Source organism: Rhodococcus sp. NPDC079359, assembly GCF_040702585.1.
Classification (GTDB): domain Bacteria; phylum Actinomycetota; class Actinomycetes; order Mycobacteriales; family Mycobacteriaceae; genus Rhodococcoides.
In genome coordinates, this window is sequence record NZ_JBFBLH010000010.1 from 57,672 (window position 1) to 113,815 (window position 56,144).

At 64.9% G+C, this 56,144-nt stretch carries 57 protein-coding genes (1 of these 57 only partly in view); 36 read left to right on the forward strand and 21 right to left on the reverse strand.

Features of this window, described 5'->3' with window-relative positions; translation table 11 throughout:
- The 4 genes in view from AB0362_RS21020 to AB0362_RS21035 are tightly spaced (at most 32 nt apart) and all read left to right on the forward strand, a layout consistent with a single transcriptional unit that may run on beyond the window.
- Positions 1 to 17, forward strand: the 3' portion of a protein-coding gene (locus AB0362_RS21020; RefSeq protein ID WP_317810734.1) for an SLC13 family permease. It extends 1,375 nt beyond the left edge of the window; 17 of the gene's 1,392 nt are visible here — the last part of the coding sequence; its start codon lies beyond the left edge, outside the window; its stop codon occupies positions 15 to 17.
- A 32-nt stretch (positions 18 to 49) separates the two neighbouring features.
- Positions 50 to 1,270, forward strand: a complete 1,221-nt coding sequence (locus tag AB0362_RS21025; protein WP_317810735.1) for a CoA transferase — start codon at positions 50 to 52, stop codon at positions 1,268 to 1,270.
- Entirely contained in the window at positions 1,271 to 2,194 is a 924-nt protein-coding gene (locus AB0362_RS21030; protein WP_317810736.1) for a hydroxymethylglutaryl-CoA lyase, read from the forward strand.
- Positions 2,191 to 3,180 (forward strand): D-glycerate dehydrogenase, encoded by a 990-nt coding sequence (locus AB0362_RS21035; protein ID WP_317810737.1) that lies wholly within the window; start codon positions 2,191 to 2,193, stop codon positions 3,178 to 3,180. Before AB0362_RS21030 ends, AB0362_RS21035 begins: the two co-directional genes overlap by 4 nt.
- Here AB0362_RS21035 and AB0362_RS21040 read toward each other — a convergent pair.
- Together AB0362_RS21040 and AB0362_RS21045 are read right to left on the reverse strand one after the other, a co-directional pair.
- The gene (locus AB0362_RS21040) at positions 3,168 to 3,953 is read right to left on the reverse strand and encodes an IclR family transcriptional regulator (protein ID WP_317810779.1); all 786 of its coding nucleotides are present in this window, start codon (positions 3,951 to 3,953) and stop codon (positions 3,168 to 3,170) included. The genes AB0362_RS21035 and AB0362_RS21040 overlap by 13 nt on opposite strands.
- Positions 3,954 to 3,999: 46 nt before the next feature.
- Entirely contained in the window at positions 4,000 to 5,430 is a 1,431-nt protein-coding gene (locus AB0362_RS21045; protein ID WP_317810738.1) for an NAD(P)/FAD-dependent oxidoreductase, read from the reverse strand.
- Positions 5,431 to 5,459: 29 nt separating this feature from the next.
- Here AB0362_RS21045 and AB0362_RS21050 point away from each other — a divergent pair, with 29 nt between their 5' ends.
- A complete protein-coding gene (locus tag AB0362_RS21050; protein WP_317810739.1) occupies positions 5,460 to 6,218 on the forward strand; it encodes an SDR family oxidoreductase in 759 nt (252 codons plus the stop codon).
- A 10-nt stretch (positions 6,219 to 6,228) separates the two neighbouring features.
- Here AB0362_RS21050 and AB0362_RS21055 read toward each other — a convergent pair whose 3' ends face one another.
- From AB0362_RS21055 to AB0362_RS21065, 3 genes are read right to left on the reverse strand one after another with little or no spacing between them, the layout of a single operon-like run.
- Positions 6,229 to 6,474, reverse strand: coding sequence for a DUF2630 family protein (locus tag AB0362_RS21055; protein WP_068050123.1), 246 nt, complete (start codon positions 6,472 to 6,474; stop codon positions 6,229 to 6,231).
- A 16-nt stretch (positions 6,475 to 6,490) separates the two neighbouring features.
- Positions 6,491 to 7,738, reverse strand: a complete 1,248-nt coding sequence (locus AB0362_RS21060) for a hypothetical protein (RefSeq protein WP_317810740.1) — start codon at positions 7,736 to 7,738, stop codon at positions 6,491 to 6,493.
- Positions 7,735 to 8,499: a crotonase/enoyl-CoA hydratase family protein gene (locus AB0362_RS21065; RefSeq protein ID WP_149405111.1), complete on the reverse strand. Its 765-nt coding sequence runs from the start codon at positions 8,497 to 8,499 to the stop codon at positions 7,735 to 7,737. Before AB0362_RS21065 ends, AB0362_RS21060 begins: the two co-directional genes overlap by 4 nt.
- A 61-nt stretch (positions 8,500 to 8,560) precedes the next feature.
- Between AB0362_RS21065 and AB0362_RS21070 the strand changes: the two genes are divergently transcribed.
- The gene (locus tag AB0362_RS21070) at positions 8,561 to 9,163 is read left to right on the forward strand and encodes a TetR/AcrR family transcriptional regulator (RefSeq protein ID WP_317810741.1); all 603 of its coding nucleotides are present in this window, start codon (positions 8,561 to 8,563) and stop codon (positions 9,161 to 9,163) included.
- Positions 9,150 to 10,766, forward strand: coding sequence for an acyl-CoA dehydrogenase family protein (locus tag AB0362_RS21075; RefSeq protein WP_317810742.1), 1,617 nt, complete (start codon positions 9,150 to 9,152; stop codon positions 10,764 to 10,766). Before AB0362_RS21070 ends, AB0362_RS21075 begins: the two co-directional genes overlap by 14 nt.
- Positions 10,767 to 10,833: 67 nt before the next feature.
- Here the strand turns inward: AB0362_RS21075 and AB0362_RS21080 are convergent, their stop codons facing one another.
- Together AB0362_RS21080 and pgi are read right to left on the reverse strand one after the other, a co-directional pair.
- On the reverse strand, positions 10,834 to 11,802 hold the full coding sequence (locus AB0362_RS21080; protein WP_317810743.1) for a type IV toxin-antitoxin system AbiEi family antitoxin domain-containing protein: 969 nt from the start codon (positions 11,800 to 11,802) through the stop codon (positions 10,834 to 10,836).
- 125 nt (positions 11,803 to 11,927) lie between these two features.
- On the reverse strand, positions 11,928 to 13,577 hold the full coding sequence (gene pgi, locus AB0362_RS21085) for a glucose-6-phosphate isomerase (RefSeq protein ID WP_317810744.1): 1,650 nt from the start codon (positions 13,575 to 13,577) through the stop codon (positions 11,928 to 11,930).
- Between the two features lie 82 nt (positions 13,578 to 13,659).
- On the opposite strand from pgi, the gene AB0362_RS21090 reads away from it, so the two are divergent.
- Entirely contained in the window at positions 13,660 to 15,111 is a 1,452-nt protein-coding gene (locus AB0362_RS21090; protein ID WP_094686773.1) for an NAD-dependent succinate-semialdehyde dehydrogenase, read from the forward strand.
- A 47-nt stretch (positions 15,112 to 15,158) separates the two neighbouring features.
- Here the strand turns inward: AB0362_RS21090 and AB0362_RS21095 are convergent, their stop codons facing one another.
- Positions 15,159 to 15,449 carry a chorismate mutase gene (locus AB0362_RS21095; RefSeq protein ID WP_068050144.1) on the reverse strand — a complete coding sequence of 97 codons (291 nt, stop codon included), beginning with the start codon at positions 15,447 to 15,449 and terminating at the stop codon, positions 15,159 to 15,161.
- Positions 15,450 to 15,745: 296 nt separating this feature from the next.
- On the opposite strand from AB0362_RS21095, the gene AB0362_RS21100 reads away from it, so the two are divergent.
- The gene (locus tag AB0362_RS21100; RefSeq protein WP_317810745.1) at positions 15,746 to 18,238 is read left to right on the forward strand and encodes a UvrD-helicase domain-containing protein; all 2,493 of its coding nucleotides are present in this window, start codon (positions 15,746 to 15,748) and stop codon (positions 18,236 to 18,238) included.
- Positions 18,239 to 18,307: 69 nt separating this feature from the next.
- Here the strand turns inward: AB0362_RS21100 and AB0362_RS21105 are convergent, their stop codons facing one another.
- Complete coding sequence (locus tag AB0362_RS21105) at positions 18,308 to 19,327, reverse strand: M23 family metallopeptidase (RefSeq protein ID WP_317810746.1); 1,020 nt, start codon at positions 19,325 to 19,327, stop codon at positions 18,308 to 18,310.
- A gap of 240 nt (positions 19,328 to 19,567) precedes the next feature.
- On the opposite strand from AB0362_RS21105, the gene AB0362_RS21110 reads away from it, so the two are divergent.
- The 13 genes from AB0362_RS21110 to AB0362_RS21170 all read left to right on the forward strand — a co-directional run bounded on the left by AB0362_RS21110 (position 19,568) and on the right by AB0362_RS21170 (position 36,238).
- Positions 19,568 to 21,433: a hypothetical protein gene (locus tag AB0362_RS21110; RefSeq protein ID WP_317810747.1), complete on the forward strand. Its 1,866-nt coding sequence runs from the start codon at positions 19,568 to 19,570 to the stop codon at positions 21,431 to 21,433.
- 146 nt (positions 21,434 to 21,579) lie between these two features.
- A complete protein-coding gene (gene sucC, locus AB0362_RS21115) occupies positions 21,580 to 22,743 on the forward strand; it encodes an ADP-forming succinate--CoA ligase subunit beta (protein ID WP_032377331.1) in 1,164 nt (387 codons plus the stop codon).
- A gap of 8 nt (positions 22,744 to 22,751) precedes the next feature.
- Positions 22,752 to 23,663, forward strand: coding sequence for a succinate--CoA ligase subunit alpha (gene sucD, locus AB0362_RS21120; protein ID WP_068050146.1), 912 nt, complete (start codon positions 22,752 to 22,754; stop codon positions 23,661 to 23,663).
- 133 nt (positions 23,664 to 23,796) lie between these two features.
- Positions 23,797 to 24,144 carry a DUF2200 domain-containing protein gene (locus tag AB0362_RS21125; RefSeq protein WP_317547754.1) on the forward strand — a complete coding sequence of 116 codons (348 nt, stop codon included), beginning with the start codon at positions 23,797 to 23,799 and terminating at the stop codon, positions 24,142 to 24,144.
- A gap of 68 nt (positions 24,145 to 24,212) precedes the next feature.
- Positions 24,213 to 25,436 (forward strand): acyl-CoA dehydrogenase family protein, encoded by a 1,224-nt coding sequence (locus AB0362_RS21130; protein WP_188078541.1) that lies wholly within the window; start codon positions 24,213 to 24,215, stop codon positions 25,434 to 25,436.
- A gap of 105 nt (positions 25,437 to 25,541) precedes the next feature.
- On the forward strand, positions 25,542 to 26,666 hold the full coding sequence (gene sfnG, locus AB0362_RS21135) for a dimethylsulfone monooxygenase SfnG (protein ID WP_149405125.1): 1,125 nt from the start codon (positions 25,542 to 25,544) through the stop codon (positions 26,664 to 26,666).
- 95 nt (positions 26,667 to 26,761) lie between these two features.
- On the forward strand, positions 26,762 to 27,973 hold the full coding sequence (locus tag AB0362_RS21140; RefSeq protein WP_317547751.1) for a DUF5336 domain-containing protein: 1,212 nt from the start codon (positions 26,762 to 26,764) through the stop codon (positions 27,971 to 27,973).
- A 71-nt stretch (positions 27,974 to 28,044) separates the two neighbouring features.
- Positions 28,045 to 29,526 carry a DUF6350 family protein gene (locus AB0362_RS21145; protein WP_317547750.1) on the forward strand — a complete coding sequence of 494 codons (1,482 nt, stop codon included), beginning with the start codon at positions 28,045 to 28,047 and terminating at the stop codon, positions 29,524 to 29,526.
- 71 nt (positions 29,527 to 29,597) lie between these two features.
- Positions 29,598 to 30,221 carry a phosphoribosylglycinamide formyltransferase gene (gene purN, locus AB0362_RS21150; RefSeq protein ID WP_316629424.1) on the forward strand — a complete coding sequence of 208 codons (624 nt, stop codon included), beginning with the start codon at positions 29,598 to 29,600 and terminating at the stop codon, positions 30,219 to 30,221.
- Positions 30,218 to 31,771, forward strand: a complete 1,554-nt coding sequence (gene purH / locus AB0362_RS21155; RefSeq protein ID WP_317547749.1) for a bifunctional phosphoribosylaminoimidazolecarboxamide formyltransferase/IMP cyclohydrolase — start codon at positions 30,218 to 30,220, stop codon at positions 31,769 to 31,771. The genes purN and purH overlap by 4 nt, the downstream gene beginning before the upstream one ends.
- A 149-nt stretch (positions 31,772 to 31,920) precedes the next feature.
- A complete protein-coding gene (locus AB0362_RS21160) occupies positions 31,921 to 32,790 on the forward strand; it encodes a DUF559 domain-containing protein (RefSeq protein WP_366236134.1) in 870 nt (289 codons plus the stop codon).
- 116 nt (positions 32,791 to 32,906) lie between these two features.
- The gene (locus AB0362_RS21165) at positions 32,907 to 34,292 is read left to right on the forward strand and encodes an ATP-binding protein (protein WP_149405130.1); all 1,386 of its coding nucleotides are present in this window, start codon (positions 32,907 to 32,909) and stop codon (positions 34,290 to 34,292) included.
- Entirely contained in the window at positions 34,292 to 36,238 is a 1,947-nt protein-coding gene (locus AB0362_RS21170) for a VWA domain-containing protein (protein WP_094639538.1), read from the forward strand. The genes AB0362_RS21165 and AB0362_RS21170 overlap by 1 nt, the downstream gene beginning before the upstream one ends.
- On the opposite strand, the gene AB0362_RS21175 is transcribed toward AB0362_RS21170, so the two are convergent.
- The 7 genes from AB0362_RS21175 to rpmB all read right to left on the reverse strand — a co-directional run bounded on the left by AB0362_RS21175 (position 36,219) and on the right by rpmB (position 39,340).
- Entirely contained in the window at positions 36,219 to 36,809 is a 591-nt protein-coding gene (locus tag AB0362_RS21175; RefSeq protein WP_317547745.1) for a DUF1707 domain-containing protein, read from the reverse strand. The two genes, AB0362_RS21170 and AB0362_RS21175, sit on opposite strands and share 20 nt — an antisense overlap.
- A 25-nt stretch (positions 36,810 to 36,834) precedes the next feature.
- Positions 36,835 to 37,299: a hypothetical protein gene (locus AB0362_RS21180; protein ID WP_068050174.1), complete on the reverse strand. Its 465-nt coding sequence runs from the start codon at positions 37,297 to 37,299 to the stop codon at positions 36,835 to 36,837.
- Between the two features lie 46 nt (positions 37,300 to 37,345).
- Positions 37,346 to 38,272, reverse strand: a complete 927-nt coding sequence (locus AB0362_RS21185; RefSeq protein WP_094639540.1) for an AEC family transporter — start codon at positions 38,270 to 38,272, stop codon at positions 37,346 to 37,348.
- Between the two features lie 85 nt (positions 38,273 to 38,357).
- A complete protein-coding gene (gene rpsR, locus AB0362_RS21190) occupies positions 38,358 to 38,612 on the reverse strand; it encodes a 30S ribosomal protein S18 (protein ID WP_008719028.1) in 255 nt (84 codons plus the stop codon).
- A gap of 16 nt (positions 38,613 to 38,628) precedes the next feature.
- The gene (gene rpsN, locus AB0362_RS21195; protein ID WP_068050178.1) at positions 38,629 to 38,934 is read right to left on the reverse strand and encodes a 30S ribosomal protein S14; all 306 of its coding nucleotides are present in this window, start codon (positions 38,932 to 38,934) and stop codon (positions 38,629 to 38,631) included.
- Between the two features lie 2 nt (positions 38,935 to 38,936).
- Positions 38,937 to 39,107, reverse strand: coding sequence for a 50S ribosomal protein L33 (gene rpmG / locus AB0362_RS21200; protein WP_170944568.1), 171 nt, complete (start codon positions 39,105 to 39,107; stop codon positions 38,937 to 38,939).
- Complete coding sequence (rpmB, locus tag AB0362_RS21205) at positions 39,104 to 39,340, reverse strand: 50S ribosomal protein L28 (RefSeq protein ID WP_032404320.1); 237 nt, start codon at positions 39,338 to 39,340, stop codon at positions 39,104 to 39,106. The genes rpmG and rpmB overlap by 4 nt, the downstream gene beginning before the upstream one ends.
- Before the next feature lie 137 nt (positions 39,341 to 39,477).
- Here rpmB and AB0362_RS21210 point away from each other — a divergent pair, with 137 nt between their 5' ends.
- The 6 genes from AB0362_RS21210 (at position 39,478) to AB0362_RS21235 (ending at position 45,604) form a co-directional block, all read left to right on the forward strand.
- On the forward strand, positions 39,478 to 40,710 hold the full coding sequence (locus AB0362_RS21210; RefSeq protein WP_317810780.1) for a GTP-binding protein: 1,233 nt from the start codon (positions 39,478 to 39,480) through the stop codon (positions 40,708 to 40,710).
- A complete protein-coding gene (locus tag AB0362_RS21215; RefSeq protein ID WP_121870664.1) occupies positions 40,707 to 40,967 on the forward strand; it encodes a type B 50S ribosomal protein L31 in 261 nt (86 codons plus the stop codon). The genes AB0362_RS21210 and AB0362_RS21215 overlap by 4 nt, the downstream gene beginning before the upstream one ends.
- A 3-nt stretch (positions 40,968 to 40,970) precedes the next feature.
- On the forward strand, positions 40,971 to 41,138 hold the full coding sequence (gene rpmF, locus AB0362_RS21220) for a 50S ribosomal protein L32 (protein ID WP_032388658.1): 168 nt from the start codon (positions 40,971 to 40,973) through the stop codon (positions 41,136 to 41,138).
- Positions 41,139 to 41,164: 26 nt separating this feature from the next.
- Positions 41,165 to 42,223: a VIT1/CCC1 family protein gene (locus AB0362_RS21225; RefSeq protein ID WP_317810748.1), complete on the forward strand. Its 1,059-nt coding sequence runs from the start codon at positions 41,165 to 41,167 to the stop codon at positions 42,221 to 42,223.
- A gap of 317 nt (positions 42,224 to 42,540) precedes the next feature.
- Positions 42,541 to 43,722: an RtcB family protein gene (locus AB0362_RS21230; protein WP_317810749.1), complete on the forward strand. Its 1,182-nt coding sequence runs from the start codon at positions 42,541 to 42,543 to the stop codon at positions 43,720 to 43,722.
- Between the two features lie 163 nt (positions 43,723 to 43,885).
- Complete coding sequence (locus AB0362_RS21235; protein ID WP_317810750.1) at positions 43,886 to 45,604, forward strand: metallophosphoesterase; 1,719 nt, start codon at positions 43,886 to 43,888, stop codon at positions 45,602 to 45,604.
- 69 nt (positions 45,605 to 45,673) lie between these two features.
- Here AB0362_RS21235 and AB0362_RS21240 read toward each other — a convergent pair whose 3' ends face one another.
- On the reverse strand, positions 45,674 to 46,690 hold the full coding sequence (locus tag AB0362_RS21240; RefSeq protein WP_317810751.1) for a magnesium and cobalt transport protein CorA: 1,017 nt from the start codon (positions 46,688 to 46,690) through the stop codon (positions 45,674 to 45,676).
- Between the two features lie 109 nt (positions 46,691 to 46,799).
- Positions 46,800 to 47,081: a PASTA domain-containing protein gene (locus AB0362_RS21245; protein WP_317810752.1), complete on the reverse strand. Its 282-nt coding sequence runs from the start codon at positions 47,079 to 47,081 to the stop codon at positions 46,800 to 46,802.
- 112 nt (positions 47,082 to 47,193) lie between these two features.
- Here AB0362_RS21245 and AB0362_RS21250 point away from each other — a divergent pair, with 112 nt between their 5' ends.
- The 8 genes from AB0362_RS21250 to AB0362_RS21285 all read left to right on the forward strand — a co-directional run bounded on the left by AB0362_RS21250 (position 47,194) and on the right by AB0362_RS21285 (position 54,353).
- Entirely contained in the window at positions 47,194 to 47,808 is a 615-nt protein-coding gene (locus AB0362_RS21250) for a trimeric intracellular cation channel family protein (protein ID WP_068049734.1), read from the forward strand.
- A gap of 55 nt (positions 47,809 to 47,863) precedes the next feature.
- The gene (locus AB0362_RS21255) at positions 47,864 to 48,550 is read left to right on the forward strand and encodes a response regulator transcription factor (RefSeq protein WP_032395747.1); all 687 of its coding nucleotides are present in this window, start codon (positions 47,864 to 47,866) and stop codon (positions 48,548 to 48,550) included.
- Positions 48,550 to 50,001, forward strand: coding sequence for a HAMP domain-containing sensor histidine kinase (locus AB0362_RS21260; protein ID WP_068049736.1), 1,452 nt, complete (start codon positions 48,550 to 48,552; stop codon positions 49,999 to 50,001). Before AB0362_RS21255 ends, AB0362_RS21260 begins: the two co-directional genes overlap by 1 nt.
- Before the next feature lie 101 nt (positions 50,002 to 50,102).
- On the forward strand, positions 50,103 to 51,629 hold the full coding sequence (locus tag AB0362_RS21265) for a trypsin-like peptidase domain-containing protein (protein WP_317810753.1): 1,527 nt from the start codon (positions 50,103 to 50,105) through the stop codon (positions 51,627 to 51,629).
- 89 nt (positions 51,630 to 51,718) lie between these two features.
- Entirely contained in the window at positions 51,719 to 52,216 is a 498-nt protein-coding gene (locus AB0362_RS21270) for a MogA/MoaB family molybdenum cofactor biosynthesis protein (protein WP_037191958.1), read from the forward strand.
- Positions 52,217 to 52,224: 8 nt separating this feature from the next.
- Entirely contained in the window at positions 52,225 to 52,428 is a 204-nt protein-coding gene (locus AB0362_RS21275; RefSeq protein ID WP_269594632.1) for a hypothetical protein, read from the forward strand.
- A 564-nt stretch (positions 52,429 to 52,992) separates the two neighbouring features.
- The gene (locus AB0362_RS21280) at positions 52,993 to 53,766 is read left to right on the forward strand and encodes an MspA family porin (RefSeq protein WP_317810754.1); all 774 of its coding nucleotides are present in this window, start codon (positions 52,993 to 52,995) and stop codon (positions 53,764 to 53,766) included.
- A gap of 143 nt (positions 53,767 to 53,909) precedes the next feature.
- Positions 53,910 to 54,353: a hypothetical protein gene (locus AB0362_RS21285; RefSeq protein ID WP_317810755.1), complete on the forward strand. Its 444-nt coding sequence runs from the start codon at positions 53,910 to 53,912 to the stop codon at positions 54,351 to 54,353.
- 103 nt (positions 54,354 to 54,456) lie between these two features.
- On the opposite strand, the gene mscL is transcribed toward AB0362_RS21285, so the two are convergent.
- The 3 genes from mscL to AB0362_RS21300 all read right to left on the reverse strand — a co-directional run bounded on the left by mscL (position 54,457) and on the right by AB0362_RS21300 (position 56,070).
- Entirely contained in the window at positions 54,457 to 54,930 is a 474-nt protein-coding gene (gene mscL / locus AB0362_RS21290; RefSeq protein WP_037191966.1) for a large conductance mechanosensitive channel protein MscL, read from the reverse strand.
- 43 nt (positions 54,931 to 54,973) lie between these two features.
- A complete protein-coding gene (locus AB0362_RS21295; RefSeq protein ID WP_317810756.1) occupies positions 54,974 to 55,636 on the reverse strand; it encodes an SAF domain-containing protein in 663 nt (220 codons plus the stop codon).
- Between the two features lie 89 nt (positions 55,637 to 55,725).
- Entirely contained in the window at positions 55,726 to 56,070 is a 345-nt protein-coding gene (locus AB0362_RS21300) for an FmdB family zinc ribbon protein (protein ID WP_094639550.1), read from the reverse strand.
- Positions 56,071 to 56,144: the final 74 nt, after the last annotated feature.

The following is a 56,144-nucleotide window of genomic DNA, read 5'->3' on the forward strand; positions in this document are numbered from 1 at the left end:
TGAGCTGGATCCTGTGAGCCCTGATTTTGTGAGTATCGAAAGGAACACGATGGCATTGCCGCTCAGCGGAGTTCGAGTTCTCGAGCTCGGCAACTACATCGCCGCCCCTACCGCGGCGCGCATGCTTGCCGATTTCGGTGCCGAGGTGATCAAGGTCGAACGGCCGGGAACCGGAGACGAACTGCGTAACTGGCGGCTCTACTCCGGCACCACGTCGATGCTGTATCGCACGATCAATCGAAACAAGAAGTCGATCGTGCTGGACCTGCGCACCGAACAGGGACGCAAGGACGTCGTCGACCTCGCTGCCAAGTGCGACATCGTGCTCGAGAACTTCCGGCCCGGCACTCTGGAGAAATGGGGTATCTCGCCGGAGGTGCTGTCTGCCGCCAATCCCGAATTGATCATCACGCGCATATCGGCTTTCGGGCAGACCGGCCCCATGTCGCAGCGACCCGGATTCGCCGCTGTCGCAGAGGCATACGGCGGTTTTCGCAATCTCGTGGGTGATCCGGACCGGCCACCGGTCCGAGTGGGAGTCTCGATCGGCGACTCGATCGCCGGACTGTACGCCGCGTTCGGTTGCGTCATGGCACTGTTCCAGCGGCAGACACAGCGCGCGGCGCAGGCACCCGACGAGCAGTCGCCGCTGACGTTGGCTCAGCGTTCCATCGATGTGGCGCTGAACGAATCGATCCTGTCGATGATGGAATCGCTGATTCCGGATTACCTCGCCTACGGAGTCGAACGTGAGCGCACGGGCGGCCGCATGGAGGGCATCGCCCCGTCGAACGCGTACCCGTGCAACGACGGTCACTCGATCATCATCGCCGGCAACGGTGACGCGATCTTCCAGCGCTACATGGAGACCATCGATCGCCCCGACCTCGGAGCCGATCCGGACCTGGCTTCCAACGCCGGCCGATGGCGTCGACGCGACGAGCTGGACGCAGCCATCTCGGCCTGGACCGGCTTGCATTCGCGCGAGCAGGCTTTGAAGATTCTCGACGACGCCGGAGTGCCGTCGGGACCGATCTACACCGCCGCGGACATCGTCGCCGACGAGCAGTACGCCGCCCGCAACATGATCCAGCACTTCTCGGTCGACACCGGAGGCGAAGGGCCCACTGACGTCGGATTCGTCGGCGTCGTCCCGGTGATCGGCGACGCGTCCCTGCCGATTCGTTCCGTCGGACCGGATCTGGGCGAACACACCAGGGAAGTACTCTCGACTCTGCTCGGCCGCACCGACGAAGAGATGGGCCTGTAAATGTATCGCTTCGCTCCCGCCGCAGAGTTGCGCGACGTCACGATGCGCGACGGTCTGCAGCTGACCGGCAAGATGCTCCCCACCGATCGCAAGCTCGAGATCATCAGGACCCTCATCGAACTCGGCGTACCGTCGCTCGAGATCGGGTCGATGGCGCGGGGCGACAAGGTGCCCCCGATGGCCAACACTCTCGAGGTGATCGGTGAGCTCACCGCCGCCGAACTCGCCCGATGCTGGGTGTGGGTCGCCACTCCACGGCATGTGGAGAAGGCCGCTGCCGCTGGGGCTCGCAACTTTCAGTACTGCTTCTCCGCGTCGGACTCGCACAATCAGGCCAACATCGGTCGGACCACCGAGGTGTCCCTGGCCGCGATGCCCGACGCCGTGGACATCACTCGATCGGTGGACGGTGAGATCGAGCTGTGTATCGCGACCTCCTTCACCTGCCCGTTCGAGGGACAGGTGTCGCCGGATCGCGTCATCGAGATAGCCAGCGACGATCGTGCAACCGGGGCAACCGATATCGTCATCTGCGACACCCTCGGACAGGCCGTCCCGGTTCAGGTGTCTTCGCTGATCTCTCGGGTGCGTGCCGAAACTCCGGATCGCAGAGTGGTGTTCCACGGTCACGACACCTGGGGCCTGGGCGTCGCGAACACACTCGCCGCGATCTCGGCCGGAGCCACGATGGTCGACGGTTCGCTCGGCGGGCTCGGCGGTTGTCCCTTCGCGCCGGGGGCCAGCGGCAACACCTCGTCGGAGGACATCCTGTTCGCGACGCGACCGGACTGGTTCGAGCCGAAAACCCTGGCGGCCATGGCAACTCTGTCGGAGGAGCTGCTCACCGAATTGAACGAGCCCATGCGCTCGAAAACCGTTCAAGGTGCACGTTCCGAGGCCCGTGCTTTCGAGTGGGTCGCATGAGTCGAATCCTCGTCACCACCGAGATCCCCGCGCCGGGCATGGACATCCTGCGCGCCGCAGGAGAAGTGGACCTGCGGGAAGTCGATCACCAGCAGTTGGTCGAGGCCTGCGCCTCGGGTGAGTACTCCGTGGTCGTCTCTCAATTGCGTGATCGGTTCGACGCGGAGTTGCTGGAGTCGGCGTCTCTCGTCGGAATATCCAACTATGCAGTCGGATTCGACAACATCGACATCGCGGCGGCAACCCAGCGGGGCATCACTGTCGCCAACACCCCCGGGGTGTTGACCGATTCGACCGCGGACATCGCGATGTTGTTGATCCTCTCGACGGCCCGCCGCGCCGTCGAGGCCGATGCGTTCGTCCGTTCCGGCGCGTTCACCGGCTGGGAGCCCGAACTGCTTCTCGGCAGCGATGTCTCGGGCCGGGTGCTGGGACTGGCCGGCTTCGGTCGGATCGCCCGCGCCACTGCGCGTCGGGCATTGGGTTTCGGGATGACGGTCAAGTTCTGCCCCCGCCCGCCCAGCGATCGCGAGGTCTCCGAGAACGAGCTCGGCGAGTTCGCCGGTCGCGTCGAGCATGCGTCGTGGGACGAGATCGTCACGACCAGCGACTTTCTGTCTCTCCATGTTCCGCTGTCGGATTCCACGCACCATCTGGTGGACGCCGCCGTATTCGGAGCGATGAAGCCGTCGGCGATCGTGATCAACACCGCGCGCGGACCGGTGATCGACGAGGCAGCTCTGGTGACCGCACTTCGCGAGGGCACCGTTGCCGCAGTGGGATTGGACGTCTACGAGCGTGAGCCGGCCCTCGAACCGGGCCTCGCGGAGCTGCCCAACACGGTGTTGCTTCCGCATGTGGGGAGCGCGACGGTGTCGGTGCGTTCGGAGATGGCGCGGCTGTGCGCAACCAATGCAGCGGCGATGTTCGGCGGTTCGATGCCGCCGCATCCGGTGAATCCCGACGCCTGGTCTCACGCGGGGTAGCGGCCGCCCAGGGTTCTCGTGATCTGTTCGGCATGGGAGATCAGCAGATCCACCCAGTCCTCGCACTGCGACTGCGGCATCCGCAGCGTCGGTCCGCTGATGGTGACGGCACCGACGATGTCCGCGGCCGAATCGAACACCGGCGCAGACAGTCCCGAGGCACCGGTTTCGCGCTCGCCGGTGGTGATCGCGTACCCGTCGGCTCTGGTCTGCGCCAACAGCGTTCGCATCGTCTCTGCCTCGGTCACCGTCTGCTCGGTCATCGATTCGAGTTCGCGAGACAGGACGCGCTCGGCGAGCTCGTCGTCCCAGGCCAGCAGGACGCGGCTGGCCGATCCTGCGCTGAGCGGGATGACCTTGCCGACGTACATGTCTCGGCGCAGGGCATGCCGCGTCTCGGCGATGGCGACGCACACGCGGTAGTTCTGTTCGGGCCGAAAGAAGCATGCGGTCTCGGTCGTCAGGTCTCGCATGTCCTTGAGCACGGGGTTGACGACCGACAGCACGTCGAGGTCCTTGGTGGCCGTTGCGGCCCAATAGGCCATGCGGACCCCGATGCGAATGCGGTCGCCGCTCCGATCCAGAAATCCCTGCTGCACAAGGTTGGTCACGAGGCGCTGCACCGTCGAGGTCGGCAGGCCGGTGGTCTGTTGGATCTCACCGAGGGTCATGGACGGACGGTCGAACGAGAAGGCGTCGAGAATCTCGGTGATCTTGCCCAGCACCAGAAGCGGTTGCTGCTTCGACGCGCTCTCGGTGTTCACCCGTCCAATCTACTCGGCCACGCGATCCGCGAGGCGATTGTGCCCGAGCGCGTACTCAGCAACGAGATTCGAGCAGCCGCAGCCAGATCTCGCTGACCGTCGGGTACGACGGCACCGCATGCCACAGGTCGTCGAGCGACACCTTGCCGACCACAGCCACCGTGGCCGCGTGGACCAGCTCCGCGACACCCGGCCCGACGAAGGTCGCGCCCACGATCGTGTCGGTGGCGCGGTCGATCACCAGCTGCGCTCGCCCCGAGTAATCGTCTTGCTGCAGAGACGAACCCGCGACCGCGATGTCCTGGGCCACGATCTCGACGTCGATGCCTTCTCCTCGGGCCTTGGCCTCGGTCAGTCCGACGGATGCCACCTCGACCGGCGTGAACACCACCTGGGGGATCTGGCCGTGATCCGCTGATGCGCGGAATCGCTTGCTGTCCAGCGGCTTGCCGTCGGCCCTGGCGGCAATGACGTCACCGGCCACTCGGCCCTGATACTTGCCCATGTGTGTCAGCGGCGCTCGGCCGTTGACATCGCCCACCGCGTAGAGCCAGTCGTGGCCGGGAACAGTCAGATGATCGTCGACGTCGATGTAGCGCCCGTCCTCGAGTCCGAGGCTCGACAGTCCTAGGTCGGAACTCGCCGGAGTACGTCCCGCAGCAACGAGCACTTCATCGGCGACGATCTCGCTGCCGTCGACGACGAGACGGATAGTGCCCCCGTGGATTCGGCCGATGCCGGTGGAGACCGGGTTCTCTCGTGACACCGCCTCGAGGGAGGCGTCGAGCATGATTTTCGCGCCTCGCTTCGTCAGAGCCTCGGCGACGAGTTCACCGGCGAACGGTTCGGAACCGGCCAGCAGCGACGATCCGCGCACGATCATCGTGACCTTCGCTCCGAGCGAGAGCAACCAGGTGGCCGCCTCCGTCGCGACGACGCCACCGCCGATCACCGCGATGTGACCGGGGGTCTCGTGAATGTTTGTGGCATCACGGGAGATCCACGGCAGGGCATCGCGCAGGCCGGGTGTGTTCGGTACGGATGCGGTGGTTCCGGTGGCGAGGACGACAGCGTGCCGGGCAGTGAGTGTGCGGCCGTCGACCTCGACGGTTCTGTCCCCGGTGACGCGACCGTGGCCACGGATCACCGAGATGCCCGCCGACTCGGCCCACGCCACCTGCGAGGAGTCGTCGAGACCGTGGGTGAAGGATTCGCGTCGGGCCAGGACGGCGTCGGCGTCGAGGGGTTGATCGCCCACCAGTTCCTTGACGCCCGGCATGTTTCGTGCGGTGTCGAGAACCTCGCTGGGGCGCAGCAATGCCTTGCTCGGCATGCATGCCCAATAGGAGCATTCACCACCGAGAAGTTCGTGCTCGACGATCACGGCGGTGCGGTCGCTGCCTGCGATGGCGTACTGGGCGGCATTCTCGCCGACCGGTCCACCGCCGATGACGATGACATCGAATTCCGAGCTTTCTGAGGCCATTGCTCCACAGTGACATAGGCTCGCCGCTTATGGCGACCACTCGGAACAAGATTCTGATCACCGGAGCGAGCTCGGGACTCGGTGAGGAAATGGCGCGACGGTTCGCAGGCATGGGCCGGGATCTGGCGCTCTGTGCGCGTCGGGTCGAGCGGCTGGACGACCTTCGCGCCGAGTTGATGCACCACAACCCGAACATCACCGTGGCGGTCCGGGCGCTCGACGTCACCGATCACGATGCGGTCGGTGAGGTGTTCGGAAAATTACGAGACGAATTGGGTGGACTCGATCGAGTGATCGTCAATGCCGGGCTCGGCAAGGGTGCGAAGATCGGTACCGGGCGAGCCGAGGCCAACCTGCAGACCGCCCACACGAACTTCATCGGGGCGCTGTCGCAGGCCGAGGCGGCCCTGTCGATCTTCCGAGCGCAGAAACACGGGCACCTGGTGTTCGTCTCGTCCGTCAGCGCCGACCGGGGACTGCCGGGGGCCAAGGCGACCTACTCGGCGAGCAAAGCTGCAGTGGCCTCACTGGGTGAATCGTTGGCGACGGAACTGTCGCGAACCGACATCGCCGTCACCACCCTGCTGCCCGGCTTCATCGCCACCGACATGTCGGCCAACGCGGGCGACAGTGCCGCTCTCACAGCCACTCTGGACGAGGGAGTGTCGGCAATGGTCGACGCGATCGAGAGCGAAACCCGCCGCGCCGCGCTACCGGGACTCAAGTGGCGGGGCATCGACGCGGCGCTGCGGTTCCTACCGAACGTGCTGACGGATCGAATGGTCTAGGTTCCGGGGTTCACTGCAGGTATCCCTCGACCCGGTCGACGCTGTTGGCGGTTGCCGCGTCTGGGTTCTTGCCTGCATCGATACGCGCCCTCCGCTGGCGGAGCAGGTCCCAGCACTGGTCCAGGGCGTGCTCGAGGGAGGCCAGTTGGGCCTTCTCGGTGTCCGGGTCGACGTCCCCGGATTGGGCTTCGGTGCGGAGCTTGTGCTCGGTGGCGATGAGCTGCTGGATCTTGGTGTGGATATCGTGCTCGTTCATGGCGACAACGCTAGACCTACCAGGGTTTGGCGGCCAGGTTCCGCGTCGCCAGGGCCCTTTGCACGGCCGCGGTGAGCTCGGCCGGCGATCCGGCCAGGGCGTCGTCGGTGCACACCAGCGAGAGCGTGTAGTTGCCGTCCAGTCGGGAGAGATAGGTGGACATTCGGGTCGTCGGCAGTGCGCCCGACGGGTTCGGATGGATCGCCCGGGTCGCGAGTCCGCACGATCGGTGCGAGCCGAGCGCAGTGATGCCGTCGGGAATGTCGCCGATGTTGGAGCACAACACTTCTCCGCGTCCAGGCGTCGACGTCAGCTTCGCGGCGACGCGGTGGGGGAGCAGCTGGACGATCTCGGGTGGATAGCCTGCCGGAGCTCCGACCGGCTTGCCGAACGCCTCCTTGCAGGCTGCTCGGATGGCCGCGGGCGAGTCGTCTCCGCGGACGGCGACGGTGGCCATGCCGATCGCATTGGCATCACCGGACCCGGTGCGGAACGGAATGTCGACGGTCACTGCGGGAGAACCGAGTTCGTTCATCGTGGCGGCGACGACGGAGACGAACAGCGAATTGGCCGATCCGCCGACGCGTCGGGCGGCCGAATCCCACTCTGCAGCATCGACATCCACGATCACCGACGTCATTCTGTTCGCGTGGTGCGGTGCGATACCGCCGCTGTCGGCGGTGGTGAACGCTCGCAATTCGGCTCGGGCTTTCTTGCTGACCCACAATCTTGCCGTCGCCGCGATGGAGCGTAGGAGAACGGTGACGATCATCGTGATCGCATCCTTCACGTCCGAGCCCGGGTGCAGCACATGCACCGGTGCCGATCCTGAGAATGCCTGTGCCGCCGCGTCGATGAGTTCACGGGCATCGGCCAGCGCGTGCGAACACACCAGGGACAGTACGGTTCCCCCGTGTGCAACGGGCGCGGCCGTCAACCGCCAGCCGGGCCCGTACTGCGGATCGAGTCGAACGTCTGCCTGCGCGTCGGCCCAGCCGATGATGTCGTCGACCGCGTCGGTGCCGTACTCGAGGGGAAGCGATTCGGACGAGATGTCCCATCGAAGTCGCGCCCCGGGGATGCGGGGCCTGCCGACTCGACGGCCGAGCTGCCCGACGGCCAGTTCGTCGTGGATCCTGTCGAGTTCTTCCCTGCTCACCGTCTCGGTCGTGCGCCAGATACCTTGCAGTGCAATGGGAATTCCGTAGCCGCGGTGGGTCCGGAGAAATATCTCGTCGATCACCGACAGGCGCGTGGACTTCACGGACTGGGGGTGCCGTGACGTCCCGCGCCCGAGACGAACTTGCTCGCGCCGGTGAGTGCGTCGGCGGTGATCGAGATGGCTCCGTGCCGAAACTCGTTCTTCAGCGCTGCCTCCTCGTCGAGGCCGTCCTGTTCGAGGACGGACAGGCGATCCTCACGCATGCAGGTCTGGGGTAGCAGGGCGAGTTCGGCAGCCAAGGCCTCCGCCTCCGAGCGAGCTCGCCCCACCGGAACGACCCGGGTGATCAGTCCGATGTTCAGAGCCTCTTGCGCATCGACTGCGCGACCGGTGAGGACCATGTCCATCGCCCGACCGGTTCCGACGATGCGCGGCAAACGCACTGTGCCGCCGTCGATCAAGGGAACACCCCAGCGTCGGCAGAACACGCCGAACGTCGCGTCGTCCTCGGCGATGCGAAGGTCGCACCACAGTGCGAGTTCGAGTCCGCCCGCCACGGCGTACCCGGAGACAGCCGCGATGACGGGCTTGGACAACCGCATTCGCGTCGGACCCATCGGGCCGTCGCCGTGTTCGGTGGCGTGGTTGGAGCGCGATGTACCGAGTGCCTCGAGATCGGCTCCCGAGCAGAACGTGCCGCCTTCGCCCCACAGCACGGCCACCGACGCGGACTCGTCGGCGTCGAACTCCTCGAACGCCTGGGTCAGCTCCTGGGCGGTCGGGCCGTCGACAGCGTTCCGCACCTCAGGGCGCGACAGGACGATTGTGGTGACGGGGCCTGATCGTTCGATCCGTACCGACATGTCTGTGAACCCTACTCGAGTTCTCTTGCGTGAAGCAGTGAATCAGTGCTTCAATCCTTGCATGCCCTATCGACGGACGCCCGCGGTGCAGGCCAGGCTCGACGCCGGTCGTGAAAAACTGTTCGACGCTGCCATCGAGGTGCTCTCGACGCGGGGATATGCAGGTCTGTCGATCGCCTCGGTGGCCGCGGCAGCAGGGGTGTCCGCCGGAAGCGTCTACACGCACTTCGAGGGCAAGTCGGATCTGGTCGTCGCTATCTTTCGCGAGGTCTGCAGCCGCGAGGTCGCTGCAGTGGTGGCCGTTTCCGGGCACGGCAGCACCGCCGAGCGGGTCACGGCAGTGGTGCAGACCTTCGCCGGACGGGCCTTGAAGAACCGAACGATGGCGTACGCGTTGTTGGCCGAACCGGTGGACCCGGCCGTCGACGCCGAGCGGTTGGTGTTCCGGCAGAAATTCACCGATGCCTTCGCCGACGCCATCGTGGCCGGCATCGCAGCGGGAGAGATCCCCGAGCAGGACGTGCGCATCTCGGCAGCAGGGCTGGTCGGTGCCGTCGGCGAAGTGCTGGTAGGTCCGTTGTCATCGCAGAACTCGGTGGACGTGATACCGGGTCTGGTCGCATTGTCGTTGCGCACGTTGGGAGTTCGAGATGGACACGCATGAGGTATTCAACCAAGCAGTCGACCTGAGTCCGTTCGACACGTCCGCGGACCCGTCGTTGCTCGACGGCGTGGCGCGTACCGGTGGCGGCTGGGCGCTCGACGAGATTCGGCAGCTGGGAGTCCTCGCCGGTGGAGTGGCGGCACAGGACTGGAGCCGGATCGCCAACGAGAACCCGCCGGTGCTGAAGACTCACGATCGATACGGCAATCGGATCGACGAAGTCGAATTCCACCCGCACTGGCACGATCTGATGACCGTTGCCGTCGAGCACGGGCTGCACGCCAGTCCGTGGGCCGACGATCGCGTCGGTGCTCACGTTGCCCGCGCCGCGAAATTCTACGTCTGGGGGCAGGCCGAGGCCGGGCACATGTGCCCCATCTCGATGACCTACGCCGTCGTTCCGGCGTTGCGGCACAATCCTTCTCTGGCCGCGCAGTACGAGCCGCTGCTGGCCTCGCGAGAATACGACTTCGGGCTGCGTGTTCCGTCCGAGAAGCGCGGACTGATCGCCGGAATGTCGATGACCGAGAAGCAGGGCGGATCCGACGTCCGCGCCAACACCACCACGGCCACTCCGTCGTCGGACGGAACGTACTCGATCACCGGCCACAAGTGGTTCACGTCCGCGCCGATGTCGGACATGTTCCTCACCCTGGCGCAGGCTCCCGGTGGGCTTTCGTGTTTCATGCTGCCGCGCGTGCTGCCCGACGGCAGTCGCAATCGAATGATGCTGCAGCGCTTGAAGGACAAGCTCGGTAACAAGTCGAACGCATCCGGTGAGCTCGAGTATCACGGGGCCACCGGCTGGCTCGTCGGCGAAGAGGGGCGCGGCGTGCGCACCATCATCGAGATGGTCAACATGACTCGGTTGGACTGCGTCATCGGGTCGGCTGCCGGAATCCGCAACGCCACAGTCCGCGCAGTCCATCACGCGCGTCATCGAGCTGCGTTCGGCGCTGCCCTTGTGGACCAGCCTCTGATGCGAAACGTACTGGCAGACTTGACCATCGAATCCGAGGCCGCAACCGCTGCCATGATCCGTCTGGCACAGGCCACCGACGGCTCCGCCCGCGGTGACGAGCAGGAGAGTGCGCTGCGCCGAATCGCGTTGGCCGTCACCAAGTACTGGGTGTGCAAACGAGCGCCGGCCCACGCTGCCGAGGCACTGGAATGTCTCGGTGGCAACGGCTATGTCGAGGAATCGGGAATGCCTCGGTTGTTCCGAGAATCGCCGCTGATGTCGATCTGGGAAGGCTCCGGCAACGTCGCCGCACTCGATTCCTTACGCGCACTGGCCCGTCAACCCGACAGTGTCGAGGCCTTCTTCGGTGAGATCGGCCAGGCGTCGGGCGTGGATTCTCGCCTGGACGACGCCATCGCCCGCGTCGGCAAGGAACTCTCCGATACTTCCGACATGGAATACCGGGCCAGGCGAGTCGTCGAACTGATGGCCCTGACCTTCCAAGGCGCGCAGCTGGTGATGCACGGCAATTCCGCTGTGGCCGATGCCTTCTGCGCCACTCGACTCGACCGTGACTGGGGCATTGCCTTCGGCACCCTGCCCGTCGGCGTCGATACGGAGGCGGTGTTGACGCGGGTGTGATTTGGCGGCTCGAGTCTGAGGGGGATCGGCTCCCCACATTTGGATTTGTGACGCCGATCGGAGTCGGTTATCCGAAACTGGGGAGCTGATCCGTCGAAGGGCGCTGGTCTCCGAACCATCCGGCCGGTGTGGGAAGGCCTGCTGCGCGGGCGAAGGCTTGCTCGAAGCGGCGAAGTAGTGCTTGCGGATCGTCGAGGTCCCGCCAGTTCCACCGGACGATGATCCAGCCCAACTCGCGTAGCCGGTCCTCGCGATACTTTTCGTCGAGCAGTACACGCTTGGAGTCGTACTTCGACTCGCCGTCGAACTCTCCGATCACTTTGAACTCCCAGAACAGAAAGTCGACCCGTCCGACGAAGCGGCCCGCACCGTCGTACACCCATTGATTGAGCAACGGAGTCGGCAGGGGAAGCGTCTCGAAGAGCACCCGACTGCGAGATTCGCCTACACTCTCGCTGCGCCCGGTCATCAGCGACACCGCTCGCCGGGCGGCGGAGATACCCGTGCGGAACCGCGCCGTCTCCACTGCAGCAGACAGAGCGTCGGTGTCGGTGTGACCCGACCTGAGTGCGCTGTCGCCTACACACACCGACCTCTCGACGGTCGTGGTGCGTGCGATGTCGACGACGGTGCGGGCTGCCGAGGTGACCGGATAGCCGTTGATCGTCGCCCGCTCGGAGGGCTCGAGTGCGGTGCCGTGAAGGATTCGTAGCGGCCGACGCTTGCTGGCGTAGTCGAGACCGTGTGTCATGTGCACCTTGTCCAGCGGTAGCTGCCAGATGTCGAAGTCCCAGGCGATCGCGGCCGAGACATGGCTGAGCACGTGGTCCGCGGGCGCGGATATCAGATAGGACCGCGCGAGCAAGGAATGTCGTTCGGTAGGACTCGCCGACTCGATCGATGCTGTCGACACGTAGAACCCCGGCCGCAGAACCGACAGTTCCCCGGTGCGGCGGAGTCGTCGCAGGTCGTCGTCAGTCAATCCGAACGCGAGCGCATCGGCTCGGGTGAACAGATCCGTCTGGGGTAAGTCCATGACTGCTTGGACGCGCCGGGTGCCGAAACGGATCCATCAGCAACGGAAAAGCTCCCCACTTTTGGATATCCGACGCCGATCGGAGTCTGAAATCCGAAACTGGGGAGCTGATCCGCCGCCACAACTCAGGCCGAACGACCCCGCTGCGCCCGGTACCAGCGCACCAGTGCATCGGTGGATGAATCCGATTGTGCAGCAGGAGCTTCTGTATCGACCAGCACCGGTGTCAGTTCGAGGGCCTGGGTCTTGCCGAGTTCGACGCCCCACTGGTCGTAGGAGTCCACGCCCCAGATGACGCCTTCGACGAAGACCTGGTGCTCGTACAGGGCGATCAACTGACCGACGACCGACGGCGTGAGCTTGGGGGCGAGGATGGAGGTGGTGGGCCGATTGCCGGGCATCACCTTGTGCGGCACCACATCTGCCGGAGTGTCCTCGGCAGCGATCTCCTCGGCGGTCTTGCCGAAGGCGAGCACCTTGGTCTGGGCGAAGAAGTTGCTCATCAGCAGATCGTGCATCGATCCGCTGCCGTCGCGGGTCGGCAGATCGTCGGTGGGCTCGGCGAATCCGATGAAGTCCGCAGGCACCAAACGTGTTCCCTGGTGCAGCAATTGGTAGAAAGCGTGCTGGCCGTTGGTGCCCGGTTCGCCCCAGAAGATCTCGCCGGTCGGCGTGGTGACGGGGGAGCCGTCGGCCTTGACGGACTTGCCGTTGGACTCCATCGTCAGCTGCTGCAGGTACGCGGCGAAACGGGACAGGTCATTCGAATACGGAAGCACCGCACGGGTTTCCGCGCCGAAGAAGGAGCTGTACCACAGGCCGACGAGGCCGAGCAGTACCGGCGCGTTCTCGGCGAGCGGCGTCAACCGGAAATGCTCGTCGATGCGATGAAAGCCGTCGAGGAACTCGCCGAACGCTTCCTTGCCCACAACGGCCATGACCGACAACCCGATTGCCGAATCGACGGAGTAGCGTCCGCCCACCCAGTCCCAGAAGCCGAACATGTTGGCAATGTCGATCCCGAAGTCCGCGACGCGTTCGGCGTTGGTGGACACGGCGACGAAGTGCTTGGCGACGGCATCTTTACCGAGCGCGTCGACGAGCCAGCGCCTGGCCGCGGTGGCGTTCGTCAGTGTCTCGAGGGTGGAGAACGTCTTGGACGCGATGATGAACAGCGTCGACGCTGGGTCGAGTCCGTCGAGCGCACCGACCAGATCCGCGGGGTCGACGTTGGAAACGAACTTCGCGGAAATCCCCGCGTCGGCGTAATGACGGAGGGCGTTGTAGACCATGACCGGTCCGAGGTCGCTACCGCCGATGCCGATGTTGACGACGGTGGCGATCTTCTCGCCGGTGGCACCGACCCATTCGCCCGAACGCACTTGGTCGGTGAATTCGCCCATCGCAGTAAGGACTTCGTGCACATCGGCGACGACGTCCTGGCCGTCGACGGTCAGCGACGCGTCGGCCGGTAGGCGCAGCGCGGTGTGCAGAACGGCGCGGTCCTCGGAGGTGTTGATGTGCTCACCCGCGAACATGGCGTCGCGCTTGCCTTCGACATCGGCGGTGTGCGCGAGTTCGACGAGCAGTTCCAGGGTTTCGCGGGTGATCCGGTGCTTGCTGTAGTCGATATGAAGATCGGCAGCGTCGAGCGTGAACGTGTGCGCTCGGTCGGCGTCCTCGGCGAACAGCGTCCGAAGATGAGTATCGGCGATCGTGGAGTAGTGATCGGTCAGCTTCTGCCAGGCATCCGTGCCGGTGATATCGACGCTCATACGAACCAACACTAATCCGGTGCCGAGTCATGCGCGCGTCGTTTGTCGTTTGCATCGGGCGCTGCGGAGGCATCATGGAGGTATGGACCAACGTGCATTGATCGATTCGATTCCGGCAAAACTGTGGATCGGCGGCAAGGCCGTCGACGCCGAGGGAGGCAAGACGTTCCCGGTGAACGATCCGGCGACCGGCAAGCCCCTGACAGAGGTGGCCGACGCATCGCCCGCCGACGCGATGAAGGCGCTCGACGCCGCCGCGGCGGCGCAGAAGGGTTGGGCGGCAACACCCGCCCGCGAGCGCAGTGAGATTCTTCGAGCGGCGTTCGAGAAGGTCACCGAACGCGCCGACGACATCGCGCTGCTGATGACCCTCGAGATGGGTAAGGCCCTCGCCGAATCCAAGGCCGAGGTGAAATACGGTGCCGAGTTCTTCCGCTGGTTCGCCGAGGAAGCGGTACGCATCGGCGGTCGCTACACCCCGGCCCCGGCGGGCAACGGTCGAATCCTCGTCACCAAGGCCCCGGTCGGGCCCGTCCTGGCGATCACCCCGTGGAACTTCCCGTTGGCGATGGGCACCAGAAAGATCGGGCCCGCTCTGGCCGCCGGCTGCACCATCGTCGTCAAGCCCGCTCGTGAGACACCGCTGACGATGCTGCTGCTCGCGCAGATCTTCGACGAGGTCGGCTTACCCGAAGGCGTGCTCTCGGTGCTGACGACGTCCAAGTCCGGTGACGTCACCGGCCCCCTCATCGAGGATCCGCGGATGCGCAAGCTCACCTTCACCGGCTCGACGGGCGTCGGCAAATCTCTCGTCCAGAAGTCCGCGACTCGATTGCTGCGCACGTCGATGGAACTGGGTGGCAACGCACCGTTCGTGGTGTTCGACGACGCGAACATCGACGATGCGGTGGACGGCGCGATGCTCGCCAAGATGCGCAACGGCGGCGAGGCCTGCACCGCAGCGAACCGATTGCACGTGCACAACAGCGTGCGAGAGGAATTCACCACCAAACTCGTGGAAAAGATGGCCGAGATGAAGCTCGGACCCGGCGTCGACCCCGATACCAAGCTCGGACCGCTGATCAATGCCGATCAGCTCGAGACCGTGCAGGAACTCGTCGACGACGCGGTGGCCAAGGGCGCGACGGTGGCGCTCGGGGGCACCGCGCCGGGCGGGGACGGCTACTTCTACCCGGCGACCGTGCTCACCGAGGTGCCTGCCGATGCACGCATTCTGAAGGAGGAGGTGTTCGGGCCGGTGGCTCCGATCGTCGGCTTCGACACCGAGCAGGAAGGTATCGACGCGGCCAACGCCACCGAGTACGGGTTGGCGTCGTACATCTACACGGAGAGTCTCGATCGTGCGCTTCGGGTGGCCGACGCCATCGACAGTGGCATGGTGGGCGTCAACCGCGGAGTGATCTCGGACGCGGCAGCGCCGTTCGGTGGAGTCAAAGAATCCGGATTCGGCCGCGAGGGCGGATCCGAGGGAATCGAGGAGTATCTCGAGACCAAGTACATCGCTCTGAAGTGAGCTACTGACGGTTGGGCGTGCGCACCGCGCGCCCAACCGGGGGTGGATCAGTGGCCGAGGCGACCGCGACCGAGGCGGAGCAGGAGCATGGCCAGCGTGTGGCCTTCCTGACCCAGGCTGCTGAAACGCTCGAGAACCTTCATCTCACGGCTGTGCACCAGGCGCGGTCCGCCGGAGGCCATGCGGGTGCGTCCGATGATCTGCGACACCTCGGAGCGACGCTTGATGGCCGTCAGGATCTCGGCATCGAGGCGATCGATTTCCTGGCGCAGGTCGTTGATCTCGGCTTCGCTCGTGGGCACTGCGGTCTCTGAGTCGATCTTCGTCGTCATGGCCATCGTCTCTCCTCGGGTCACATCTTGGATCGTTGCGTCGTCCGTCACCGTTACGCCTTTCGTATTCGGAACTGCATCGCCGTTCGGTTCGGTCCCGTCCGGAACCAGGGGCGTTGCGTCTATCGACAGGCTCCTGCACGCGTGGCCGAACAATGGCCGACCCGATGCAGGCGATGACGTACGGTTTTTTCGATCACCGATCCAGTGTGCCACGGGTCAACCCTCCTGAAAAGTCGTCGGTTCGGCCGACGACCACGCGATGTGGGTTTGTCGGTACGCGCCGGTAACCTGACCACACGATGAACACATTCCTCCAGGGCCTCCAATCCCGACAGAACACCTCGTCCGACACACTGCTGGAAGGTCTCAATCCTCAGCAGCGTGAGGCCGTCGTGCACACCGGATCTCCGCTGCTCATCGTGGCCGGAGCCGGGTCGGGCAAGACGGCGGTGCTGACGCGTCGTATCGCGTATCTGCTGGCCGAGCGAGGAGTGTCACCCGGCCAGGTTCTGGCCATCACGTTCACCAACAAGGCCGCTGCCGAGATGCGCGAGCGAGTCGCCGGACTCGTGGGGCCGCGGGCGAACGCCATGTGGGTGTCGACGTTCCACTCGAGTTGCGTGCGGATCCTGCGCGCGCAGGCTGCGCTGCTGCCCGGTCTGAACTCGAACTTCTCCATTTACGACGCGGACGACTCTCGGCGACTGCTGACGATGATCTCCAAGGATCTGCAGATCGACACCAAGAAGTTCTCGGCGCGGCTGCTGTCGACGGCCATCTCGAACCTGAAGAACGAGCTGATCGGCCCCGACAAGGCAGCGGAGGACGCCGACGGCGATCCCGCCGAGCTCCCGCGGCTGGTGGCCAAGGTCTACGGCGTCTATCAGCAGCGGCTGCGGGCCGCCAACGCGATGGATTTCGACGACCTCATCGGCGAAACGGTGGGCATTCTGCAGGCGTTCCCCCAGGTGGCTCAGTACTACCGACGCCGGTTTCGGCACGTTCTGGTCGACGAGTACCAGGACACCAACCATGCCCAGTACATGTTGGTCCGTGAATTGGTCGGCACCCCCGACGCCGACGGCGCACTCGGGGGCACTGTCGCTCCGGGCGAGCTGTGTGTGGTGGGCGACGCGGATCAGTCCATCTACGCATTCCGTGGTGCCACGATTCGCAACATCGAGGAATTCGAGCGCGACTATCCCGACGCTCGCACCATCCTGCTCGAGCAGAACTACCGATCGACGCAGAACATCCTCTCGGCCGCCAACGCGGTGATCTCGCGCAACATCGGCCGGCGTGAGAAGAAACTGTGGACCGACACCGGCGAGGGCGAGTTGATCGTCGGTTACGTCGCCGACAACGAGCACGACGAGGCGTCGTTCGTGGCCTCCGAGATCGATCGACTCGTCGACGGCGGAGATGTGCGCTTCGACGAGGTGGCCGTCTTCTATCGAACCAACAACTCCTCGCGTGCGCTCGAGGAGATCTTCATCCGACTCGGACTGCCGTACAAGGTCGTCGGCGGAGTCCGATTCTACGAGCGCAAAGAGGTACGAGACCTCGTCGCGTACCTGCGGGTGCTGTCCAACGAGGACGACACCGTCAGCATGCGACGCATCCTCAACACTCCGCGCCGGGGGATCGGCGATCGTGCCGAGGCCTGTGTCGCCGTGCACGCCGAGCAACGAGACATCAGCTTCTCGCGCGCATTGCACGACGCGGCCGCGGGCAAGGTGGCGTTGCTCAACTCGCGGCAGCAGAAGTTGATCGCGCAGTTCATGGAGTTGCTCGACGAACTACGTGCAGTGCTCACCGCGACCGACGGGGACGGCAACGACATCGCAGACATCGGTGATGTCGTCGAAGCCGTTCTCGACCGCACCGGCTACCGCGCCGAGCTCGAAGCCAGCAGTGATCCGCAGGACGGCGCGCGCCTCGACAACCTCAACGAACTCGTCAGCGTCGCAAGGGAATTCACCTCGGAGGCGCGTAATCAGGCGGCAGTGGCGGCAGAGGCTCTCGAAACCGGGGACGACGAGAACGGCGACGCGGACGGTGGCGTCGACGGGTTGGCCGAGCCGGGGTCGCTCGCGGCGTTCCTCGAACGGGTCTCTCTGGTGGCCGACACCGATCAGATCCCCGATTCTGGTACCGGCGTCGTCACCCTGATGACGCTGCACACCGCCAAGGGTCTGGAATTCCCGGTCGTCTTCGTAACGGGTTGGGAGGACGGCCAATTCCCGCACATGCGGGCGCTCGGCGACCCCAACGAACTCTCCGAAGAGCGACGCCTGGCGTACGTGGGGATCACCCGTGCGCGGCAGCGGCTCTACCTCACGCGCGCGATCATGCGCTCTGCATGGGGCCAGCCCATCGCGAACCCGGAATCGCGCTTCCTGCAAGAAGTTCCGCAGCACTTGATCGATTGGCGACGCGAGGACCCGGGCACCGGGGGAGGCCGAGCCATCGGCGGCGGCAGATCCGGCAGCTACGGATCGGGTGGCGGATACGGCTCGAACAATTACGGTTCGAGCAATTACGGCTCCGGCAGCTACGGCGGATCCTCGAATCGCGGTCAGAGTTCGACGCCGAGTTTCGGTGCCGCCAAGGGGCGCAACTCCAATCTCGTTCTCGCCGTGGGCGATCGAGTCAGCCACGACAAGTACGGCCTGGGTACGGTGCTGGAATCGACCGGTGCCGGAGTCAAGGCGATGGTATTGGTCGACTTCGGTTCGGCTGGTCGCGTGAAGATGATGCTCATCGGCGGCGTCCCGATGACCAAGCTGTAACAGAGCCGAGAACGCGAAAGCCGGACCCTGCGAAAGCGGGGTCCGGCTTCGAGTCGAAAGCTGGTGTACTCAGTCCATCTCTGGGCCGAGGGAGATTCCTCGGGAAGCGAGCCACGGAAGCGGGTCGATCTTGACCTCGCCCGGAAGGTGGACCTCGAAGTGCAGGTGCGGGCCGGTGGAGAAGCCGCGGTTGCCCATCGTCGCGATCTGATCGCCAGCCATGACGTCCTGACCGACCGTGACGGTCGAGGTGTCGATGTGGCCGTAGACGGTGATCGTGCCGTCGGCGTGCTGGACGCGAACCCACATGCCGAAGCCTGCGGCCGGACCTGAGTCGATCACCTTGCCGTCGGCGACGGCGTAGATCGGGGTTCCGATGGCGTTGGCTACATCGACGCCGGCGTGGAGAACACCCCAGCGGGTGCCGAAGTTGGAGGTGTAGGTGCCCTGCGCCGGCAGTGCGAACAGCGGCCTGCGCGCAGCAGCTTCGCGGGCGGCACGCTCTTCGCTGAAGCGCTGGCCCTTGGCGAGCAGGTCGTTGAACTGGCTCAGATCCACCGGCGCAGCGATGCTGAGGATCTGCGGAGCCTCCGACGGCGTCGCGCTGGACGAGTCGGCTTCGACCTCGGTGGTCTGCGGAGCGGTGGTGGCCGCGACTGCTGCCGCAGCGGGTGCTTCACCTGCGGCGAGTGCGTACTCGGAGGTGGCGACCGCGGTGGGTGCGTCGTCGTTGACGACGGCCTGGCCGGCCGCGACTACCGCACCTGCGGCCACTGCGAGAACTGCAGCTCGGCCCTTGAGTGCGGTGGGGGGAAGGGGGATGCGGTGTGCGCCGCCGCGACGGGCCACGGGGGTGGCGTCTGCGGTAGTGACGAACGTGGTGACGACGGTCGGCGACTCGTCGGCTGCGACGAAGGCGGTATCGACGTACTCGGCCTCGGCATACTGGTACGCGGGGTAGGCGTAGGCGTCGTACGCACCGTTGTCGGCAGGCGCGGCGGCGGGCTCGTAGCTGTAGACCGTGGTCGCGTCTTCGGCCGAGGGTCGAGAGAATCTGCTCGATGTGAAGGACGCACGGTGTTGCTGCAAGACCTACAACCTCCGTTATCCGTGACCTGGCCGTTACTGAAAGACTCGGCAGACGGTAACGAAATGATTGCGGGGCGCGCAAGTTAACAGCCCAAACCGGCGGCATATGTGAGATGGCTCACAAGTCGACCAGCGGTTATGTCGTGACGGGCCACATTCGTAATCGGACACGAGAACACGTGGACGGCACACGGTGACAGTAACGGTTCTCGCACCGATCGAGCCGATACCGTGATCCGAGTGCCGACTCCCACCTTCGACGACTCGTCCGCCCCCGGCTCCGAGCGAGCGGAACCGCAGCGGATTCGACCCCAGGACGGAGAGTTCGGCCGAGCCGACGATCCGTCGCCCACTCCGCGCATCGCGCTTGCCGTCGCACTCGGTCTGATCGCTGCGGTTGCTGCGGTGGTGGCCCAGCTGATCGGCGTCGTCCGCAGCGCCGACGGTTCGCCGGTGGGTACCGGGGCAATGGTGGCTGCGATCCTGGCCGGTGCCGTCCCCGTCGTCGTTGTCCTCGGAGCCGCGGCGGGTGTGGTCGGCAAACGCGTCGAGTTCGCCGCAGCCCTGCTGGCCGGATACGGCGCAGTGGCACTCGGCCTCACGTTGCTCGACGTTGCCTTGCTGTCCGATCCCATCGACGCGAATCGGCTAGAGCTCTTCCGCCCGCTGAGCGCCGCGATGCTCGACGCGACCGCCGGTGCCTATGTTCTGCTCGTCGGTCACGCTGTGTCGGTGCTGGCGGGTATTGCGGGGTGGTCTGCGGTGCACCGCGCCGGGCTCGGTGACGGGTACGGCCACTCGGTGTATTCGGAACACGTGGGGCGCGCGGCGGCGGGGCGTGTCGGGCCGTTGCTCGCGGCGCTGCTCGGCGCGTTCGGTGTGCTGGCGGCCGTTGCGGCTTTTGCCTCGCTGTACCGCTCGTCCGATCCGGTGGTGATCGTGACGGCGGTGGTGGAGTCGCCGGTGTTCGTCGCGGTGGGCTCCGGGGTCGTCGGTATCGCGGCGCTCGTGGTGGCTGCGTCGGCCCTGGCCTCTCTGTCGCCGCAGGTGGCGTCGGGTGCGTCCGTCGGTGCCGGGCTCGGGGTACTCGGTTTCGCCGGGGTCGGTCTGCTCGCGGGACTCGGTACCGGTGACCGGGTGGACGCCGGTCTCGGCGCGTATTCGGGAACGGTTGCAGGGCTCGGACTGCTGATCTGCGGCGCAGTGCTTGCACCCGTCGCGGTAGCGCGCGACCGTCGGGCGCTGGAGAGAGCGCAGCAGCGCGAGTCGGGTGCGCGGGGTGTCCGCGGTGTCGCCGGCCTCGGGGCGACGAGGTGGCATGCCGCGGCAGGCAGCATCGGCGTTCTTGCAGGCGTGCTGTTCGTCGTCGGATCGTTGTTGCCGATTCTGGAGACCGACTCGGGGATCGCCGTGCCGCAGATTTTGGCCACCCGCGTGGTGATGGTCGCGGGGTTCGTGATGATTCTGGGTTCGGTGCCGCTGCTGTTCTCCGAATTCGCCTCGGCTGCGCGGCCGTTCGTGTCGATGTTCTGGCTCGGCGCGGTGGCCGCTGCGGCTGGGGTGCTGCAGTCGGTGGTGCTCGCCGAGGACGTGGACGGCGTCGGTGCCGGCATCGGCGCTCTGGCGATCATCGCGGGCGTCGTCGCAGCGGCAGCCACCGGACTACTGGCCCTGTTCGCCGGCTCGGCCGAACGCGACGACGTCGACACGTCCGCGGACGCATCAACCGACGGCGTGGTGCTCGGCACCGGCTTGTTCGGTGCAGTACTTCTCGCTGTGGGCCTGGCTCTGCCGCTGTATCGGGGCAGCGATTTCACTGCCGCCACCGTCACCGAATTTCCGTGGGGCTGGGACACCTGGGGGCAGATGCTGCTCGCCGTCGGAGTTTTCGTGGCCGCAATCGTCGCGGCGCGAGCTCGGGCCGCACGCGGCAGCGTCCTGCTCGGCGGAGCAGCCGTCGCCGGGATCGTCCATCTGGCGTCGTGGCCGCTGACATCTGCACGCGCCACCGATCCGGAAATGGGGCCTGCGGTGCTCCCGTTGGTGGCGGGAATCGTCGTTCTCGGTGTCGCCGCGGCACTTTCGGCCCGCCGCGACGATCGGTGACGGCCGCTTCATCGAGCCGGTGGCGGTGAGATAGGCCACATAGCATGCATGCGCCCGATGCGCTGTCGGGACACCTGGATAAAGTCCATGCTCAGACCCGCTCACACCCCTGGAGCGGGCGTCAACGTAGACGAGACGGTGAGCTGATGGATCTCTTCGAATACCAGGCGAAGGAATTGTTCGCCAAGCATGGCGTACCCACCTCCGCCGGTCGTGTCACCGACACGGTCGCCGGAGCAACACAGATTGCCGAAGAAATCGGCAAGCCAGTAATGGTCAAGGCACAGGTCAAGGTCGGCGGCCGCGGCAAGGCCGGTGGCGTCAAGTACTCCAAGGACGTCGCAGCAGCCACCGAGAACGCAGAAGCGATTCTCGGACTCGACATCAAGGGCCATGTCGTCAAGAAGCTTCTCGTTGCAGAAGCCTCCGACATCGCCGAGGAGTACTACATCTCCTTCCTGCTCGATCGCACCAACCGCACCTACCTCGCAATGTGTTCGGTCGAGGGTGGCGTCGAAATCGAGGTGACGGCGGAGGAGAACCCCGACGCACTCGCACGTATTCCGGTCGACGCCGTCAAGGGTGTCGACCTTGCTTTTGCTCGTGAAATCGCCGAAAAGGGCAAGCTTCCCGCCGAGGTGCTCGACGCCGCTGCGGTGACCATCCAGAAGCTGTGGGAGGTCTTCATCAACGAAGACGCTCTCCTGGTCGAGGTCAACCCGCTGGTTCGCACCCCGGACGATCAGATCCTGGCCCTCGACGGCAAGGTGACGCTCGACGCCAACGCAGACTTCCGTCAGGCCGGCCACGCCGAGTTCGAGGACAAGGACGCAGCCGATCCCCTCGAGGCCAAGGCCAAGGAGAACGACCTCAACTACGTCAAGCTCGACGGACAGGTCGGCATCATCGGAAACGGTGCCGGACTGGTCATGTCGACCCTCGACGTCGTCGCATACGCGGGCGAGGCACACGGCGGCGTCAAGCCCGCCAACTTCCTCGACATCGGCGGCGGCGCCTCGGCCGAGGTCATGGCCGCAGGCCTCGACGTCATCCTCGGTGACGAGCAGGTCAAGAGCGTGTTCGTCAACGTCTTCGGCGGAATCACCGCGTGCGACGCAGTAGCCAACGGCATCGTCGGCGCACTGAAGAAGCTGGGCGACGACGCCAACAAGCCGCTGGTCGTCCGTCTCGACGGCAACAAGGTCGAAGAGGGCCGCAAGATTCTCGCCGACGCCGCGCACCCGCTGGTGACGCTCGCCGGAACCATGGACGAGGGCGCCGACAAGGCCGCCGAGCTGGCAGCGAAGTAGAGGAAACAATGTCTATCTTTCTGAACAAGGACAACAAGGTCATCGTCCAGGGCATCACCGGCGGCGAAGGCACCAAGCACACCGCCCTGATGCTCAAGGCCGGAACCCAGGTCGTCGGTGGCGTCAACGCACGTAAGGCCGGCACCACGGTCAAGCACGTCGACGCCGACGGCAACGACATCGAACTCCCGGTCTTCGGCTCCGTCGCCGAGGCCATGGAGAAGACCGGAGCGGACGTCTCCATCGCGTTCGTCCCGCCGGCATTCTCCAAGGACGCCATCGTCGAGGCCATCGACGCCGAGATCCCGCTGCTCGTCGTCATCACCGAGGGCATCCCCGTGCAGGACTCCGCGTACGCGTGGGCCTACAACGTGGAGAAGGGCAAGAAGACCCGCATCATCGGGCCCAACTGCCCCGGAATCATCACCCCCGGTGAGGCTCTCGTCGGCATCACACCCGCCAACATCTCGGGAACCGGCCCCATCGGCCTGGTCTCCAAGAGCGGCACGCTGACCTACCAGATGATGTTCGAGCTGCGTGACTTCGGCTTCTCGACCGCCATCGGCATCGGCGGCGACCCGGTCATCGGAACCACCCACATCGACGCCATCGAGGCGTTCGAAGCGGATCCCGACACCAAGATCATCGTCATGATCGGTGAGATCGGCGGCGACGCCGAAGAGCGCGCAGCCGATTACATCAAGGCCAACGTGACCAAGCCGGTCGTCGGCTACGTCGCAGGCTTCACCGCGCCCGAGGGCAAGACCATGGGCCACGCAGGCGCCATCGTCTCCGGCTCGCTGGGAACGGCGCAGGCGAAGAAGGACGCACTAGAGGCCGCAGGCGTCAAGGTCGGCAAGACGCCGTCCGAGACCGCTGCCCTCGCGCGCGAAATCCTGGAATCGCTTTCTGTGAAGTAAGTTTCACATCGTAAGGAGCCCGCCACCGAATCCGGTGGCGGGCTTTTTCGTGCGCGCGCCCGCTTCGCGTCAATGGACCACTGCACACGTCTGGGCGCGGCAAAGTCACATTCACGCGGCGGGGTCTAGATTGATGCGCGTGCACAGGATCTTCACCACCGCCTTCAGCTCGGTCTATCCGCACTACGTGAACAAAGCCGAGCGAAAAGGCCGGACGAAAGCGGAGGTCGACGAGATCATCCGCTGGCTCACCGGTTTCGACCAGTCGGCCCTCGACCGCCATCTCCAGGCCGAAACGACGTTCGACGAGTTCTTCGCGGCAGCGGACCTCAACTCGAACGCGACCCTGATCACCGGAGTCGTCTGCGGCATTCGCGTCGAGAATGTCGAGGACCCTCTGATGCAGAAAATCCGCTACCTGGACAAGCTGATCGACGAGCTTGCCAAGGGCAAGAAGATGGAGAAAATTCTGCGGAGCTGAGGGCGCTGTTGAAATCACGCTGATTCGAAGTGTGGTCCCGGGCTCGGAGCCGGACTTCACTGTGCGTCATGACAACCACAGAAAATCGCGCCCTCACCAAGAACTGGCCCGACGCCCCCACCACTGCTGCCGGGTGGATTTCCCGCGCGGGTGAGGTAGCTCAACTGCTCGCTGTCGATGCCGTCGCTCGCGACAAGGGCCGCGAGATTCCCACCGCCGAGGTGCAGTTGCTCAAGGACGCGGGCCTGGTCACCCTGCTCGGCCCCGTCGAACACGGTGGTGGCGGACAGGATTGGCCCACGGCGTATCAAGTGATTCGCACCGTGTCGAAGGCCGACGGTTCCATCGGTCAGCTGCTCGGATACCACCTGCTGTGGTTCTGGGCTGCGCGGCTCGTCGGAACTCCCGAGCAGATCGAGGCCGTCGAAGCGGACGCGACGAAGAACAAGTGGTTCTTCGGCGGTGCCGTCAACCCTCGGGACAACGATGTCGCCGTCACCGACGAGGGCGACACCATCGTGTTCGACGGCTCCAAGACCTTCTCCACCGGCAGTCGGGTCTCCGACGTCACCGTGCTCGAAGGTGCTCTCGAAGGCAGCACCGATCACGTGTTCGCGATCGTGCCGTCGAACATCGAGGGCTTGTCCTTCCACGACGACTGGGACAACATCGGCCAGCGTCAGACCGAGAGCGGCAGCGTGACCATCGACAAGGTTCGCGTCGACTGGGCCAGCGCAGCAGGGTTCGTGGACAAAGCTTTTCAGCCGCGCGTCTACAACACCCTCAACGTTCCGACCATCCAGCTGGTGTTCGTCAACTTCTACCTCGGAATCGCGAGGGGCGCACTCGAGGAGGCCGCGTCGTACACCAAGGACAAAACCCGTGCGTGGCTGCACAGCACCGTGGACAAGGCCGTCGACGAGCCGTACATCATCGACATCTACGGCGATCTGACCTCCAAGCTCTGGGCCGTCGAAGCTCTCGCCGACGCAGTGGCGTTGGAAGGACAGAAGATTCACGACAACGCCTGGAACGTCACCGCCGAGGAGCGCGGTGATCACGAGGTACGCGTCGCCGCCGTCAAGGCTCGCGCCACCGAGGTCTCGCTCGAGATCACCTCGACGGTGTTCGAGGCGCTCGGTGCCCGAGCCACGGCCAGCAAGTACGGCTTCGACCGCTTCTGGCGCAACGTACGTACGCACACCCTGCACGATCCGGTCGCATACAAGCGACGCGAGGTCGGGCGCTGGGTTCTCACGGGCGAACTGCCCGAGCCCACCTGGTACTCGTAGTCCCGACCTTTCTGGCCCCGATCCGCCCCCGATTTCCGGATGAATGTGCCATTCACACCATCTGAGTGCGTGGATGGCACATTGATCCGTCGAAGGATGACGCACATGAGCACCGAAAAAATCACCGACGCAATCAAATTCGCATACTGGGTTCCCAATGTCTCGGGAGGTCTGGTCACCAGCACCATCGAACAGCGCACCAGCTGGGAGTACGAGTACAACAAGAAGCTGGCGCAGACGGCCGAGAACAACGGTTTCGAGTACGCCCTGAGTCAGGTTCGCTACGAAGCCAGCTACGGGGCCGAGTTCCAGCACGAGTCGACCAGCTTCTCGCTCGCGCTGCTGCTGGCCACCGAGCGGCTCAAAGTCATTGCCGCAGTGCATCCCGGGCTGTGGCAGCCGGCGGTACTGGCCAAGCTCGGTGCCACTGCCGATCACCTCTCGAACGGCCGATTCGCCGTCAACGTCGTCAGCGGCTGGTTCAAGGACGAGTTCACCCACCTCGGCGAGCCGTGGCTCGAGCATGACGAGCGGTACCGTCGCAGTGCAGAATTCCTGCAGGTGCTGCGCAAGATCTGGACCGAGGACGACGTCGACTTCCGCGGCGACTTCTATCGGATCCACGACTTCACCCTCAAGCCCAAACCGCTGAACACTCCCGACCGCCCCAACCCGGAACTGTTCCAGGGCGGCAATTCGTCTGCAGCGCAGGAGAATGCCGGACGGTACTCGGACTGGTACTTCAGCAACGGCAAAGATTTCGACGGCGTCACCGAGCAACTCGACAACCTCCGACGCGTCGCGCGTGATCATCAGCGCGAGGTCAAGTTCGGACTCAACGGCTTCATCATCGCGCGAGACAGCGAGAAGGAAGCCCGAGACACGTTGCGCGAGATCATCGAGAAGGCGAACAAGCCCGCTGTCGAAGGGTTCAAGGGCGCGGTGCAACAGGCGGGCAATTCGACGGGCGACAAGAAGGGAATGTGGGCCGATTCGACGTTCGAGGATCTCGTTCAGTACAACGACGGCTTCAAGACGCAGTTGATCGGCACACCGGAGCAGGTGGCCGAGCGCATCGTTGCCTACCGTCGCCGCGGCGTCGACCTGATTCTCGGCGGCTTCCTGCACTTCCAGGAGGAGATCGAGTACTTCGGGGCGAAGGTCCTGCCGCTGGTTCGGGAACTCGAGGCCGCCGAGGCGAACGACCAGGAGTTGGTGGCAGCCCGCTGACCTTTCGGTTCCGTGATCGGTCGGGTCCGTGCAGTAGCGTGAGTTCTCGGACCCGACCGACCTGGGGTACGGACAATCTCAGATGAGGAGACGCGATGACCTACTCGCCCGGCGGCCCTGAAACAGGGGGCTCCAACTCTGGTGGCTACGGCGGAGGTGGCCCGTCCTACGGCCCGTCGTCCTTGCCGAATCAGCCGTCGTCCAACCCGCAGGGTCATCCAGGACAGAACCAGCCCTTTCACCAGCCGTCGGTGTCCAATCCCTTCGGCCCTCCGGTGCCGGGCACCTCGGCACCGGCCGGACCAGGGCCGGCCGCGTCCGGACGTAAGTCGCCCGGATCAGGTCTGGCGAATCTGCCGAAGATTCTCACGTTCGTGATCCTCGGGCTCGGCGTCGTCACCTTCCTGCTCGGCCTGCTGGACCTCGTCACCGCCGAGGTCACCTCGTCTCAGGAACTGCCGAGCAGCATTCAGACGTCGTTCAGCACCACCTTCTTCGCCTCCGGCGGAAGCGCCGTGTCGGTTGCTCTGCTGCTGGCAGCGGGCTTGATCGCCGGTGCCTCGCTCATACAGAAGGACGCCAGGAACCAGGCCGTGGTGGCCGCCCTGGCGATCGCCGGCTGGCTGGTGCTGGTCTTCCAGTCGTTCAGTCTGCCCAGCGCAGAGGGCAACGAGTTCGCCAGCACCACCAGCTCGCTCGGTATCGGTGCGATCCTGGTGCTTGTCCTCGGCTTCGTCCAAGCAGCCGCCGCGGTGCTGGCACTGTTGCTCGACGCGGGCATCGTCAAGGCTCCGGCTCCCAAGCCTGCGGGCTACGGCAACCAGAATCAGCAGCCCGGATACGGCCAGCAGAACCCGTACAACGCGCCGACGACGTCGTTCGGTGGGCCCTCGCAACCGCAGGCATACGGCAATCCGCCGTCGTACGGTCAGCCCCAGGGAACCTCGTCGAACTTCGGTCAAGGTCCCAGCGGTCAAGGTCTCAGCGGTCAAGGTCTCAGCGGTCAAGCACCGAGCGGACAGGCCTCGGGTCAGCATTCCTACAACCCGGGTGGGCAGCCGCCGTACGGACAGTCCGCCCCCAACCCCTCGTCGCCCCAGGGCGGCTATGCACCGCCGCCGTACACCGGTCCGAGCGGGCAGGCCTATCCGCCGAACCAGTACCAGTACGGCCAGCCTTCGGGATACGGCCAGCCTCCGGCGAAGTCGGACGAGCTCGAATCGGGCGAGCAGTCGACGCCGTACGGCGCGCCCACGCAGTCGTTCGGTGCCACTCCTGCTGTGGACGACGAGAAGAAGCACGACTGATTCAGGCATCACAACCCACTTCGCGGCGCGCCTGACCGGCGCGCCGCGAAGATGATGCGACTCTCGTTGCGATGAGCGATCTATTGAACCGAGAGACGCGACGCGCGGCCGCCCGGGCTCCCCGCGCGAGCACCGGACCGACGCCCGATCAGTCGCGCATGCTCGCCGCAGTGGCCTTCAAGACCTCCGGACTGGTCGTGGTGATCGCGACGACCCTTGCTCTGGTCACCCTCGTCTCGGCCAACAGCGACCTCACCGGAACGCTCGGAGCGATCGCCGGTTCGTGGTTCGCCGTGCACCTGGTGCCCCTGAGTATCGGCGGCACATCCCTCGGCGTCGCACCGCTGCTGCCGACCCTGATCATCGGCTGGTCCGTCGCTCGTACCGTCCACCACGCGGTGGACTCCGACACCGACCGTCGCGTGCTTCGGTGGGTATTCGCGGCGTCGATGGCCGGCCCGCTCGCCGTCACCGCCATTGCTCTGGCCGTCGCCAAGGACGCGTCCACCGTCATCGGACTGTCCAGTCCCAATGCTCTCGTTGCCTTCTCCTGGGTCGCAGGCGTGCACGCGGCCGCGTCCGGAACCGGTCTGCTCTTCGCGTGCTGGGACTCGGTGGTGATCCGCCGCGGACTTCCGGACTGGGTTCGCGCGCTCGTTGCGCCCTTCGTGCGCGCGCTGTCGATCCTCGCTGCAGGCGGGGCGGCGGTCGTACTGCTCGCCCTGCTCGTCTCCTGGGAGACCGCCGGCGCACTGCTCGAGAGCGGAGGCGATGTCGTCGGCATGCTCGGGCTGACCGTGCTGTCCGTGCTCTATCTCCCCAACATCGTCATCGGTGCACTCGCGGTGGCCACCGGTTCCACAGCCGGGTTCGGCGACGCGTCGGTCAGCCTGTTCTCCACCACCGGAGGACCGCTACCGCCGCTGCCGATCCTGGCCGTCCTCCCCGAGGGATCGGCCCAGACGATCTGGGTCGTCATGCTCGTCGTCCCGATCGGCGCCGGGCTACTGCTCGGCCGCGACTGCGCCATCCGCAGCGCCGACATCCAGGTTGCAGTGTCCTCGGTATGGGCCGTGGCGGCCGCGGCCGGAGCGCTCGCAGCACTGCTCGGCTACGCCGCAGGCGGAAACCTGGGCACCTTCGGCACCGTCGAAGTCACCGTCTGGAGCTTCGGGCTGCTGACGTTCGCGTGGCTGGCCGTCGTCGGTTCCGCCTCCGCAGCCTTCGTCGTGTGGCGTCGAGCAGAACCCGAGCCGACTCGCGACGAGCCCGTTCCGACTCCGGTACCTGCGGCCGAGCTGGCTATCGAACCTGCCCCATCCGAACCTGCCCCATCCGAGCCTGACCCGTCCGAGACCGCCCCGTCCGAATCGGAGGACGACGAACAGACCGAGGTGGTCGAGGATGTCGTCGAGGCGGAGGTCGTCGACGACGTCCCGGCAGAGATGCCACCGGCCGAAGAACCGGACGCGACCGTCGAGGCCGCTACCGCCGAACCGTTGGATGCCGAGATCGTCGCACCTCCCGGAGATCAGGACGGACCTGCCCGGTAGGGCTCGACGGCGCAGCGACTAGGCTTTCCGCTGGCTCGAACGATCCGCCTCGACAATTCAGGAGTAGTGCGCTGACTGCCTTGCGTGAGACACCCGCGCGGGTCGTCGTCCTCGCATCGGGGACCGGCTCGCTTCTGCAGTCGCTCATCGCCGCGACTGCTGCCGAGAGCTATCCCGCGCGCATCGTGGCCGTCGGAGTCGATCGAGAGTGCGACGCAGCCCGCCGTGCCGACGAGGCCGGAATGCCGAACTTTCGAATCGGATTGAAGGACTACGCCGATCGAGCGCAGTGGGACATCGCGCTCACCGACGCCGTTCTGGCGCACGAGCCCGATCTCGTCGTCACCGCCGGTTTCATGAAGATTCTCGGCCCGCAATTTCTCGGGGCCTTCACCGGACGCATCGTCAACACTCACCCCGCGCTCCTGCCATCGTTCCCCGGCGCACATGCCGTGCGGGACGCACTCGACCACGGCGTCAAACTGACCGGTTCGACGGTTCATCTGGTCGATTCCGGCGTCGATACCGGGCCGATCCTGGCGCAGGAAGCCGTGCCGGTCCTCGACGGCGACGACGAAGCTGCTCTGCACGAACGCATCAAGATTGTCGAGCGACGGTTGCTGGTCGACGTGATCGCAGCCGTGGCCACCACAGGTGTCACCTCCGATGGACGAAAGGCTCAGATAATCCGATGAGTGAACGTAAAGCAGTGCGCCGCGCGCTGGTCAGCGTCTACGACAAGACCGGACTGATCGAACTGGCGACCGGCTTGCACGGTGCGGGCGTCGCTCTCGTGTCCACCGGATCGACGGCGAGCAAGATCGCCGACGCCGGAATCCCGGTCACCAAGGTCGAGGATCTCACCGGATTCCCCGAGACCCTCGAAGGTCGCGTCAAGACGCTGCATCCTCGCGTGCATGCCGGCGTGCTCGCCGATACCCGTAAGCCCGAACATCTTTCGCAGCTCGAGGAATTGGGCATCGAGGCCTTCGAGCTCGTCGTGGTGAATCTGTACCCGTTCACCGAGACCGTCGCCAGCGGGGCGACGCCGGACGAATGCGTCGAACAGATCGACATCGGTGGACCGTCGATGGTGCGCGCCGCAGCCAAGAACCACCCCTCGGTTGCCGTGGTGGTCGATCCGTCCCGCTACGAAGACGTGCTCGCGGCCGTGGCCGGTGGCGGATTCACCCTCGCCGAACGGACTTCCCTTGCGGCACAGGCTTTTCAGCACACGGCCGCCTACGACGTCGCGGTGGCGTCGTGGATGAGCAATGTGCTGACCCCCGATACCGAATCGTCGTTTCCGGAATGGATCGGCGGAACCTGGGATCGCTCGGCCGTGCTTCGCTACGGCGAGAACCCGCACCAGGCTGCGGCGCTCTACGTCGATCCTGCGAGCTCCGGCATCGCGCAGGCGGAGCAGCTGCACGGTAAAGAGATGTCGTACAACAACTTCACCGATTCCGATGCGGCGTGGCGGGCGGCGTTCGATCATGCCGAGCCCACCGTCGCGATCATCAAGCACGCCAACCCGTGCGGTATCGCCGTCGGCAACGACATCGCCGAGGCGCACCGCAAGGCCCACGCCTGCGATCCGGTGAGTGCCTACGGCGGCGTCATCGCAGCCAACCGCGAGGTCACCGTCGAGATGGCCGAGCAGGTGGCCGAGATCTTCACCGAGGTCATCATCGCGCCGTCCTACGCCGACGGTGCTCTCGGAGTGTTGCAGCGCAAGAAGAACATTCGTGTACTGCTGGCGGAGGCTCCGTCCACCTCGGGCGTCGAACTCAAGCCGATCTCCGGCGGCGCACTGCTGCAGCAGCGCGACGTTCTCGACGCAGACGGCGACAATCCTGCCAACTGGACCCTCGCTGCCGGCGAGCCCGCCGACGAGCAGACCCTGAAGGATCTTGAATTCGCCTGGCGCGCAGGTAGGGCCGTGAAGTCCAACGCGATCCTGCTCGCCCACGGAGGGGCGTCGGTCGGTGTCGGAATGGGCCAGGTCAACCGCGTCGATGCCGCCCACCTCGCCGTCCAGCGAGCCGGGGATCGCGTCGTCGGCTCGGTGGCGTCCTCCGATGCCTTCTTCCCGTTCCCCGACGGTCTGCAGGTGCTGATGACAGCAGGCGTCAAAGCCGTTGTGCAGCCCGGTGGTTCGGTACGCGACAACGAAGTGATCACAGCGGCACAGGATGCAGGCGTGACGCTGTATCTGACGGGTTCGCGACACTTCGCGCACTAGTGCGTGATGCCGAGTTCGCAGTTATGCAGCCACATACCTCACTTTCGGCCGCATAACTGCGAACTCGACAATCTGTGGATGGATGAAAAGTTATCCACAGAGTGCACAGTGGGCCGTTTCAGGGGTGTCGACCCTGCCAGGGTTGAGCCATGGGGATTCAGGTCGGACCGTTTCGGGGTTCGCAGGCAATACGCTCGGGCGCTCTCAGCAGGCACGAGCTGAGTCGCAACTATGTGAGGGTCTTTCGCGACACGTATGTCTGCGACGGGACCGTTCTCGATGCGCGAACGATGGCCGTCGCCGCATCGATCTGTGTCGGCGATGGTGCCGTGATTGCAGGGGTCTCCGCGGCGGCAGTCCACGGCGCGAAGTGGATCGACCCGAGCGCTCCGCCGAGTGTGCTGGCGAACGGAAGGTCGCATCAGTTGCCCGGTCTGCGAATCCATCGCGATGCCTTCGACGGCGATGATGTGTGCGTCGTCGGGGAAATTGCTGTCACCACACCGGTGCGCACGGCATTCGATATCGGGCGCTGGGTCCAGCCGCCACTATCCGTGGTCCTCCTCGACTCAGTGGTTGCTGCAACCGGGGTAGACGTGGAAGCTGTACGTGCTTATGCGCAGCAGCGGCCGGGCATCCGAGGCATTCGGTGCCTGTTCAGTGCACTCGATGTCGTCGACGGTGGAGCGGAATCGCCACAGGAGACGCGCACCCGGCTCCTACTGGTCGGGGCAGGCCTGCCGAAGCCCGAGACACAGGTCGAGATCCGCGACAGTTCCGGCAGGTTCGTGGCGCGGATCGACCTGGGGTGGCGTCGTTGGCGGGTGGGGGTCGAGTACGACGGCGTTCACCATTGGCTCGACGAGCGTCAGCGGACCCGTGACATCGAGAGGTCAGAGGAATTGCAGCAGTGCTATTGGCAGATCGTTCGGGTCAATTCCGAGCAACTGCGGCTGCGACCTCACGACGTTGTGGCACGCGTCAGAGCCGCGCTTCGAGCGGCAGGCGCACCGGTGTAGCGAGCTCGCACTTATGCGGGCGATTTGTCCAGTTCAGGTGGCATAGGTGCGAGCTCGACGGAACCACAACCGACCACTAGATGGCAGCTTTCGGCAAACGCTCGTAGCGTGGAGAAGTGACCTCTACCAAACCTGGCATCTCCACTCTCGGCGAACTCAAGGCATCCGGACATCGGCAGCGGTCGATCAAGGAAGAGCTGCGGGAAAATCTTCTGAAGGCATTGCGCGACGGCACAGATCCGTGGCCGGGGATCGTCGGATTCGGCTCGACGGTGTTGCCGCAGTTCGAGCGCGCGATTCTGGCCGGTCACGACGTGGTTCTGCTCGGCGAGCGCGGTCAGGGCAAGACGCGACTGCTGCGCACCCTGAATTTGTTGCTCGACGAGTGGGTGCCGGTGATCGCCGGAGCCGAACTCGGTGAGCATCCCTACGAGCCCATCACCCCTGCCAGCATCAGGAAGGCGAAGGAACTCGGCGACGACCTTCCCGTCGAATGGCGGCATCGCAGCGAGCGGTATGCCGAGAAGCTCGCGACCCCGGATACCTCGGTGGCCGACCTCGTCGGTGACGTCGATCCGGTGAAGGTGGCCGAGGGTCGCAGTCTCGGCGACCCGGAAACCATCCACTTCGGACTGGTCCCTCGCAGCCACCGCGGCATCGTGGCGATCAACGAGCTGCCGGACCTTGCCGAGCGCATCCAGGTGTCGTTGCTCAACGTCATGGAGGAGCGCGACATCCAGGTTCGCGGCTACACGCTGCGCCTGCCCCTCGACGTCATGTTGGTCGCGAGCGCGAACCCGGAGGACTACACCAATCGCGGACGCATCATCACCCCGCTCAAGGACCGATTCGGAGCCGAGATCAGGACTCACTATCCCCTCGAACTCGACGCCGAGGTGGCCGTCATCGATCAGGAAGCCGAGCTGCAGGCCGCGGTCCCGACCTACCTGCTCGAGGTGTTGGCCCGATTCACCCGACTGCTGCGCGAGTCGCCGTCGGTGGACCAGCGCTCCGGCGTTTCCGCCCGATTCGCGATCGCCGCAGCCGAAACCATCGCTGCCGCAGCCGTTCACCGGGCCGCGATCCTGGGGGAGGCCGAGCCCGTGGCCCGGCCGGTGGATCTCGGCACCATCATCGAGGTGCTGCGCGGCAAGGTCGAATTCGAATCCGGCGAAGAAGGCCGCGAAATCGAGGTGCTCGAACACATGCTGCGCCGCGCGACTGCGGACACCGTCCGAGCACACCTCGGCGGCATCAACCTCGCAGCTCTGGTGACGGCAGTGGAGACCGGCGAACCGATCGTCACCGGCGACCGCATCACCGCCAAGGCGCTGCTCGACGAGTTGCCCGACGTCGAGGTCATCGGCGACATCCACGAGCGGCTGAACGCCACCTCGGACGGGGAGAAGGCGGCCGCCGTCGAACTCGCTCTCGAGGGCCTCTACCTCGCGCGTCGCATCTCGAAGGACCCCGACGACGACGGTCAGACGGTGTACAGCTGATGCGTCGCTCCAGATACGGGCGGTATCACGACGGTCCGGATCCCCTTGCGCCACCGGTGGATCTGCGCGAGGCGCTCGACGCGATCGGCGAGGACGTGCTCGAGGGCGCGTCACCGCGTCGGGCATTGCAGGAGATGCTGCGGCGCGGGACGAAGAACATGCGTGGGCTCGACGACCTGGCCGCGCAGGCGGCGAAGCGTCGTCGAGATCTGTTGAAGAAGAACAACCTCGACGGCACGCTGCAGGAAGTACGTGAGCTGCTGGACAAGGCAGTACTCGAGGAGCGCAAGGCGTTGGCGCGTGCCCTCGACGACGATGCTCGCTTCCAAGAGATGCAGATCGGCGATCTGTCTCCGTCCACTGCGCAAGCGGTGCAGGAGCTTTCGGACTACGACTGGCGGTCGTCCGAGGGTCGCGAGAACTACGAGAAGATCAAGGATCTGCTCGGACGCGAAATGCTCGATCAGCGTTTTGCCGGCATGAAGCAAGCCCTCGAAGGTGCCACCGAGGAGGACCGTCAGGCCATCAGTGACATGCTGAAGGACCTCAACGAATTGCTCGACGCCCACAACAAGGGCGAGGACACCGACGAGCAGTTCGAGAAGTTCATGGACAAGCACGGTCAGCATTTTCCGGAGAACCCCGAGAATGTCGACGAGCTGTTGGATTCGCTCGCGCAGCGGGCTGCGGCGGCGCAGCGGCTACGCAACTCGCTCACGCCCGAGCAGCGGGCCGAGTTGGATGCCTTGGCACAGCAGGCCTTCGGCGACTCGAATCTGCTGAATCAGCTCGATCAGCTCGATCAGAACCTGCAGCAGGCCCGGCCCGGTGAGGATTGGGACGGCTCGCAGAACTTCCGCGGCGAGAACGGTATGGGGCTGGGCGACGGTACCGGCGCGCTCCAGGACATCGCCGATCTCGAGAACCTGGGTAACCAACTGTCGCAGCAGTACAACGGTGCCGCACTGGACGACATCGATGCCGACGCGTTGCTGAAGCAACTCGGGCCCGAGGCGGCGGCCGATGCCAGAATGCTCGCCGAACTCGAAAAAGCCCTGCAGCAGCAGGGTTTCATGGACAAGGGTGCCGACGGGCAATGGCGTCTGTCACCCAAGGCGATGCGTCAGCTGGGGCAGTCCGCGCTCAAGGACGTCGCGGGAAAGCTGTCCCGACGCGGCGGCGAGCGAGACACCCGCAAGGCAGGTGCGATGGGGGAGCCCACCGGAGCGTCGCGAGCGTGGGAGTTCGGTGACACCGAGCCGTGGGACGTGACCCGCACGGTCAACAATGCGGTACTGCGCTCGGCGGCAACAGGATCGGGCTTCCCGGTGCAGTTGCAGGTGACCGATGTGGAGATCAGTGAGACCGAGACGCGAACGCAGGCAGCGGTGGCGCTGCTGGTCGACACGTCGTTCTCGATGGTGATGGACGGCCGCTGGGTGCCGATGAAGCGCACGGCACTGGCGCTCAATCACCTGGTCAGCACCCGATTTCGCGGTGACGACCTGCAACTCATCGGATTCGGCAGGCACGCACAGACATTGACGGCCTCGGAGTTGGCCGGGTTGGACGGTGCCTACGATCAGGGCACCAATCTGCATCACGCGCTGATGCTTGCGGTGCGGCATCTGCGGCGTCATCCCAATGCGCAGCCCGTGGTGCTGATCGTGACCGACGGGGAGCCGACGGCGCATCTCGAGCCGGACGGTCACGCGTACTTCGACTACCCACCGTCTTCCAAGACACTTGGACTGACCGTGCGCGAGCTCGATACCGTCGCGAAACTCGGGGCGCAGGTGACGATCTTTCGGCTCGGCGACGATCCCGGCCTGGCTCGGGTGGTCGACAAGATGGCCGAGCGTGTGGGCGGACGCGTCATCGCGCCGGATCTCGACGGACTCGGTGCCGCGGTGGTGACCGACTACCTCAAGCGTCGGCGATCCTAGGTTTGTCGGGGTCCTTGATTTCGACCGACACCCCACCCCAGAACGCGAAGCCAGTGACGACCACGCGCGGTGCGCCGGGGTGGGCCGCGCTGACGTGCTCGAATCCGCCCATGATCCCCATGCCGCGGACCTCTACGCTCACTCCGGGCGGCACGGTGACCTCGATGCCGCCCATGATGGCCACGCAGTTGATGGTGGTTTCCTCGGCGGAGAACGATGCACGGCGTAGGTCGAGTTCGATGCCACCCCAGAAGGCGAACGCGTCGATGCGCGCCGCCGCGGTCCACTCTCCTTTACGCATGGCACCGCTCATGATGGCGATCACGCGGTCGTTCGCGGAGCCACCGGATGGTGCACGTGCGGGAGGCGGAGACAGGACCAGGTCTCCGGTCAGTACGTCGAGTTCGCCGTAGGTCTTCGCCCGGTACACCGCTGCCGTGCGTTCGTCGTACTCGGTGACGGTGAGTTGGCCGTTCGCGAAGGCATCGCTCAGCAGCTGCGCGACCAGATTTCTGTCCGCATCGGCCGCGCGAATCCGGCTTCGATCTCGGTCTGGCAGATGATCGCTCACCGCCCGGACCCTACCTGCGTGAGGGTCAGGCCGCATTCAGGATGGTGCGGCTCCCGAGGGGAGAGGCCAACGTCATCTGCATGGTGGCGTAGACGGCCACCATGATGCAGGACTTGTCGGCGGCGTCGGGCTTGGTCCCGGTACGCAGTTCGATGGTGACGGTGGTGTCGGTCTCGGTCACCGACGCGTCGGCTCCGTAGCACTCGGGAGTGCCGGTGACGAAGTGGACCGCGATGGTGTTGGGGGAGACCTGGCTCCACGACTCGAACGGAGTGGTGGTGGCGCGGATCAGGTCGGGGGTGGGCTCGAACATCGTGCCGACGTCGCCGACGGGCACTTCGTGAGGAACCGGAGGTGCGCTGGGTTGCTGGGCGAGACCGACCGGTGTGGTGGATCCGACCGTCGGCGTCGTCTCGTCGTCGCTGCCGGAGGCGGTGCTGCAGCCGACCAGCAGCAGGCACAACATGACTCCTGCAGCGAGAAACCTCATGAAACCAAACTAGCGCTGTGAGCTGAGGAGAACCTTTGTGTTCGGCTCATGCGAGGAAGAGTGTCACGAGCGCGATGACGGGGATCGAGACGAGCGTGGTCACGAACGCAGTGTCTCGGGCGAGTACCACCCCGCGCTGGTAGCGGCTGGCGAAGACGAACACGTTCTGTGCGGTCGGCAGCGCCGAGACGACGACGATGGCGAACAGATCGTGCCCGTCCAGACCGAACACGAACCGGGCCATGAGGTAGCCGAGCAGGGGTTGCAGTGCCATCTTGAACACCGTGGCCAGGGCCACGTCCCGTCGTGGACTGATGCCCTTCTGCAGCACTCGGGCACCGTAGAGAGACAGGCCGAAGGCGAGCAACGCGCCGGGGACGGACGCGTTCCCGACGAGCTGGAACGGCTGCATCAACGCCTCGGGCAGCTCGAAGCCGGTGATGGACAGAACCAGTCCTGCTGCGCCGGCCAGCACGATCGGATTCCGGAACGGTGTGGTGACGGTCTTGAGCACCGAGACCTTCTCGATCTCCGTCGAGACGTCGAGAATCGTCACCGCGATCGGGGTGTAGACCATGATCTGGAACAGCAGCAGGGGAGCGACGAAGTTCGCGTCGCCGAGCACGAAGACGGCAATCGGGATACCCAGGTTGGCGGCGTTGACGTACGAACTCGCGAGTGCGCCGACGGTCGCGTCGGGCACGGTTCGTTTCAGAGCCAGCTTGGCTATGACGAAATAGACGGCGCCGACGAGCAGTGCGGTGGTGCCGGCTACGGCCAGTACAGGCGACAGAATGACCGACAGATCCGAGTTCGCCAGCGTGACGAACAGCAGTGCGGGCGTGGCGACGAAGAACACGAGTCGGCTCAGTACGAACTGGCCGTGTTCGCCGAGCACTTTGAGGTGGGCGAGCAGATAACCCAGTGCGATGACGACGAAGATGACGGTGAAGCCCTCGAGGACGCCGGACATCTACGGACTGCTCATCTCTGGATCGGGAACGACAGAGAGGCCACGTAGCCGATGGCTACGTGGCCTCTCTGAACGAAAGTTTGGATCAGCGGCTGGTGAACGGCAGCAATGCCATCTCACGAGCGTTCTTCACTGCAACAGCGACCTGGCGCTGCTGCTGCGGGGTGAGCCCGGTGACCCGACGGCTGCGGATCTTGCCGCGGTCCGAGATGAACTGACGAAGGAGGTTGATGTCCTTGTAGTCCACCGTGGTGACCTTGGCGGCGTTCAACGGGTTCTTCTTCGGTCGACGGCCTGCCTCTGCGCGGACCTTCTTCGACGGTGCTCTCTTGACTGCCATCTGAAACCTTTTCCCTTTACCAGCTCGACTTGTGGACGCCTGGCAGCTCCCCACGGTGAGCCATCTCGCGCATTTTCACGCGGGACAGCCCGAATTTCCGTAGATAACCGCGCGGACGTCCATCCGCAGCGTCACGATTGCGTAATCGTACCGGACTCGAATCGCGCGGCAGACGCTGCAGTGCTGCTTGGGCCTGTGCGCGCTCGGAGTCGCTGCTCGAGGGCCTGCGGATGGTCTCCTTGAGCTCGGCGCGACGGGTTGCCCACCGGGCGACGACGACCTTGCGCTGTTCGTTCTTGGCGATCTTCGACTTCTTCGCCACGACTACCGCTCCTCTCGGAAATCGACGTGCTTGCGCACGACCGGGTCGTACTTCTTCATCACCAGTCGATCGGGATCGTTGCGACGGTTCTTGCGAGTGACGTAGGTGTAGCCGGTCCCCGCGGTCGACTTCAGCTTGACGATCGGACGGACGTCCGTGCTCTTGCCCATCAGATCTTCTCCCCACGTGCGCGGATCTTGGCGACGACGGCATCGATGCCGTCGCGGTCGATGGTCTTGATGCCCTTGGCCGAGAGCGTGAGAGTGACGCGTCGGCCGAGGCTGGGTGCGTAGTACGTCTTGCGTTGGATGTTGGGGTCCCACCTACGGCTGGTTCGCACGTGGGAGTGCGAGACGGATTTTCCGAAGCCGGGGGTGCGGCCGGTGACTTGGCAGTGCGCTGACACGAGCACTCCTTTCTTTCCATTATGACAATCGTTTTCGACAAAGCGTGATCTCGAATGTAGCGTGCATCCTCAGAGAATGACAATCGTTGTCGAGAAGAAGGGTGCTCGTGAACAACTCACCGGACGATCGAACCCCGATGGTCCTCGTCTCCGGCTGGACCGGAGCCATGGACGCGGTCGTGACATCGCTGCTCGCGCCGGGGACAGTCGCGGTCCGCCACGATCTGAGCCGCGTCGCCGAAGGCGTCGTGCGTCGCACACTCTCCGTACTGGGGGAGAACCCGCGCGAGACCATTCTGGAGCTGGCGCACGGCTGCGTCTCGTGCACACTTCGGGAGGATCTGCTGCCGCTGCTGCGCGCACTGTCCGCCCGCAGCAACGTCGATCGCATCGTGCTCGCCATGGACCCTGCGCTCGAGCCCGAGGCGCTGTGCTGGGCTGTGGACAACGTCGTCGTTGCGGGTGTCGTCGGGCAGATCGACGGCCCGGCCTCGCGTGACGTCCGCATCGAGGCAGTGGTCGACTGCCTCGATGCCGCAACCTGGCTGGCCGATGCCACCGGCGACGACGCCATGGCCGACCGAGGGATCGTCGCCAGTGGGGACGACGATCGAACCGTCGCGCAGTTGGTGGTGGGGCAGGTCGACTACGCCGATGCGCTCGTCGTCACCGCGGGCCCGGACGTCGACGCCTGGGAGCGGGCCCGGCTCGCTGCCGTCCTCGCGCGGCTGGCACCCAATGCTCCCGTCGTCTGGGTGTCCCGGGACGCAATGGTCGACGCCCCAGCGCTTCTCGCGTCCATGCCTGCCGATGCCCGTCGCGGTGCGATCACCGACGCGCATTCGCCACTGCTGCGCGGTCAGCCGCCGCTGGCCGTCGACTGCGGCGTCACCCTGGTCGAGTTCACCGCAACGCGGCCTTTTCATCCCGAGCGATTGCACGAGGCCATCGATGTGCTGCTCGACGGCGTCGTCACCGCACGGGGGCGGGCATGGGTCGCCACTCAGCCCGACGAAGCGCTGTGGATCGAGTCGGCCGGCGGCGGTCTTCGTGTTGCGAGCGCCGGAAAGTGGCTTGCCGCAATGGAACCGGAGCAGCAGGACCGCGTCGACGCCACCCGTCGGGCAATGGCGGCGCTGCGTTGGGACGAGACGTTCGGCGATCGTGACACCTCGCTGGTGATCCTCGTGCACGAGGCCGACCCCACCGAGATCGACCGAACGCTGCAGTGGGCGTTGGTATCCGACGACGAGATGACGGACCCCTCGGCGTGGTCCGGCTGGACCGATCCGTTCGGCCAGTGGCACGAAGACCCCTGCGACAGCAGTGAATCCCCGTACGCAGAACAATCACGAGAGGCTACAGAATGAAACCAGGCATCCACCCCGACTACCACCCGGTCGTGTTCCAGGATTCGAGCACCGGCAACAAGTTTCTCACCAGGTCCACCGTCACGTCCGCGCGCGAAACCGAATGGGAAGACGGCAACACCTATCCGCTGATCGTCGTCGACGTCTCGTCCGAATCGCACCCCTTCTGGACCGGAGCCGCCCGCGTGATGGACACGCAGGGGCGCGTCGAAAAATTCGAGAAGCGTTACGGTCGACGAAGCCGAAAGGACGCCTGAACCATGGCTGTTCCGAAGAGAAAGATGTCGCGCTCGAACACCAGGAGCCGTCGTGCGCAGTGGAAAGCCGTTGCCCCTGATCTGGTGACCGTGCGTTTCCAAGGTCGCGAGTTCCGAGTGCCACGGAGATTGGTCAAAGCAGTGCAGACCGGGGTGTACGACCCGAGCTGACCCTCTACGGGTCTATCTTCACTGTCATGAACGACGGACCCAGTGCGCGAGATGTGAAGCGGTGGCGGCAGTATCTCGCCGACGAGCGGGCCGAGGCTGCCGTCTATCGCGATCTGGCAGGACGACGCGTCGGCGAGGAGCGCGAGATCTTGCTCGCACTCGCCGATGCGGAGGGCCGCCACGAGCAGCATTGGCGAAACCTACTGGGCGAGCGGGTCGGCATGCCGCTCAAGGGCGACATCCGCACCCGCATCCTCGGTGTGCTGGCGCGTCGGTTCGGCTCGGTGTTCGTGCTCGCATTGGCGCAGCGCGCCGAAACGCGCTCTCCGTATGCCACCGACTCCGATGCCACCGACGCTATGACGGCCGACGAGCAGATCCATGCCGAGGTGATCAGGGCACTGGCAGCTCGCGGTCGCAATCGACTGTCCGGCACGTTCCGGGCCGCAGTGTTCGGTGCCAACGACGGCTTGGTGAGCAACCTGGCTCTGGTGCTCGGTATCAGCGGATCCGGTGTGTCCAATCAGATCGTTCTCGTCACCGGACTCGCGGGCCTGCTCGCCGGCGCGCTGTCGATGGGCGCGGGCGAGTACGTCTCGGTCCGCTCGCAACGCGAACTGCTCGAGGCGTCGTCGCCGGACAGTGCCGCGCGCGATGCCGTCCAACACCTCGACGTCGACGCCAACGAACTGGCGCTGGTCTACCGGGCGCGGGGAATGACCCACGAGGAAGCCGACGCCAAAGCCGCCGAAGTGCTGCGATTACTACCTGCCGACGAGATGGCCCCCGACGTGGATGAACACGAGTCCATCGGAACCGGCCTCGGTGCCGCCGGGGCCAGCTTCTGTTTCTTCGCCTCCGGTGCCGTCATCCCGGTGCTGCCGTATCTGTTCGGCCTCGAAGGTTATGTGGCACTTGCCGTTGCCGCCGTCCTCGTCGGAATCGCATTGATCTGTACCGGCTTGGTGGTGGGACTGCTCAGCGGTGGGCCACCGGTCAAACGTGCTCTGCGACAGTTGGCCATCGGCTACGGCGCGGCTGGGGCGACATATCTACTGGGCTTGGCATTCGGTGGAGGAGTGTAGGTCCCGGCGTTGTGGGCAGGTTTGCACACTATCGGTCCCCAGCGACGGGATCCCATCATCACAGCACACCTCTGTGCATTCAGTCCCACTACGTTTCGAATAATTCGCTCGCTTGGGCAAGGTCTCGCTCGATAGGGTCCTCGTCATGCGCGCAACCGTTCTGTCTGGTGCCGCTCTCGACACGAGAGCAGGTACGGGCCTTGTGCTGCGCGCGTATTCACCGGAGCGATGCGCCGCTCCCTGCGGTAAACAAGCTCCGCTCGTGAATCGACCCATCGAATAGCGCCCTCTTGTGCAAGGGGGCAGGAAGGAACATCATGCCCCCGAACAAGGTGGGCTTGCGTTTGCTCAATTGGGCTTCACAGCTCGAAGACAAGACTCTCGAGCAGGCCCGTGAGACCTCGTCGATGCCGTTCGTGCATCCGCACGTCGCACTGATGCCCGACGCCCACAGCGGTATGGGCAGCGCAGTCGGAACTGTGATCCCGACATTGGGTGCAGTCATTCCGGCTGCAGTCGGAGTCGATATCGGCTGCGGAATGATCGGCGTCCGAACAGAATTCACCCTAGACGACGTCGACGGCCGCAATCTGACGGACCTGCGACTCGCCATCGAGGCAAGCATCCCGCTGTCTCCGGGCAACTACAACGTCGGCGTCGACCGGTGGGATTTCACCGCGCCCAAGTTGCTCGAACTCGAGGAGTTGGCGGCCAAGGACGGTGTCGAGCTGAACCACTCACCGCAGTGGCGTGAGCAGCTCGGTTCGTTGGGCGGCGGCAATCACTTTGCCGAGTTGTGCCTCGACGAGACCGATCGAGTGTGGCTGTTTCTGCACAGTGGATCGAGGGGCGTGGGCAACAAGATCGCCAAGAAGCACATCGCCATTGCGCAGCGATTGTGCGCGCAGTGGTGGATCCCGTTGCCGAACAAGGACTTGGCGTACCTGCCCGAGAGTGCGCCGGAATTCGGACGGTACATCCGAGACCTGAAGTGGGCGCAGCGGTTCGCGTACCTCAACCGTGCCGAGATGATGGACAGGTTCGGTGCGGTGTTCGCCGAGTGGATGGGGACCGACGACCATCGCGAGGTCGAGCGGATCAATTGCCATCACAACTACACGGTGAAGGAAACGCATGCGCACAAGGAGGTCTGGCTCACGCGTAAGGGCGCGGTAGACGCACACGAGGGTGTCAAGGCAATCATTCCCGGGTCGATGGGAACTCGTTCGTACGTGGTCGTTGGTAAGGGCTCGCGGGCCGGACTGTGCTCGGCTCCTCACGGTGCCGGTCGGCAGTTCTCGCGGACCGAGGCCAGGAAGCGGTTCACCCACGAGGACCTGCAGGAGCGAATGAAGGGGATCGAGTTCCGGGACAGTGCCGATTTCATCGACGAGATTCCCGACGCCTACAAGTCGATCGATGTCGTGATGGAGGATGCCCGGGACCTGGTGAGCATCGAGCACGAGTTGCGGCAGATCCTCAACGTCAAGGGGACCTGAGTTCACCTCCCGTCGTGCGTGGAACTTCGTAGTAGGTCACGAGTTTCCGTGCACGACGGGATTGTCCTCGTTCGTCCCGTTGTGCATCGGTGTTCTCGTGCTGTTCACTCAAGTGCTTCGCTTGGTTAACGGATAGAGCGGGCGTCACCGCCACGATCGAGTCATGACGCTCAATCCCGCAGGCGAGACCGTCGCGACCGGTATCCCGGGCACGCTCGCCGAGAACATGACCATGGCCGAGCAGCACGATTGGCATCGGTCGTTCCTGCGGCGGCACCCGGTCAGTCGTCGAAACTTCCTGGTGGGAGCGGCCGCGACGGCTGCCGCGGTGGGCGTCGGGAATTCGGTGTTCGCGCGCACCGCCTATGCGCAGGACGCTCCGCTGGCCGTGGCCGGTCGGCACATGGGGTTCGGAAACGACCCGGCGACGCAGCTGCGGTTCTCGGCTCAGCTCTCTCGGAACCCCGGGCTGACCGGAGTCTTTCTCGACCACGGCCCTACGCCGGCGCTGGGCGCGACGACGTCGGCCGAGGTGCGGAACCTGATCAGTCAGGTGCCGCAGACCGACGGCGGAATCCTGTCGGCAGAGCAGTACTACGTGCACGTACCCGTCGACAATCTGACGCCGAAGTTGCCGCACTACTATCGCTGGCGCACCGCCGACGGCTTCGTGAGCGATATTCGCAGCGCATCTCCGGCGCTGCCGTCAGGCCGCATCGCACCGTTCAGGTTCACGATGATGGGCGATCAGGGCGTCGACGAAACGCCCTCGCAACCAGAAGGTTTGGTGGCCGGCGACTACGACGACCAGTATTACAAAGCGGACAACGAACCGTCGGTCAAGCACGCGCGCAACATCAATCGACAGATCGAGGCCTCGCACCCGGACTTCCACATCCTCGCCGGTGACATCGCGTACGCCGACCCGTCCGGTGCAGGTCTGCCGCCGCAGTTCGCGAAGCACGGCCAGACGCCGCCGAAGGGATTCGACAAGTTCAACCCGTTCGTCTGGGATGGCTATTTCCAGGCGATCGAAGCCAGTGCGTCGACCGCGCCGTGGTTGTTCGCCACTGGCAACCACGACATGGAAGCGCTGTACAGCCCCAACGGATACGGCGGCCATGCGGCGCGTCTGGATCAGCCGAGCAACGGCCCCAAGGGCTGCCCGTCGGCGTACTCGTTCGTCTACGGCAACACCGCGGTGCTCTCGCTCGACGCGAACGACGTCAGCTACGAGATCAAGGCCAACACCGGGTACAGCGGCGGAGCCCAGAACACCTGGGTGGAGCAGACATTGGCGAAGTACCGTGCCGATCCGAACATCGACTTCATCGTCTGCTTCTTCCATCACTGCGCGTACTCGACCACGTCGACGCATGCGAGCGACGGCGGCGTGCGCGACGCATGGGTATCGCTGTTCGACAGGTACGAGGTGGATGTGGTGCTCCAGGCTCACAACCACGTCTTCGAGCGCACCGATCCCATTCGCGGCAACCGTGCGACGCGGGTGGCCGGTGACAACGCAACGGTCGACGGAAAGACCGACGGCACCGTGTATTACACCGTCGGCGGTGGTGGTCGTCCCCGCTATACGTTCCAGGACGGCGAGGGCGTGAGCTATCGCGGCAACGAGTTGCCCGACACCGCAGTTCCCAACAGTTACGTCTGGGCGCCGGACGGCACCAAGTCGGCCGAGTCCATCACCTGGTCGAGGGTGCGGTTCCTGAACTACTCGTTCGTCAGAGTCGATGTGGTGCCGGGCATTCCGGGCATCACGGCCAGCAGAATGACGATCGGTGCCATCGACGAATACGGCAACGAGTTCGACAGGTTGACCTTCACCCGCGACATCCCGATCGGTGCGAGGTTCGGCTCGTCCTGAGTGCCTGCGGCAGTGGTGCGGTTGAGTGCCCCCTGAGGCACTCGACCACACCACTGCGGCGGAGCCGCACTACAACCACTTCTGGCGCTTGAACACCACGAACAGTGCAGTCGAGCAGATCGCCATGGCGAGCAGTGCCATCGGATAGCCGAGTTGCCATTTCAATTCCGGCATGTCGTCGAAGTTCATGCCGTAGATGGCGGCGATCAGGGAGGGCGCGAAAAGAATTGCACCCCATGACGAGATGCGCTTGACCTGTTCGTTCTGCTCCAGGCTGGCTTCGGTCATGTTGCGCATCTCTTCGTTCTGCTGCTGCGCGACGATGGTCGAGTGCACAGTCAACGCATTCTGCAGGTTGGATCGGAAGGACTCGATGCGGTCGGAGACTCGGATCGCGTGATCGTGCACGTCGCGCAGGTATCGCTGCAGTTCCACGTCCACGTTGTACTTGTCCGACCCTCGCTTGAGCGATTCGATCATCTCGACGAGTGGCTTTGCAGCACGGTCGAATTCGGACACTTCACGGAGCAGTGAGTAGATTCGACGCGAAACCGACGGGTCGCCGGTGAACAGCTGATCCTCGATCTCGTCGATGTCGTTCTGCAGTCCGGTCACCACCGGGACGTACTCGTCGACCACTTGATCGAGGATGCCGTAGAGGATCGCCTCGGGTCCGAGTTCGATCAGTTCGGGAGATCCTTCGAGGCGCTTTCGCACCATCGCCAAGTCAGGGGATTCGGCGTGGCGAATGGTGACGACGAAATCCGGACCGAGAAAGATGTGCAACTCGCCGAATTCGACCTTTTCGGTCTCGTCGACGTATCGCGCGGGCCGGAGAACGACGAACAGCTGCTCGGCGTACCGTTCCAGTTTCGGCCGCTGGTGGGCTGCGATGGCGTCCTCGACGGCGAGCCGGTGCAGGCCGAACTCGTAAGCCACAGCCATGATTTCGGCGACCTCGGGTCGGTACAGCCCGATCCATGCCATTCCGTGCCGCTCGCGCATGACCTCGAAGGTGATATCGAGGCTCTCGGGATTGGCAGTGCGTTTTCCGTTCACGTAGACGGCGTTGTCGATGATCGGCACTTGTTCGTTCACCTCGGTTCTGCGAAATTCTGCTGCGCACCGAGACTATCGCGTGCAACCGCAACGCGGACAGTCCCGCCGCCGGTTACGACGGGACGGTGCGGGCGAGCTAGTCGCGTCCGACGATCACCAGGATGGACGCGTTTTCGTTGACCTTGGCCCCTGCTTGAAAGCTGGTTCCGAGGACGATGGCGTCGGGTCGGTCGTAGTTGACACTCACGTTGGTGAAACCGGCATCCGAGAGTGCCTCCAAGGCTGCGCTTTCGGAGCTGCCGGCCACATCGGGGATCGTGGCCCGATCCGTGGAGGCTTGGGCGACCGCGCCGCCACCGAGTGCAAGTGCTCCCGCCGCTGCGACTGTGGCGATGGTTTTCTTGAATCCACTGCGCATGATGTGCTCCTCGTTGTCGTGATCGGTTATGTCTCAAAGCTGCTCGCCGATGCTGGGGCGGGCCTCGGATGTTGCTGTCAGATCCCTGTCAGTGCCGTGACATGCTGGTCCGATGCTTCTCGACGTGCTCGGATTGATCGGTATCGCGGCCTTCGCGGCTTCCGGTGCGTTGATCGGAGTGCATCGCCGGTTGGATCTGTTCGGGGTGTGCGTCGTCGGAATCACGACGGGTATCGGCGGTGGCATCATTCGCGATCTGCTGCTCGGCATCCACCCGCCGACGTCCCTGGACACGTGGCCGAACCTCACCGTCGGCTTCCTCGCCTCGCTGGTCGTGTTCGTCGCGCATCGGCAGATGGGCAAGGTGCGACGCGGAGTTTTGGTACTCGACGCGTTCGGCATGGGCCTGTTCGCATCGACCGGCGCGACGATTGCCTTGGCCTCGGGCGGTAGCGCGTTGGCCGGAGCTCTCATCGGCACGACGACGGCCGTGGCGGGCGGCGTGATCCGAGACGTTCTGGTCAACGAAGTTCCGCTGCTGCTGCACCGCGACCTCTATGCGCTGCCGGCTCTGCTCGGTGCGTCGGCCGTCGTGTTGGCCGATGCTGCGAGTCTGCCGGAGAACGTGGGTCTGATCGTGGGAACACTGCTCGCGACGGGGTTGCGTCTGCTCGCGCTGTGGCGAAAGTGGAACCTCCCGCTGGCCAAGCACCTACCCACTCCGTAGGTGGATTGGGCACCCCTCTCAGACATATCTCAGTCGACCAGGACAAACTGTACGGATGCGGATATTGGTGGTCGACGACGATCGAGCAGTGCGTGAGTCGCTGCGCAGGTCGCTGACGTTCAACGGGTACACCGTGGACCTGGCGGTCGACGGTCTCGACGCGCTCGAGCAGGTTGCGGCGGCGCGTCCCGACGCCCTGGTGCTCGACGTGATGATGCCTCGGCTCGACGGTCTCGAGGTGTGTCGTCGATTGCGCAGTGTCGGCGACGACCTGCCGATTCTCGTGTTGACGGCCCGGGACTCGGTGTCCGAGCGCGTCGCCGGCCTCGATGCCGGTGCCGACGACTACCTGCCCAAGCCGTTCGCGCTCGAGGAGCTGTTGGCACGTCTGCGGGCACTGCTTCGGCGTACCGCGATGGAAGCGGGCATCGACTCGGAGACCATGACGTTCGCGGACCTGTCGTTGGACCCGGTCACCCGTGAGGTCTCGCGCGCCGAACGCTCGATCAGCCTCACCCGGACCGAATTCTCGTTGCTCGAGATGCTGATGACCAACCCGCGACGGGTGCTCACCAGGAGTCGCATCCTCGAGGAAGTGTGGGGTTACGACTTCCCGACGTCGGGCAACGCGCTCGAGGTGTACGTCGGTTACCTGCGGCGCAAGACCGAGGCGGAGGGGGAGTCGCGGCTGATCCACACCGTTCGCGGTGTGGGATACGTCCTGCGCGAGACGCCCCCGTGATGGTCGCTTCGTTCGGGCGCAAGTCGACCGACGGTGTCGGCTCGTCGCCGACGGGGATGCGACCACCGATGCCCCTGACACGGTCGGTGTCGCTGCGGTGGCGGGTGACGTTGCTCGCGGCCTCCGTCGTCGCAATTGCGGTGGCTGTGATGGCCATTGCCGCGTACACGGTTGTCTCGCGGGCACTGTACGGCGATGTGGACACTCAGTTGCGTTCTCGCGCAACCGCGTTGGCGGAGTCGACTCTGGTGTCCTACGACCCGCGCTTCGTTGCCGGAGCCACGCTGTACAGCACCGATGTGAGTGTGGCCCTGATCTACCCGGACATGTCCAGCTACAACCCGCCCGGGCCCAAGGTGCCGATCGGCGATGCCGAACTCGCTGTCGTGAGCGGACAACAGGAATCGTCTCTGCGCACACTCGACGATCAGCGGGTACTCGCGCTACGCACCAAGGACGGCAGCACTCTCGTCGTCGCACAGAGACTGTTGCCGACCGGACAAGTACTGGACCGTCTGGCGTGGGTGCTGTTGATCGTCGGTGCGTGCGGAGTGGTGCTGGCTGCTGGAGCAGGTATGGCCGTGGGCCGCACTGGTTTACGTCCGATCGCCCGGTTGACGGCTGCTGCCGAACGAGTGGCGCGCACCGACGATCTGACGCCGATTCCGGTGACCGGTGACGACGAGTTGGCTCGTCTGACAGAGAGTTTCAACACGATGCTCCGCGCGCTCGCCGAATCTCGGGGCAGGCAGAGCAGATTGGTCGCCGACGCCGGCCACGAACTGCGGACGCCGTTGACCTCGCTGCGGACCAACATGGAGTTGCTGATCGCGGCCGGACGCCCCGGAGCCCCGTCCATCCCGGACGAGGACATGGCCGAGCTCCGAACCGACGTGGTGGCGCAGATCCAGGAATTGTCCACCCTGGTGGGTGATCTGGTCGATCTGGCGCGCGAGGACGCGCCGGAGACGGTGTTCGAGCGAGTCGACCTGGCCGATGCCGTCGAACGCAGTCTGGAGCGAGCACGCCGCCGTCGCAACGAAATCGACTTCGATGCGACGCTGATGCCGTGGTTCGTCTACGGCGATCAAGCAGGACTGTCACGGGCCGTGCTGAACGTGCTCGACAATGCGGCGAAGTGGAGCCCGAGCGGCGGTGAGGTGCGAATCGCCATGCGGCAGATCGGTGATGGTCTGCTCGAGTTGACGGTGGACGACGCAGGACCGGGCATTCCCGAGGAAGATCGCGAGTTGGTGTTCGAGCGCTTCTACCGCTCCACGGCATCACGCTCCATGCCCGGAAGTGGCCTGGGCCTTGCCATCGTGCGACAGGTGGTCGTCAAGCACGGTGGCACCATCGGGGTCGAGGTGTCCGAGCGCGGCGGTGCCCTCATCCGAATCGTGTTGCCCGGTGAGGGTGCTCCTGATCCCACGACACTCTCGGCAAACTGATAGCCGGATCTCAGCGACCTCTCAGTACCGCCCTGCACAGTGAGTAGCAAGAAGGCGGGCGGACCTCTACGACGAGGTCTCTACTGAAGGAAGCAACAACGATGAGCGACGACCGTAACGAATCCGAACAGACCGGACAGGGTGCCGGTGGCGAGCAGCATCCGGCGGACCGGGCTTCGCGCGGCGACGAGCAGAGCTACCCGACCCAGCAGCACCCGCCTCAGCAGGTAAACCCCCAGCAGGCCAACCCCCAGCAGGTAAATCCCCAGCACGCCGGCTCGCAACCCCCACAGCAGGGTTACCCGCAGCAGTACGCCGGCTACGGACAGAACCCCTACCAGCCCGGCTACGGGCCGTACGGTCAGCAGGGCGACCCACAGACCGCCCAGCACACCCACGCCCAGCCGCAACACGTTGCGCCGCAATCCAACTCTGCGCCTGCGGCGGTGAAGACCCGCTCTGGTCGTTCTGCGCTGGTGGCCGGTGCCATCGCACTCGTGCTGGTCGGCGGCGGAATCGGCGGCGCAGTCGGTGCCATCGCGACCAACAACGCCAACGGCGGCGGGGGAGTGACCAACTCGTTGAACTCCACCGTCACCGCCGCAGAGCCGGCCGCCAATTTCCCCGACGGTTCCGTCCAGGCCGTCGCGAACAAGGTCCTGCCGAGTGTGGTGCAGATCCAGGTGACGGGTTCGCAGGAGGAAGGTGAGGGCTCGGGCGTCATTCTCAGCAGTGACGGCTTGATTCTCACCAACAATCACGTCGCGACGGGCGCAGGTGCCAACGGCAAACTCACCGTCGCGTTCTCCGACGGATCGGTGGCCGACGCGACGATCGTCGGTGCCGACTCGGTCTCGGACATGGCCGTCATCAAGGCCGAGGGCAAGTCGAACCTGACGCCGATCGAGCTGGGTTCGTCGTCGAACCTCGAAGTGGGTCAGCAGGTCGTCGCGATCGGCTCTCCGCTCGGCCTTGCGGGAACGGTCACCACGGGCATCGTGTCCTCTCTGAACCGGCCGGTGTCCACCTCGGGGGAGTCCGGCAATCAGAACTCGGTGATCGACGCCATCCAGACCGACGCTGCGATCAACCCGGGTAACTCCGGCGGCGCGCTCGTCAACACCGACGGACAGCTGATCGGTATCAACACTGCGATCGCCACGATCGGCGGCAGCCAGGGATCCGGAGCCCAGAGCGGATCCATCGGGCTCGGGTTCGCGATCCCGGTGGATCAGGCCAAGCGCATCGCCGACGAGCTGACCACCACGGGTAAGGCCACCCAGGCGATGATCGGGGTGCAGGTGCCGTCGCAGGACGACGCCAACGGCGCAACCGTCGTCGAGGTCACCGAGGGTGGCCCCGCCGCATCGGCAGGCATCCCGACGGGTGCCGTGATCACCAAGCTCGACGACCGCGTCATCTCGAGCGGTGACGCGTTGATCGCCGCGGTGCGCTCGCACGCTCCGGGAGACTCCGTCACCGTCACCTACATCGAGGGTGGCAGCGAGAAGACGGCGACGGTGACGCTCGGTACCGCGGAGCCCGCCCCGGCCCAGACTCAAACTCAGACTCAACAGCAAGAACAGCAACTGCCCTTCCAGGTCCCGTCGTTCCCGGGCGGTCGCTGATGTTACGAGAAGCAGGCAGGCACGGAACGGTTGCAACGATTTACGCACAGCGTGAGCCGGGTGGAGGCCTTACTACTACGGTGAGCGGTATGGAACTCGACGCACCACTGGCAGGGCGCGCGTTGGTCGTCATCGTGGACGACCGAACAGCGCACAGCACCGAGAAGGACTCGAAAGGCCCGCTCGTCACGGAGCTGCTGACCGAGGCAGGTTTCCTCGTCGACGGCGTCGTCGCGGTGACGGCAGACGAGGTGGATGTACGGAACGCACTCAACACCGCGGTGATCGGCGGTGTCGATCTGGTGGTCTCCATCGGTGGCACGGGTGTCTCGCCGCGCGATGTCACTCCGGACGTCACCGCGGAGGTGCTCGACCGCGAGATTCCGGGTATCAGCGAGGCACTGCGATCGTCGGGACTGGCGGCCGGTTCGCTGGACGCCGGTCTGTCGCGTGGACTGGTCGGTGTATCCGGAAGCACGCTGGTGGTGAACCTGGCCTCGTCGCGGGCTGCGATTCGCGACGGAATGGCGACGCTGACGCCGCTGGCGAGTCAGGTCATCGCCGAGCTGTCCGGATTGGACGCATAGCGATACCGATGAGCGAAAAGCCGAACGACGATCGATCGGCCGAAGACGACGCGAGCCGGGCCCGAGCAGAACGGGCCCGGCTCGCTCGTATCTTCGGTGAAGTTCTGCCGGAGACGACCGGAGACGAGCGAAGCGACGGTGCGGGTACCGAATCCGGCGGCCCGTCCTCGGACGAATGGTTGAAGCAACAGCGACCACCTCATTACTTCTGATGTGATCCACGACACATTTTACGGTCCGGAATCACAGACTTGTTAGTCACTCGTTTACCTGTCGTTAGCGGCCGAGTGGGGCGTCGGCTCCGTGTGCGGGGATGATTTTCGCCCGTTTCGATTGCTCGCAAGTACGACGATTTGCCCGTATCGGTCAGGCTCAGATCACCGTCGGCCCATATCAGGGCAGTTTTACTCAGCGATCCTGTGTGTAACGGTTTGGCGTCATCGAGAGATGGTGTGACGCGGGTTACCATCAATTCGGGTGTGAAAGTTGTTCACGCCGCCGAAACACATCACGCGACAGCAACATTCCGCTCGCAACCGTAGGGATTGTCACGATCAGGCATCTCCTCTAATGTTCCCCTCAGCTTCCGACAACGAGGGCGTGGGACCGACCGGTACCGCGCCCTCAACCACGGGACTGCAGGATCGAGGATGTGGCCTTCACGGCTCCATCCGGCTCGGGCTCGTACGCATCGTTGCGTCCGATCTAGTTCGAGGGTGAAAGCCACAAGCTTCCCCGTGCGACACCGCGCTGGGACTGAACATGATGAGGAATAAATGACGGAGATCCAGAAGTCGCGGCGCAGCCGGGGACTCAAGTCCATGAGCGTTGCAGTTGCTGCCGGCGCTTCGGTAGTCGGCCTGGTGCTCGGTACCGGAACCGCTTCAGCCGCTGTCGACAGCTCCAACTCGATCGTCGACGCCGACGGCAACACCGTCACGGTGACGCTGTCCGACACCTTCATCAACGGTGTCGCTCCGCTCGACGGCAACCCGCTCACTCGTGAGTGGTTCGCCAACGGCCGGGCTTCCTACGACGTCCAGGGCCCCACGGCCGACGACTTCGAGGGCACCCTCAAGATCGGTTACCAGATCGGCTACCCGATGAGCCTCGGCGGCGGCATCGACGTCGAATGGTCTTCGCCTTCCGCTGAGTTCAACCTCGGTTCGGGCAACGAGTCCAGCGTCACCGGATCGTTCCCGCTGGACGGCACTGCGCCCTCCGTCGGACCGCTGACCGGCACCGGCACCTCCACCAGCGGCTTGGATGTCGGCGTTCAGCTGATCCCGCAGGCCACCGGCTACATCAACCTCGCCAACGGCCCCGGCGTCGTCCAGTCCGAGAGCGCAATCGCAGTTGTCGCTGAAGAAGCCGACCTCACCTCTTCCGAGGGTGACGCAGCTGGCACCAGCGGTTCCATCCAGATCGCCAACCTGCACGGAACGGCTACTCAGATCCTGGGTAACGTCACCATCCGTCCGTACGTTTCGCTGACCAGCGCAACGGGCGACGTTGCAGTCACCTATGGTGCACCGGTTCGCCTCAACTGAATCCGATCAGTTGTAGCTCGGTGATACAGCTTCACCAGTTGTAAATCGACACAAGTTCAGGCCCGCACGGAATACTCCGTGCGGGCCTGAACTATGTTCGGCACACGGTAGTTCGACTTGTACAGAGAGGCACTGAAGCAAAGATGCACTCGAAAGCCCGTTTCACAGTTGCAGCCGCAGGGGCGATCCTCGCTCTCGGTCTCGCCGCCGGTTGTAGCAGTGGCGAGTCCGCGGCGTCCGGCGAGAACACCGACGTCTGCAACACCTTCGCCGCCGACCACAACGCGTTTGCGGGGTTGGTTGCACAGGGACCCGGATCAGCCGAGAACATCGACAAGTGGACCGCCGACAAGCAGGCAGCTGTCGACAAGCTGAAGGCGTTGCCCAGCACCGCTTCCGGCGATGTCGCGAGCTCGCTCACGACCTTCGTCGACGCGCTGCCTGCTGACACCCTGGAGCTCTCGACCACCGACAGTGAGTCCGGTACCGCATTTGTCGACAACGGGGCAGCCGTGGCCTCGGCGTGCGAGGCCGACGGCACCACGATCACACTCGACGCGCTTCCTCTGTCGACGTTCACCAACTGAGTTCTGCTGGGGCGTGCCTCGACGCACCCCCACAACGAATGAATGCGCCATTCACGCTGTCAGACAACGTGAATGGCGCATTCATTCGTCGAAGCGACCGGCGTCAGTCCTTGGAATGCTTGCCGAGGTCCGGGGCTGCGTCCATGGCCTCGCCGCTACCGCCGGTGGTGTCGGCTGCGGTCGACAGTTTCTGTCCCGCTGCGGTTCCTCCCGCGAGGATGTCGCGAATCTGCACCAGCACGTCGACGTCGCTCAGTTCCTTCTCCGGCTGGCTCACGAAGCGCTTTTTCGCCGTGTTCACCGGCAGGATCAGCACGAAGTAGACCACGGCCGCGATGATGACGAAGTTGATGATCGCGGTGATGACGGCACCGACGTTGACGAACGATTCCGGCGACGACGTGATCTGAAACCCGAACCCGTATTCGTTGCTGCCACCGAGGGCAGCGACAAGGGGGTTGATGACGTTCGTCGTGAATGCGGTGACGATTGCGGTGAATGCTGCGCCGACGACGACGGCGACTGCGAGGTCCACCACGTTGCCGCGGAGTAGAAAGTCCTTGAAGCCCTTCAGCATGAGCCCTTCTCCCAACGTTCGGTTTGTTCTGTCTCGAGAGACGTTAGTGCAGGGTGACCGTGAGCGCGCTGACCAAAGAGGCTGCCGCGACCGTCGTCGCGTCGTTCGTCGGTAGGGCCAGCAAGACGACTCGGTCTCGCTGCCGATTGCCACCGGCGTCGGCGGAGACGAGCACAACCATCGCTCCCGACGCCAGCACCCGTGCCGCGGGCACCGCATTCGGGTCGTCCTGAGACTCGACCGTCAACACGTCGACGCGGTCGCCTTCACGCAGCAGGTCGGTCACCGCGGCGTCGGCGAGATGCACCGGTACGACGCGTGCCTCGGTCCCCAGCGTCGTCGTGGCGGTCCGAGATCCGAGCAGCCGAACGTCGGTGAGCAGTTCGCCCGCTCGGACCGGCCCGGTGAGGGTCTGGCCGTCCACCGCTTCGGATTCGACGAGTGCGCCCTCGGGGACGTTCGCCCCGTCCCACTCTGCGACGGCGATATCGGCCTGCGTCAGTACGGTGCCGGGTGTCAGGTCGCGTCCGGCCGTGATCACCCGTACGCGGTCTTCGCCGGCGGCGTCGTCGAGGAACAGCACCAGTGCAACCGCGACCAGAACCCCGGCCGCGATCCGTCTGAATTTCGTGGATCCGACCCATGCCGGACGCAGGGTGATGCGATCGAGCAGCGTCGAGTCGAGTCGATTCTTGCCGGCAGCCATGGCGCAAACGGTATCGCTGCCCGAGCCGGAACAGGCACCGAAAAGGCCGGGCTGTGGATAACGGCCCGGCCTGTGGATGAAGCGGAAAACTACTGGCTGGCAGCAGCTTTCGTGGTCGACGACGAAGAGGAACTGCTCGACGACGACGAATCCGAAGATTTCTTCTCGGCGGGCTTCGAGTCGGTCTTGCTGTCCGATTTCGTGGCTGCCGCATCGGACTTCTTCTCGCCTGCGCCCTCGCTGGAGGTGCTGGAGCCGCCTCGGCTGTCGGTGCGGTAGAAGCCGCTGCCCTTGAAGACGATGCCGACGGAGTTGAACAGCTTGCGAAGCTTGCCCGAGCACGCGGGGCACACCGTCAGTGTGTCGTCGGTGAAGGACTGAACGATGTCGAAGCGGTTGTCGCACTCGGTGCATGCGTATGAGTAAGTGGGCATCGTGTTTCCTCCGCGCTGGTCACCGAGGAAATTCGCCGCTCTGCTGGCCGAGGCCGAACACCGCCGGTGTCTTG

Excerpts from the sequence above, each read along its gene's own strand:
- AB0362_RS21025 (WP_317810735.1), top strand. The coding sequence starts at position 50 with ATGGCATTGCCGCTCAGCGGAGTTCGAGTTCTCGAGCTCGGCAACTAC.
- AB0362_RS21030 (WP_317810736.1), top strand. The coding sequence starts at position 1,271 with ATGTATCGCTTCGCTCCCGCCGCAGAGTTGCGCGACGTCACGATGCGC.
- AB0362_RS21035 (WP_317810737.1), top strand. The coding sequence starts at position 2,191 with ATGAGTCGAATCCTCGTCACCACCGAGATCCCCGCGCCGGGCATGGAC.
- AB0362_RS21045 (WP_317810738.1), bottom strand. The coding sequence starts at position 5,430 with ATGGCCTCAGAAAGCTCGGAATTCGATGTCATCGTCATCGGCGGTGGA.
- AB0362_RS21050 (WP_317810739.1), top strand. The coding sequence starts at position 5,460 with ATGGCGACCACTCGGAACAAGATTCTGATCACCGGAGCGAGCTCGGGA.
- AB0362_RS21055 (WP_068050123.1), bottom strand. The coding sequence starts at position 6,474 with ATGAACGAGCACGATATCCACACCAAGATCCAGCAGCTCATCGCCACC.
- AB0362_RS21065 (WP_149405111.1), bottom strand. The coding sequence starts at position 8,499 with ATGTCGGTACGGATCGAACGATCAGGCCCCGTCACCACAATCGTCCTG.
- AB0362_RS21070 (WP_317810741.1), top strand. The coding sequence starts at position 8,561 with ATGCCCTATCGACGGACGCCCGCGGTGCAGGCCAGGCTCGACGCCGGT.
- AB0362_RS21075 (WP_317810742.1), top strand. The coding sequence starts at position 9,150 with ATGGACACGCATGAGGTATTCAACCAAGCAGTCGACCTGAGTCCGTTC.
- AB0362_RS21080 (WP_317810743.1), bottom strand. The coding sequence starts at position 11,802 with ATGGACTTACCCCAGACGGATCTGTTCACCCGAGCCGATGCGCTCGCG.
- pgi (WP_317810744.1), bottom strand. The coding sequence starts at position 13,577 with ATGAGCGTCGATATCACCGGCACGGATGCCTGGCAGAAGCTGACCGAT.
- AB0362_RS21090 (WP_094686773.1), top strand. The coding sequence starts at position 13,660 with ATGGACCAACGTGCATTGATCGATTCGATTCCGGCAAAACTGTGGATC.
- AB0362_RS21095 (WP_068050144.1), bottom strand. The coding sequence starts at position 15,449 with ATGGCCATGACGACGAAGATCGACTCAGAGACCGCAGTGCCCACGAGC.
- AB0362_RS21100 (WP_317810745.1), top strand. The coding sequence starts at position 15,746 with ATGAACACATTCCTCCAGGGCCTCCAATCCCGACAGAACACCTCGTCC.
- sucC (WP_032377331.1), top strand. The coding sequence starts at position 21,580 with ATGGATCTCTTCGAATACCAGGCGAAGGAATTGTTCGCCAAGCATGGC.
- sucD (WP_068050146.1), top strand. The coding sequence starts at position 22,752 with ATGTCTATCTTTCTGAACAAGGACAACAAGGTCATCGTCCAGGGCATC.
- AB0362_RS21125 (WP_317547754.1), top strand. The coding sequence starts at position 23,797 with ATGCGCGTGCACAGGATCTTCACCACCGCCTTCAGCTCGGTCTATCCG.
- AB0362_RS21130 (WP_188078541.1), top strand. The coding sequence starts at position 24,213 with ATGACAACCACAGAAAATCGCGCCCTCACCAAGAACTGGCCCGACGCC.
- sfnG (WP_149405125.1), top strand. The coding sequence starts at position 25,542 with ATGAGCACCGAAAAAATCACCGACGCAATCAAATTCGCATACTGGGTT.
- AB0362_RS21140 (WP_317547751.1), top strand. The coding sequence starts at position 26,762 with ATGACCTACTCGCCCGGCGGCCCTGAAACAGGGGGCTCCAACTCTGGT.
- AB0362_RS21145 (WP_317547750.1), top strand. The coding sequence starts at position 28,045 with ATGAGCGATCTATTGAACCGAGAGACGCGACGCGCGGCCGCCCGGGCT.
- purH (WP_317547749.1), top strand. The coding sequence starts at position 30,218 with ATGAGTGAACGTAAAGCAGTGCGCCGCGCGCTGGTCAGCGTCTACGAC.
- AB0362_RS21160 (WP_366236134.1), top strand. The coding sequence starts at position 31,921 with ATGGGGATTCAGGTCGGACCGTTTCGGGGTTCGCAGGCAATACGCTCG.
- AB0362_RS21170 (WP_094639538.1), top strand. The coding sequence starts at position 34,292 with ATGCGTCGCTCCAGATACGGGCGGTATCACGACGGTCCGGATCCCCTT.
- AB0362_RS21180 (WP_068050174.1), bottom strand. The coding sequence starts at position 37,299 with ATGAGGTTTCTCGCTGCAGGAGTCATGTTGTGCCTGCTGCTGGTCGGC.
- AB0362_RS21185 (WP_094639540.1), bottom strand. The coding sequence starts at position 38,272 with ATGTCCGGCGTCCTCGAGGGCTTCACCGTCATCTTCGTCGTCATCGCA.
- rpsR (WP_008719028.1), bottom strand. The coding sequence starts at position 38,612 with ATGGCAGTCAAGAGAGCACCGTCGAAGAAGGTCCGCGCAGAGGCAGGC.
- AB0362_RS21210 (WP_317810780.1), top strand. The coding sequence starts at position 39,478 with ATGGTCCTCGTCTCCGGCTGGACCGGAGCCATGGACGCGGTCGTGACA.
- AB0362_RS21215 (WP_121870664.1), top strand. The coding sequence starts at position 40,707 with ATGAAACCAGGCATCCACCCCGACTACCACCCGGTCGTGTTCCAGGAT.
- rpmF (WP_032388658.1), top strand. The coding sequence starts at position 40,971 with ATGGCTGTTCCGAAGAGAAAGATGTCGCGCTCGAACACCAGGAGCCGT.
- AB0362_RS21225 (WP_317810748.1), top strand. The coding sequence starts at position 41,165 with ATGAACGACGGACCCAGTGCGCGAGATGTGAAGCGGTGGCGGCAGTAT.
- AB0362_RS21230 (WP_317810749.1), top strand. The coding sequence starts at position 42,541 with ATGCCCCCGAACAAGGTGGGCTTGCGTTTGCTCAATTGGGCTTCACAG.
- AB0362_RS21235 (WP_317810750.1), top strand. The coding sequence starts at position 43,886 with ATGACGCTCAATCCCGCAGGCGAGACCGTCGCGACCGGTATCCCGGGC.
- AB0362_RS21245 (WP_317810752.1), bottom strand. The coding sequence starts at position 47,081 with ATGCGCAGTGGATTCAAGAAAACCATCGCCACAGTCGCAGCGGCGGGA.
- AB0362_RS21250 (WP_068049734.1), top strand. The coding sequence starts at position 47,194 with ATGCTTCTCGACGTGCTCGGATTGATCGGTATCGCGGCCTTCGCGGCT.
- AB0362_RS21255 (WP_032395747.1), top strand. The coding sequence starts at position 47,864 with ATGCGGATATTGGTGGTCGACGACGATCGAGCAGTGCGTGAGTCGCTG.
- AB0362_RS21260 (WP_068049736.1), top strand. The coding sequence starts at position 48,550 with ATGGTCGCTTCGTTCGGGCGCAAGTCGACCGACGGTGTCGGCTCGTCG.
- AB0362_RS21265 (WP_317810753.1), top strand. The coding sequence starts at position 50,103 with ATGAGCGACGACCGTAACGAATCCGAACAGACCGGACAGGGTGCCGGT.
- AB0362_RS21270 (WP_037191958.1), top strand. The coding sequence starts at position 51,719 with ATGGAACTCGACGCACCACTGGCAGGGCGCGCGTTGGTCGTCATCGTG.
- AB0362_RS21275 (WP_269594632.1), top strand. The coding sequence starts at position 52,225 with ATGAGCGAAAAGCCGAACGACGATCGATCGGCCGAAGACGACGCGAGC.
- AB0362_RS21280 (WP_317810754.1), top strand. The coding sequence starts at position 52,993 with ATGACGGAGATCCAGAAGTCGCGGCGCAGCCGGGGACTCAAGTCCATG.
- AB0362_RS21285 (WP_317810755.1), top strand. The coding sequence starts at position 53,910 with ATGCACTCGAAAGCCCGTTTCACAGTTGCAGCCGCAGGGGCGATCCTC.
- mscL (WP_037191966.1), bottom strand. The coding sequence starts at position 54,930 with ATGCTGAAGGGCTTCAAGGACTTTCTACTCCGCGGCAACGTGGTGGAC.
- AB0362_RS21295 (WP_317810756.1), bottom strand. The coding sequence starts at position 55,636 with ATGGCTGCCGGCAAGAATCGACTCGACTCGACGCTGCTCGATCGCATC.
- AB0362_RS21300 (WP_094639550.1), bottom strand. The coding sequence starts at position 56,070 with ATGCCCACTTACTCATACGCATGCACCGAGTGCGACAACCGCTTCGAC.